The organism is Pseudomonas sp. SG20056 (assembly GCF_031764535.1).
GTDB lineage: Bacteria > Pseudomonadota > Gammaproteobacteria > Pseudomonadales > Pseudomonadaceae > Aquipseudomonas.
The window spans coordinates 1,408,072-1,465,742 of sequence record NZ_CP134499.1; the positions used below are offsets into that span (position 1 = coordinate 1,408,072).

The 57,671-nt window shown below is 63.2% G+C and carries 39 protein-coding genes and 2 riboswitches (2 of these 41 only partly in view); of the genes, 16 read left to right on the forward strand and 23 right to left on the reverse strand.

Going from position 1 to position 57,671, the window contains the following annotated elements; all coding sequences use genetic code 11:
• The 7 genes from uca to RHP75_RS06850 form a co-directional block, all read right to left on the reverse strand.
• Positions 1-2,233: the 5' portion of an urea carboxylase gene (gene uca / locus RHP75_RS06820; protein ID WP_311091063.1), read on the reverse strand. It extends 1,412 nt beyond the left edge of the window; the window shows 2,233 of its 3,645 coding nt (coding positions 1-2,233); the start codon lies at positions 2,231-2,233; its stop codon lies off the left edge, out of view.
• 110 nt (positions 2,234-2,343) lie between these two features.
• Positions 2,344-2,979 carry an urea amidolyase associated protein UAAP2 gene (locus RHP75_RS06825; protein WP_311091064.1) on the reverse strand — a complete coding sequence of 212 codons (636 nt, stop codon included), beginning with the start codon at positions 2,977-2,979 and terminating at the stop codon, positions 2,344-2,346.
• A gap of 11 nt (positions 2,980-2,990) precedes the next feature.
• Complete coding sequence (locus RHP75_RS06830; protein ID WP_311091065.1) at positions 2,991-3,719, reverse strand: urea amidolyase associated protein UAAP1; 729 nt, start codon at positions 3,717-3,719, stop codon at positions 2,991-2,993.
• Positions 3,720-3,728: 9 nt separating this feature from the next.
• Positions 3,729-4,523, reverse strand: a complete 795-nt coding sequence (locus RHP75_RS06835; RefSeq protein ID WP_311091066.1) for an ABC transporter ATP-binding protein — start codon at positions 4,521-4,523, stop codon at positions 3,729-3,731.
• A complete protein-coding gene (locus tag RHP75_RS06840; protein WP_289239602.1) occupies positions 4,520-5,335 on the reverse strand; it encodes an ABC transporter permease in 816 nt (271 codons plus the stop codon). The genes RHP75_RS06835 and RHP75_RS06840 overlap by 4 nt, the downstream gene beginning before the upstream one ends.
• 72 nt (positions 5,336-5,407) lie before the next feature.
• Positions 5,408-6,475: a putative urea ABC transporter substrate-binding protein gene (locus RHP75_RS06845; RefSeq protein WP_311091067.1), complete on the reverse strand. Its 1,068-nt coding sequence runs from the start codon at positions 6,473-6,475 to the stop codon at positions 5,408-5,410.
• 67 nt (positions 6,476-6,542) lie between these two features.
• A riboswitch (guanidine-I (ykkC/yxkD leader) is annotated at positions 6,543-6,651 on the reverse strand.
• Between the two features lie 179 nt (positions 6,652-6,830).
• A complete protein-coding gene (locus tag RHP75_RS06850) occupies positions 6,831-7,907 on the reverse strand; it encodes a putative urea ABC transporter substrate-binding protein (protein ID WP_311091068.1) in 1,077 nt (358 codons plus the stop codon).
• A 54-nt stretch (positions 7,908-7,961) separates the two neighbouring features.
• Positions 7,962-8,085, reverse strand: a riboswitch (guanidine-I (ykkC/yxkD leader).
• A 248-nt stretch (positions 8,086-8,333) separates the two neighbouring features.
• Between RHP75_RS06850 and RHP75_RS06855 the strand changes: the two genes are divergently transcribed.
• Positions 8,334-8,780, forward strand: coding sequence for a hypothetical protein (locus RHP75_RS06855; RefSeq protein ID WP_311091069.1), 447 nt, complete (start codon positions 8,334-8,336; stop codon positions 8,778-8,780).
• Between the two features lie 18 nt (positions 8,781-8,798).
• On the opposite strand, the gene RHP75_RS06860 is transcribed toward RHP75_RS06855, so the two are convergent.
• Entirely contained in the window at positions 8,799-9,725 is a 927-nt protein-coding gene (locus RHP75_RS06860) for a LysR substrate-binding domain-containing protein (protein WP_311091070.1), read from the reverse strand.
• A gap of 97 nt (positions 9,726-9,822) precedes the next feature.
• Here RHP75_RS06860 and RHP75_RS06865 point away from each other — a divergent pair, with 97 nt between their 5' ends.
• From RHP75_RS06865 to lapD, 3 genes are all read left to right on the forward strand, one after another.
• On the forward strand, positions 9,823-11,610 hold the full coding sequence (locus RHP75_RS06865) for an alkyl sulfatase dimerization domain-containing protein (protein ID WP_311091071.1): 1,788 nt from the start codon (positions 9,823-9,825) through the stop codon (positions 11,608-11,610).
• Between the two features lie 110 nt (positions 11,611-11,720).
• Positions 11,721-11,972, forward strand: coding sequence for a DUF1145 domain-containing protein (locus RHP75_RS06870; RefSeq protein WP_311091072.1), 252 nt, complete (start codon positions 11,721-11,723; stop codon positions 11,970-11,972).
• 314 nt (positions 11,973-12,286) lie between these two features.
• A complete protein-coding gene (lapD, locus tag RHP75_RS06875) occupies positions 12,287-14,221 on the forward strand; it encodes a cyclic di-GMP receptor LapD (protein ID WP_311091073.1) in 1,935 nt (644 codons plus the stop codon).
• Between the two features lie 81 nt (positions 14,222-14,302).
• On the opposite strand, the gene RHP75_RS06880 is transcribed toward lapD, so the two are convergent.
• The 3 genes from RHP75_RS06880 to RHP75_RS06890 all read right to left on the reverse strand — a co-directional run bounded on the left by RHP75_RS06880 (position 14,303) and on the right by RHP75_RS06890 (position 28,830).
• Positions 14,303-14,641 (reverse strand): tryptophan synthase subunit beta, encoded by a 339-nt coding sequence (locus tag RHP75_RS06880; protein ID WP_304868046.1) that lies wholly within the window; start codon positions 14,639-14,641, stop codon positions 14,303-14,305.
• Between the two features lie 72 nt (positions 14,642-14,713).
• On the reverse strand, positions 14,714-22,573 hold the full coding sequence (locus RHP75_RS06885) for a tandem-95 repeat protein (RefSeq protein WP_311091074.1): 7,860 nt from the start codon (positions 22,571-22,573) through the stop codon (positions 14,714-14,716).
• Positions 22,534-28,830 (reverse strand): Ig-like domain-containing protein, encoded by a 6,297-nt coding sequence (locus tag RHP75_RS06890; protein WP_311091075.1) that lies wholly within the window; start codon positions 28,828-28,830, stop codon positions 22,534-22,536. The genes RHP75_RS06885 and RHP75_RS06890 overlap by 40 nt, the downstream gene beginning before the upstream one ends.
• 323 nt (positions 28,831-29,153) lie before the next feature.
• Between RHP75_RS06890 and RHP75_RS06895 the strand changes: the two genes are divergently transcribed.
• The 3 genes from RHP75_RS06895 to RHP75_RS06905 all read left to right on the forward strand — a co-directional run bounded on the left by RHP75_RS06895 (position 29,154) and on the right by RHP75_RS06905 (position 34,046).
• Positions 29,154-30,497 (forward strand): TolC family outer membrane protein, encoded by a 1,344-nt coding sequence (locus RHP75_RS06895; RefSeq protein ID WP_311091077.1) that lies wholly within the window; start codon positions 29,154-29,156, stop codon positions 30,495-30,497.
• Positions 30,498-30,544: 47 nt separating this feature from the next.
• The gene (locus RHP75_RS06900; RefSeq protein ID WP_311091078.1) at positions 30,545-32,680 is read left to right on the forward strand and encodes a type I secretion system permease/ATPase; all 2,136 of its coding nucleotides are present in this window, start codon (positions 30,545-30,547) and stop codon (positions 32,678-32,680) included.
• A 61-nt stretch (positions 32,681-32,741) separates the two neighbouring features.
• Positions 32,742-34,046, forward strand: coding sequence for an HlyD family type I secretion periplasmic adaptor subunit (locus tag RHP75_RS06905; protein WP_311091877.1), 1,305 nt, complete (start codon positions 32,742-32,744; stop codon positions 34,044-34,046).
• A 60-nt stretch (positions 34,047-34,106) separates the two neighbouring features.
• Here RHP75_RS06905 and mmsB read toward each other — a convergent pair whose 3' ends face one another.
• The 6 genes from mmsB to RHP75_RS06935 form a co-directional block, all read right to left on the reverse strand.
• Entirely contained in the window at positions 34,107-34,991 is an 885-nt protein-coding gene (gene mmsB, locus RHP75_RS06910) for a 3-hydroxyisobutyrate dehydrogenase (RefSeq protein ID WP_311091079.1), read from the reverse strand.
• A 41-nt stretch (positions 34,992-35,032) separates the two neighbouring features.
• The gene (locus RHP75_RS06915) at positions 35,033-36,136 is read right to left on the reverse strand and encodes an enoyl-CoA hydratase/isomerase family protein (RefSeq protein WP_311091080.1); all 1,104 of its coding nucleotides are present in this window, start codon (positions 36,134-36,136) and stop codon (positions 35,033-35,035) included.
• 20 nt (positions 36,137-36,156) lie between these two features.
• On the reverse strand, positions 36,157-36,975 hold the full coding sequence (locus RHP75_RS06920; RefSeq protein WP_311091081.1) for an enoyl-CoA hydratase: 819 nt from the start codon (positions 36,973-36,975) through the stop codon (positions 36,157-36,159).
• A 116-nt stretch (positions 36,976-37,091) separates the two neighbouring features.
• Positions 37,092-38,258 carry an acyl-CoA dehydrogenase family protein gene (locus RHP75_RS06925; protein ID WP_311091082.1) on the reverse strand — a complete coding sequence of 389 codons (1,167 nt, stop codon included), beginning with the start codon at positions 38,256-38,258 and terminating at the stop codon, positions 37,092-37,094.
• 6 nt (positions 38,259-38,264) lie between these two features.
• Positions 38,265-39,512, reverse strand: a complete 1,248-nt coding sequence (locus RHP75_RS06930; RefSeq protein WP_311091083.1) for an ABC transporter substrate-binding protein — start codon at positions 39,510-39,512, stop codon at positions 38,265-38,267.
• Positions 39,513-39,781: 269 nt separating this feature from the next.
• Entirely contained in the window at positions 39,782-41,275 is a 1,494-nt protein-coding gene (locus RHP75_RS06935; protein ID WP_311091084.1) for a CoA-acylating methylmalonate-semialdehyde dehydrogenase, read from the reverse strand.
• Positions 41,276-41,460: 185 nt separating this feature from the next.
• On the opposite strand from RHP75_RS06935, the gene RHP75_RS06940 reads away from it, so the two are divergent.
• The gene (locus tag RHP75_RS06940; RefSeq protein ID WP_311091085.1) at positions 41,461-42,342 is read left to right on the forward strand and encodes an AraC family transcriptional regulator; all 882 of its coding nucleotides are present in this window, start codon (positions 41,461-41,463) and stop codon (positions 42,340-42,342) included.
• A 219-nt stretch (positions 42,343-42,561) separates the two neighbouring features.
• Here RHP75_RS06940 and RHP75_RS06945 read toward each other — a convergent pair whose 3' ends face one another.
• Positions 42,562-43,488 carry a sterol desaturase family protein gene (locus tag RHP75_RS06945; protein ID WP_311091086.1) on the reverse strand — a complete coding sequence of 309 codons (927 nt, stop codon included), beginning with the start codon at positions 43,486-43,488 and terminating at the stop codon, positions 42,562-42,564.
• A gap of 5 nt (positions 43,489-43,493) precedes the next feature.
• Positions 43,494-43,973, reverse strand: coding sequence for a cysteine rich repeat-containing protein (locus tag RHP75_RS06950; protein WP_311091087.1), 480 nt, complete (start codon positions 43,971-43,973; stop codon positions 43,494-43,496).
• 137 nt (positions 43,974-44,110) lie between these two features.
• On the opposite strand from RHP75_RS06950, the gene RHP75_RS06955 reads away from it, so the two are divergent.
• Together RHP75_RS06955 and RHP75_RS06960 are read left to right on the forward strand one after the other, a co-directional pair.
• The gene (locus RHP75_RS06955) at positions 44,111-44,827 is read left to right on the forward strand and encodes a response regulator transcription factor (protein ID WP_311091088.1); all 717 of its coding nucleotides are present in this window, start codon (positions 44,111-44,113) and stop codon (positions 44,825-44,827) included.
• A gap of 12 nt (positions 44,828-44,839) precedes the next feature.
• Entirely contained in the window at positions 44,840-46,132 is a 1,293-nt protein-coding gene (locus RHP75_RS06960) for an ATP-binding protein (protein ID WP_311091089.1), read from the forward strand.
• Between the two features lie 414 nt (positions 46,133-46,546).
• On the opposite strand, the gene RHP75_RS06965 is transcribed toward RHP75_RS06960, so the two are convergent.
• Together RHP75_RS06965 and RHP75_RS06970 are read right to left on the reverse strand one after the other, a co-directional pair.
• Complete coding sequence (locus tag RHP75_RS06965) at positions 46,547-47,875, reverse strand: ATP-binding protein (RefSeq protein WP_311091090.1); 1,329 nt, start codon at positions 47,873-47,875, stop codon at positions 46,547-46,549.
• Positions 47,872-48,567, reverse strand: coding sequence for a response regulator transcription factor (locus RHP75_RS06970; RefSeq protein WP_311091091.1), 696 nt, complete (start codon positions 48,565-48,567; stop codon positions 47,872-47,874). Before RHP75_RS06970 ends, RHP75_RS06965 begins: the two co-directional genes overlap by 4 nt.
• 175 nt (positions 48,568-48,742) lie before the next feature.
• Here RHP75_RS06970 and dsbD point away from each other — a divergent pair, with 175 nt between their 5' ends.
• From dsbD to RHP75_RS06990, 4 genes are all read left to right on the forward strand, one after another.
• Positions 48,743-50,503 carry a protein-disulfide reductase DsbD gene (gene dsbD / locus RHP75_RS06975; RefSeq protein ID WP_311091092.1) on the forward strand — a complete coding sequence of 587 codons (1,761 nt, stop codon included), beginning with the start codon at positions 48,743-48,745 and terminating at the stop codon, positions 50,501-50,503.
• On the forward strand, positions 50,503-51,312 hold the full coding sequence (locus RHP75_RS06980) for a TlpA disulfide reductase family protein (RefSeq protein WP_311091093.1): 810 nt from the start codon (positions 50,503-50,505) through the stop codon (positions 51,310-51,312). The genes dsbD and RHP75_RS06980 overlap by 1 nt, the downstream gene beginning before the upstream one ends.
• 47 nt (positions 51,313-51,359) lie before the next feature.
• Positions 51,360-52,085, forward strand: coding sequence for a thiol:disulfide interchange protein DsbG (gene dsbG, locus RHP75_RS06985; RefSeq protein ID WP_311091095.1), 726 nt, complete (start codon positions 51,360-51,362; stop codon positions 52,083-52,085).
• 118 nt (positions 52,086-52,203) lie between these two features.
• Positions 52,204-52,953, forward strand: a complete 750-nt coding sequence (locus RHP75_RS06990; RefSeq protein WP_311091096.1) for a 3-oxoacyl-ACP reductase family protein — start codon at positions 52,204-52,206, stop codon at positions 52,951-52,953.
• 158 nt (positions 52,954-53,111) lie between these two features.
• Here the strand turns inward: RHP75_RS06990 and RHP75_RS06995 are convergent, their stop codons facing one another.
• Complete coding sequence (locus RHP75_RS06995) at positions 53,112-54,170, reverse strand: ATP-binding protein (protein WP_311091098.1); 1,059 nt, start codon at positions 54,168-54,170, stop codon at positions 53,112-53,114.
• A complete protein-coding gene (locus RHP75_RS07000; RefSeq protein WP_311091099.1) occupies positions 54,167-54,895 on the reverse strand; it encodes a response regulator in 729 nt (242 codons plus the stop codon). Before RHP75_RS07000 ends, RHP75_RS06995 begins: the two co-directional genes overlap by 4 nt.
• Before the next feature lie 161 nt (positions 54,896-55,056).
• Here RHP75_RS07000 and RHP75_RS07005 point away from each other — a divergent pair, with 161 nt between their 5' ends.
• Together RHP75_RS07005 and RHP75_RS07010 are read left to right on the forward strand one after the other, a co-directional pair.
• Positions 55,057-56,211, forward strand: coding sequence for an efflux RND transporter periplasmic adaptor subunit (locus tag RHP75_RS07005; RefSeq protein WP_311091100.1), 1,155 nt, complete (start codon positions 55,057-55,059; stop codon positions 56,209-56,211).
• Positions 56,212-56,227: 16 nt separating this feature from the next.
• Positions 56,228-57,671, forward strand: partial view of a multidrug efflux RND transporter permease subunit gene (locus RHP75_RS07010; RefSeq protein WP_311091101.1) — the 5' end (the start) only. The gene runs 1,694 nt beyond the window's last position; 1,444 of the gene's 3,138 nt are visible here — the first part of the coding sequence; it begins with the start codon at positions 56,228-56,230; the stop codon falls past the right edge of the window.

Sequence of the window (57,671 nt, forward strand, 5' to 3'; positions counted from 1 at the left end):
CGCCTGCTTTCAACTGCCCCAGCTGCCAGAGGTCCGCCTTAATAATCGTCACCGGGCAAACAAAGCCGCCCAGGCTCGGGCCGTCCGGGCCGAGGATTACTGGCATATCGCCGGTAAAATCCACCGCGCCGATGGCGTAGGGGTTGTCGTGGATATTCGAGGGGTGCAGGCCGGCTTCGCCGCCGCTGTCGCGCACCCACTCAGGCTTAGGCCCGATCAGGCGTACGCCGGTGCGGCTGGAGTTGAAGTGCACTTCCCAGTCGGTGGCGAAAAAGGTTTCGATATAGGCCGGGGTGAAGTATTCCGGCGCGCCGTGCGGGCCGTAGATCACGCGGATCTCGCGTACGGCTGGCAGGGCGCTGCAAAGCTCGGCGGGCAGTTGCGCACCGGCTTGGCGGTCGGTCAGCGCGGGGATATGCAGCACGTCACCGGCGCGCAGGGCGCGGCCGCCGTGGCCGCCGAACTGGCCGAGGGTAAAGGTGCTTTTACTGCCGAGATAATCCGGCACCTGCACACCGCCGCGCAGACTTAGATAGCTGCGTGCGCCTGCGCCCTGGATGGTGCCCAGGCTCAAGGTGCTGCCGGCTTTGATCAGCAGTGCGGTATTCAGTGGCTGCTCAATGCCATCGACGCTCAGTGGGATTGGCGCACCAGTCACAGCCACCACCGCATCGGTGTTAAAGCGCAGGGTCGGGCCGCTCATGGTGATTTCCAGGCCGGCGGCATCTGCCGCGTTGCCCAACAGACGATTGCCCAGGCGCAGGGCGCGGCTGTCCATCGGCCCCGATGGCGGTACGCCGACGGCCCAGTAGCCGAGGCGGCCTGGGAAGTCCTGCACGGTGGTCTGGGTGCCGGCGCTCAGCACTTCAAAGGTCGTGGCTTGGTAATTCAAATTTTCCAGGCAGCGGGTCCAGGGGTTGCCGCTGGCGAACGGTGCGTCAGTGAGGATCTGCCGCAGGTACTGGCTATTGGTCTCCACGCCATACAGCAGGGTGTCGGCCAGAGCCTGACCGAGGGCGGCGCTGGCCGCATCGCGACTATCGGCCCAGGTGATGACCTTGGCGATCATCGGGTCGAAGTAGGGCGGGATCTCGCAGCCGGCTTCGACCCAGGTATCAATACGCAGTGCTTTGCCATCGGCCTTGGGGAAGTCCACGGCGGTAAGCAAGCCGGGGCTTGGCTGGAAGTCGCGGCCCGGATCTTCGGCGTACAGGCGCGCCTGAATGGCATGGCCGCTGGGTTTCAGTCCCTTGGCCAGTTCGCATAACGGCGCCAGATCACCAGCCGCCAGTTCGATCATCCAACGCACCAGGTCGACGCCCCACACCTGTTCGGTGACGCCGTGTTCGACCTGCAGGCGGGTATTAACTTCGAGGAAATAGAAGCGCGCTGCTTCGCTGTCGTAGACAAATTCTACGGTGCCGGCGCTGCGGTAGCTGACCGCCTTTGCCAGCTTGATCGCCGCCGCGCACAGCTCATCAGCCATGCCGGCCGGTAGATTCGGCGCAGGGGTTTCTTCCAGCACCTTCTGGTTGCGCCGCTGCACCGAGCAATCGCGTACGCCGAGGGCCAGCACTTCGCCGGCGCCATCGCCGAACACCTGCACCTCAAGATGGCGGGCGCGCTGGATGTATTTTTCGATAAACACGCCGCTGTCGCTGAAGTTGTTTTGCCCCAGGCGTTTGACTGCCTCGAAGGCGTCACTCAGCTCGGCGGCGCTGTTGCACACGCGCATACCGATGCCGCCACCGCCGGCAGTGCTTTTCAGCATCACCGGGTAGCCGACCTGTTCGCCTGCGACCATCGCGGCGTCGAGGTTTTCCAGCAACTCGGTGCCTTCCAGCATCGGTACGCCATGCTGTTTGGCCAGGGCGCGGGCGGTGTGTTTAAGGCCGAATACCCGCAGCTGCTCCGGCGTTGGTCCGACAAAGGCAATACCGGCGGCTTCGCAGGCCTCGGCAAAGGCGGCGTTTTCCGAGAGAAAGCCGTAACCGGGGTGGATCGCGGTGGCGCCGCTCTGTTTGGCCACGGCGAGAATCTTCTCGACCATCAGGTAGGTGTTGGCTGCCGGGCCTTCGCCCAGGCTGTGCGCTTCGTCCGCCTGTTGGATATGCAGGCTGGCAGCGTCGGCTTCGGAGTAGACGGCCACGCCCTGTACATCAAGGGCGCGTAGCGTACGCAGGATGCGGCAGGCGATGGCGCCACGATTGGCGATCAGCAGTTTGTTGAACATTCGAGGTGTCCTCGAAGGGGCGGGCCGTCCCGCGGTATTCGGTCTGCACCACGGTCGTCCGTGGTTGAAAGGCGTTTACTCGCTCTTCGCTCAGGGGCGAAGGGCGGCCATCAATCCCACACCAGCACTTCAGCCGGAGTCGGGTTGTAGCCGTTGCACGGGTTGTTCAGTTGCGGGCAGTTGGAGATCAGCACGATCACATCCATGTGTGCGATCAGCTCGACGTATTTGCCGGCGGCGGAGATGCCGTCTTCAAAGGTAAGGCCGCCTTCGGGCGTTACCGGCACGTTCATAAAGAAGTTGATATTGGCGCTGATGTCGGCCTTGTTCAGGCGGCCGTCGTGCAGGCTGGCGCGCAGGAAGTTGTCGCGGCAGCTGTGCATATAACGCTTGTCCAGGGCGTAGCGCACGGTGTTGCTTTCCTGGGCGCAGGCGCCGCCGAGGGTGTCGTGGCGCCCGCAGGTGTCGGCGCTGATGGTCAGCATCGGCTGGCCCAGGTTGGAATACAGCACGCTGCCGGTGGTCAGGTACACGCGGTTCTGTTTGCGCAGGGTGCGTTGCACGTCATAGCGCTCGCGCGGGTTGTGCGCCGAATAGAACAGGGTGTCGACCGCCTGGTTGCCTTCCAGATCAAGCAGGCGCAGGGTCTGCCCGGCCTTCACTTGACAGAGAAAGGGTTCGCCCGCGCCGATGGTGGCGCGGTACACCGCAGCTTCCGGGTGCTTGTCGCTTGAGATAAGAGTCATGTGCGCCGGCCTCAGATATACAGACGTTCGGTGTTGTGGAAGCCCCGCGCATTTTCCGGGCGCGAGGTGCGGCACAGCACGCTGATGCCGTCGCTCTCGACCTTGTGCCAGCTCAGTTGCAGCGGCTTGGGCGCATACACGGGATTCGGGTCCATGGGGTGTTGCAGGGCGGTGAGCACCACCAGCGTGTCCATCGGCGCGTACAGCTCGATGTAGTCGCCGGCCTTGGAGTTGTTCGCGGCGAAGTGGAAGCAGCCGTCGCTGTCGACCGTGACCTTGCTGAACAGGTTGAGGCACATCAGCAGGTCTTGCAGATTGAGGTTCCACTTGCCCATTTCCACCAGCAGGTTGTCCACGCCGTTGCGAAAGAAGCCGTTGCGCAGTTGCTGATAGTTGCCGTTGCCGTATTTCTCTTTCACTTCATCGGCGTTGAGTACGCCGCCGAAGCTGTCATGCCAGCCGCAGGTATCGGCGGTAATGGCGGCGAGCACGCGGCCCATATCCGAATACAGGCAGTGGCCGGCGGTGAGCTTGGCGGTGTGCTGGCATTTGAGGCTGTCCGGCAGGTTTAGCCGTTCGCTTTTCTCCGCAGCATTGAGCAGCAGCAGGCTGGCGTTGGCAGCGCCTTCGAGGTCGGTGATGCGCAGCAGCTGGCCGCGCTTGAGGACAAAGGAGGTGTGCCCGCCGCCGGGAACGAGTTCCTCGTAGAGGGTGGGGCGCAGGCTTAATGAGGCAGTCATCGGGTGCTCCTACAGGGCCGGTTGCAGGTTGCCGGCGATATGCGCTGGCAACGCTTCGACGGCAGCGCGGGTGGCGCGGCGGTCGCTGTTGAGGGGGATGTCGTAGGTGATGCGCGCGCCAAAGGCGTTCGGCGCATGCGGGTCGACACGCACCTTGTCGAACACCAGCAGGCGGGTGCCGAGGCTAAAGCCTTCGCTAAGGTCATGGGTGACCATAAATACGGTCAGCTTGGTTTCGTGCCACAACTCCAGCAGCAGGCTGTGCATGTCCTTGCGGATGCCCGGGTCGAGGGCGCCGAACGGCTCATCGAGCAGCAAGACGCGTGGTTGCATGATCAGCGCCTGGGCAATCGCCAGGCGTTGCTGCATGCCGCCGGAGAGCTGGCTGGGGTACTTGTCGAGGGCGTGGCCGAGGCCGACTTTCTGCAGAATCACTGCCGCCTGTTCGCGGGCTTCACGCTTGGCGCTGCCGAACAGGCGGCCGAGCAGCGGTGAGCGCGGCAGTTCCAGGCCGATGGCGACGTTATCCAGCACGCTCAGGTGCGGGAATACGGAGTAGCGCTGGAACACCACGCCCCGGCTGGCGTCGGGCTCAGCGGCCAAGGGCTGGCCGCCGAGTAAAATCTCGCCCCGGCTGGCACGCTCCTGACCGAGCAGCAGGCGCAGGAAGGTCGACTTGCCGCAGCCGGAAGCGCCGACCAGGGTGCAAAACTCGCCTTCGTTGATGCTCAGGTTGAGTCTTTCCAGTACGACCTGATCGCCGTACTCCTGCCAGACGTTTTTCACTTCGATAAAGGCGCTCATGCCTTGGCTCCCTCGTACCAGGGGAAGCACAGGCGGGTGGTCTGGCGCAGGCCCAAGTCCATCAGCCAGGCGAGCAGGGTGATCCACACCACGTACGGCAGAATCACATCCATTGCCATATAGCGGCGCACCAGGAAGATCCGGTATCCCAGGCCATCGGTGCTGGCGATGGCCTCGGCGGCAATCAGAAACAGCCAGGCTGAGCCAAGTACCAGACGCAGGGCGATCAGCAGGCGCGGCAGCAGTTGCGGCAACACCACGCGCAGGATCAGGGTCCAGGTGCTGGCACCGAGGGTTTGTGCCTTGATCAGGATTTCTTGAGGAATTTCGCGGGCGCGCTGTTCCAAATCACGGGCCAGGATCGGGGTGATGCCGATGACGATCAACATCACCTTGGACAACTCGCCGAGGCCGAAGACGATAAACAGGATGGGCAGGATCGCCAGTGGCGGCACCATCGACAGCACCGTCAGCAGCGGCGACAACGGCGCGCCGAACAGCGGAATGATGCCCGCCGCGATACCCAGGCACAGCCCAGCGAGGGCGGCAATGCCGATGCCCATGGCCAGGCGTGTCAGGCTGGCGGCGCTGTCCTGCCAGAACAGGTAGTTGCCGCTGCGCTTGTCCTCGGTAAAGGCCAGGCGATCAACCGCTGCGGCCATCTGACTGGCGCTGGGCAGCAGTTTGTCGTTGGGGTTGTCAGCCAGGCGCTGCGCCGAGCCTGCAAAATAGGCAAACAGCAGCAGGGCGAAGGGCAGCAGGATCAGCAGCAGGCGACCGCTGCGATCCGGGTGGCGGTTGATCAGGCGCATAGAGTGTTCTCGTGTGGCTTGGGCCCACTCCCCCGAACCCTCTCGCGCAAGCGGGAGAGGGTAGGGAAGGCGTTACAGCGTGCCGTCAGCCGCCATCTGCATATAGCTCGGATCAAAGCGCAGTTTGAGGTTGCCCTTGTCACCGGTGACGACGCCTTTGGCGAAGCTCATACCGATGGCATCGGCACTTTGTGCCCCTTCGCCGAGCAGGCCGTGGCCAAAGGAGAACTCCGCGACCTTGGTCATGGTGGCCGGCAGTTTCGGGCTGGTGGCGAAGGCCACGGCGTCTTTGGCCGAATAGAACATTTTGGTCGCTGCCAGTTGCGCTTCGTAGCCCGCCAGGTCAGTGCCGGAGGCTTTGGCCATATGCTCGCGGGCGGCCTTGCCAGCCGGGGTATCGGCACTCATGGTGGCCATGATTTCGTACCAGGCGCCGGTCAGCGCCTTACCGAAGGCCGGGTTGTCCTTGAGGGTGTCGCTGTTGACCACCATCAGGTCGATGATTTCACCGGGAATCTGGCTGGAATCGAACACCTTGGTCACGCTCGGTGTGGCTTCGATTTCGGCCAGCAGCGGGTTCCAGGTGGTCACGGCGGTGACGTCGCTGGTGGAGAAGGCGGCGACCATGTCGGCGTCGGAGGTGTTGACCACTTTCAGGTCTTTCTCGCTGAGGCCGGCTTTTTCCAGGCCGCGGGCCAGCAGGTAGTGGGACACGGAGAGTTCAACCAGGTTGACGTTCTGGCCCTTGAGGTCGCCCAGGGTCTTCTTCTCACCCTTGAGCACGATTCCATCGTTGCCATTGGAGAAGTCGCCGATGATCAGCGCGGTGCTGTCCACGCCGCCTGCTGCCGGAATGGTCAGGGCATCCATATTGGTCATGGTGCAGCCATCGAACTGGCCGGCGCTGTATTGGTTGATCGACTCGACGTAATCGTTGATCTGCACCACATCAATATTGATGTCGTACTTCTTCGCCCACTTGTCGACGATGCCTTCGGCGGCACCGTATTCCCACGGCATCCAGCCGGCGTAGATGGTCCAGCAGACGCTGAAGTCGGATTTCGGCGCCGCGTGGCTGTTGACGCTGATGGCAGCGGCCAGGCCGGCGGCGAGTACTGAACACAGACGGGACTTACGCATGGTGGAACCTCCAGTTCGAAAATGGGCGGGCAGGAGTGCGCGGCGGTTTCCCCACGAGTGGGGCGCGTTCTCCCGGGCTTTTATCCCGCCGTGTAACCTCGAAGGAGGTCGCCAACTCTCGGACCAGTCACCCGCAGATCTGTTGATCGCGGATCGGAACCCTAGTCAGCTATTGCAAATTGTGGTGCCGCGATCCCGCCGCAGCGGGTTGTTCCTGCACAGCGTGGTTATTGCGAACATCGTGCCAGCTCAACCAGGCCCCATGGGCTCGCGGGTTTTGCCCGCGCCAATCCAGGGCTGTGCGCCCTGGCGGTGCGTGTGAGCATCGGCGTGCTGCATTGCAGGGCGCTGCGTGTTACAGGTTTTTCTCGGCAGCCATCTGCATATAGCTGCCATCAAAACGCAGCAGGATGTTGTCGGCATTGCCCAGGCTGCGTTCGCCGCTGAAGGCGATGCCGAGTTTGTCCAGGCCCTTGCCGTCGTGGCCGAGCAGCTTTTGCTGATCGGCGAACTGGGCGACCCGCTGCATCAGCTCGGGCATCTTGTTGGCGCGGGCAAAAGCCAGCGCATAACGCGGCGAATAGAACGAACGCAGGGTGTCGAGTTGCTGGCTGAAATCCTCCGGCGTGGTGCCGGCGGCGCTGGCCATCTTCCCCCGTGCGGCGCGCCCAGCATCGGTGGGCATGCCCATCAGGCGCTGGGTTTCGAACCAGGCGCCGGTCAGCGCCTTACCCAGCTCCGGGTGGGCAGCGAGAACCTTGCTGTTGACCACCGTGAGGTCGACGATCTCGCCGGGAATCAGGTTGGAGCTGAACACCTGGCTGACCTGGGTCTGCTGCTTGATCTTGGCCAGAATCGGGTTCCAGGTGATCACTGCGTCGCCCTGGCCGCTGAGGAAGGCTTCGGCAATCTGCGTGTCGGACACGTGCTGGATGGTCACATCCTCAGGCTTGAGCAGGGCCCATTCCAGGGCGCGGCTGAGCAGGTAATGCGATACCGAGTTCTCCACCAGCAGCACGGTCTTGCCCTTGAGGTCCTTCAGGGTCAGGCCCGGACCGCGTAGCAGAATGGCATCCGCACCGTTGGAGAAGTCGCCGATGATCAACGCGGTAGAGTCGACGCCTGCGGCAGCTGGGATGGTCAGCGCATCCATATTGGTCATCGAGCAGGCATCGAATTCGCCGGCCGTGTAACGCTCGATCGAGCCGACATAATCCGGTACTTCGCTGACTTCGATACGGATGCCGTACTGATCCGCCCATTTCTTCACGATGCCTTCGCTGGCGGCATAACCCCAGGGCATCCAGCCGGCAAAGATCGACCAGCACAGCTTGAAGGTTTTCGGCTCACTCGCCGCATGGGCCGGTTGCAGTAGCAGTGTGGCGAGCAGACAGGTGGCAGTCAGGCGGGCGAGCAGGGTGCGTAGCGGCATGGGTAACCTCGGGTCAGTCAGCGGGAACAGGAAAGCGAACAGCGGTGCTGTGCGTTCTCCCGGGCTTTTATCCCGCCGTGTAACCCCTGGCCGTGGCCACTGCGTGAGGTCGTCGACTCTCGGACCAGCCATTCGCTGCAGGCTTACTCAGCGAACCGGAACCCTAGTCGACCATTGCAGATTGTCTGGCTGCAAGCTGCTTGCCGCCGTACGCATTTCCTTTATGCGCAGAACGTTAAGCGAGGACTGTGCCAGGTTGGTGTGTATTAGCCGGCGCCAAGGTGAATGGGGTGCTGAAATAATTTGTCATGAAATCTGCTGGGCCGGTGCGACGCACTGGATGGCATGGCCCGTTGTCTATTCATTGGGAGCAATCCCTGGCAGCGACAGCGGTCGCTGCCGCACCCGCGGTCGAAGGAGGCCGCTATGTCATACAAATCCATGCTGCTGGCGTTGTTGGTTTTGTCTTTAAGCGGTTGTGCGGTCTATGGCGGCGGCAGTAGCTATGGCCACCGTGGTTATGATCGCGGCCATTCGCATACCTATTACCAGGTGCAGCGCTACCCGGTTTATGTGGTGCCGCAGCCGCAGCGCTACAGGGCCTATCACCATGATGGGCGACGCTATGATGAGCACCGCCACGCACCGCGTTATTACGTGCCGGCCCCGCAGCCGCGCTATTACCAAACGCACAAATACCAGAAGCACCATGATTACCGCGTTGTGCAGCCGCATGCTGGTTGGGATGGCCGCCGTGACCATTACCGTAACCATCAGCAGCGCGCGCAGCGTCATGATGCCCAATGGGGCGGAGAGCGCCGAGGTGGTGATCGACGCGATGAGCGTAAGGGTTGGGAGCGGCAGCGCAACTGACCACCCTATCTAGACGCGCTACAACTCCGGCGCGTCTTCAAGCTGACGGCCGAAGAGTCGATCTTCGGCCAGTATCTCTTCCCGCATAGCCTGCGCCGCTGGTGACAGGCTATGCCCCGCGCGGCTGATCAGGGCGTAGGCGGATTGCTCGGTCAACGCTCCTGCTTCCAGCGGCAGCCGGGCCAGGCGGCCGGTCTGGATGTCCTCGGCCACCACATCCCAAGGTGCCATGCTCAGCACGTCGCTATCGGCCACCAGGGCTTTGAGCACCATAAAGTTGTCGCATTGAATACTCAGCGGCTGTTCGCGACCGCTGAGTGCGCGCAGGTTTTGCTCGACCGCCTGTGGCAGTTGGGTGCCAGCAATGGGGTAATCGAGCAGGTCGTGTATACACAGCACGGGTTGTTCCAGCAGCGGATGCCCGGGCCGGCAGAACAGCACGCCACTGTGGCGTTGTAACGGCTCGATGCACAGCAAGGCATCGTCGAGCAGCTCGCGGCTATCAGCGACAAACAGCTCCAGAGCGTCATCCAGCAGGCTGCTGCGTAGTTCCAGCCAGTTGCCAATCTGCAGATTGACCCGCACCCGTGGATAACGCTGCGCCATGCGCCCCAGTGCTCGTGGCACCAGGCGCGCGGCCGGGTAGGGGCCGGTGCCCAGGCGCAGTTCACCGGTTTGCAGATTACCCAGCTGGCTGACGGCGTTCTTCAGTGCGCGGCTGCCGGCCAGCAGACGCTGAGCGTGCTCCAGTACCAGTTGGCCGTGTGTGGTCAAGCTGATGCCGCGGCTGTGCCGGTCGACTAGGTTGCAGCCAAGGCTGGACTCCAACGCCTGAATGCTGCGGCTTAGTGCCGGTTGGCTGAGGTGCACGGCTTCGGCGGCACGGGCGAAATGGCCGTGTTCGGCGAGGGCGACAAAATGGCGGAGCTGACGTAAATCATTCATGCGTGTTGTGCATCGCTATTGGTTTTGGAATGCATTGGAATTATTGACTTGGTTTGGCCAGTCTTCCAGTACTGCCACTAACAATGAGCGCCTGCCCATGTTTTCACTCAACCGAACCGCCGCCGTGCTGCTGAGCCTGGCGTTACCCCTGGCCGGCCAGGCTGCCCTGCCTGAGGAAGAAATCCGCCCGTCGATCAACCCGGAACTGGCCGAGCACACCAAGCACTTCGCACAGAAGGTCTACCAGGTGGCCGGCAACGTCTATTCCGCTGTCGGCTGGCAGCTGGGCAACGTGGCGATGATCGAGGCGCCGGAAGGGCTGATCATCGTCGACACCGGTGAGGCGGTCAGCGAGTCGCGCAAGATCATGGCCGAGTTCCGCAAGATCAGCGACAAGCCGGTCAAGGCCGTGGTCTATACCCACTTCCATCCGGACCATATCAACGGCGTAAAGGCCTTCGTCACCGAAGAGCAGGTGCGCAGCGGCGAGGTACAGATCATCGCCCATGAAACCCTGCTGGCCAATGTGGTGGCCCAGGGCGCGCTGGTTGGGCCGATTCTCTCGGTGCGTTCAGGCTACAGCTTCGGCGCCGGGCTGCCGGGCAGTGACCACGAGCAGATGAACGCCGGCATCGGCCCGCTGGCCAAGGTCGAGGCCTCAACCTTTATCGCCCCGACCCTGACCTTCAAGGACAAGCTCGATACGCGCATCGCCGGCCTGGATCTGCAGTTTCTGCATGTGCCCAGTGAAGCGCCGGACGAGATCACTGTCTACTTGCCGGATAACCGCGTGCTGATCAGCGCCGAGGTGGAGCAGGGGCCGACCCTGCCGAACATCCACACCCTGCGCGGCACCAAGTTCCGCGACCCAGTGGTGTGGGTCGAAAGCCTGGACAGGCTGCGCGCCTATCAGGCCGAGCATATGGTGCCGCTGCACGGCCGCCCGGTGAGCGGCAAGGATAAGGTCGAGGAAGTGCTGCGCATGACCCGCGACGGTATCGCCTATATCCACGATCAGACTGTGCGCTGGATGAACAAGGGCCTGACCCCGGACGAGCTGGTCGAGAAGGTCAAGCTGCCGCCACACCTGGCTGGCTACACGCCTTACCTGCGCGAGTACTACGGCACGGTTAAACACAGCGTGCGACAGATCTACAACGGCTACCTGGGCTGGTTCCAGGGCGACCCGGTGGCGCTCGACCCGCTGCCGCCAAAAGATAAAGCCGAGCGCCTGATTGCGTTGATGGGCGGGCGCGAGAAGCTGCTGCTGGCCGCCGGTGACGCCTACCTCAAAGGTGATTACCAATGGGCCGCCGAGCTTTCCAGCTACGCCATTCAGGTGGACAACGAGGACAAGCTGGCGCGCGATATCAAGGCGCGTAGCTTTCGCAAACTGGGTTACGCCAGCATGAATATCAACTGGCGTAACTGGTACCTGATGAGCGCCATGGAGCTGGAAGGTAAATTTACCGGTGATGAGGTGCAGCAGATGGCGCTGAGCATGCGCAGCGCGTTTCTTTCGGCGGACATGCTGAAGACCTTCCCCGCACGGATCTTTCTGCAGAACTGGATTACCCGTGTCGATCCGGACAAGGCCAATGATGTTCAGCTGACCCTGGGCTTCAGCTTCCCGGATATCGGCGAGGAGTGGGCGCTGGAAGTGCGCCGCGGTGTGGTGCAGTTGCACCAGGGCATTCCCGATGGCACCACACTCAAGCTGACCCTCGACAAAACATATCTGGACACCGTGATGAGCGGCGAGAACGGCCTGCTAAAGGGCGCACTACTGGGCGATGTACAGGTCGATGGCAGCCTGCTGGAGATCAAGACCTTCCTCGGTTGCTTCGATTTCAGCGATGAGCCGATTGCCCTGACGCTGCGCTGAGTGCCGCCGAGTCACTCGACCCGACCAAAGTGCGGACGTACTTGAGGCGCTATCAGGGCAGACTGATCAGGCTTTTCACCTGGCTTATTTAGCTGATTAAGGAGTGATGGATGCCTGTTCTGATATTCGCCAAAGGCGCGCTGGCCGCGTTCTGGCTACTGGCGCTGCTCAACCTGCTTTATCCCATGGGCGAGGGCTGGTACCTTGCGGTCAACCTGATTGCCGGCGGCATGCTACTGGCGCATCTTGGTGAGCTGTTGTTGTTCAAGGCCCGCCTGGTCGGTCAGCCACAGCCCTGGTTGCAGCGGGTGCAGGTGCTGTTGTTTGGCTTTGTGCATTTGCAGGGTTTGGCCCGAGCCTAAGTTGTTGCTTTTGCCTCCCGATCAACGGTCGTATACCTGCAACGGGTAATGCGACCGTTGTCGCAAACAGCCTGCTCCCCATCGGCGAATTACCCCCGTAGCTGCTGTGGACATTGTGTTTTGCCCCCGTGCCCCGCACCATGACGGCCGTCGTGCCGCCGGCACTTTTCCAGTGCCGTGCCTAAGTCTGCCAAGCGCCTGATACTACCGGGTATCGCCCCTTATCAGCCAAGTGCTTGAGCCTGCACCTATCTGTATTGTCGAAGCGTAAGCGAGCCCGGACTTTTCTGCAGTTGGCTCGACAGGAGTGGTTGATGTCGTTGTTCAAGCAGTTGTTTATCGCCATCTGCGTGCTGATGCTGGTGAATTTCACCGGCAGTTTTCTGGTCAGCGTCGAGAGTTCGCGCGAGCAACAGGTCAACCAGCTCCGCGCCCATGCCCAGGATGCCGCTACGGCGCTAGGCTTGTCGCTCAGCCCGCATGTCAACGACACCGCGATGATTGAGCTGATGGTCAGCTCGATTTTCGACAGTGGTTATTTTGAAAGCATTCGTGTGACCGATCCTACTACTGGCGAGTTGCTGGTCGAGCGCAGTGGCGTACCGGTCAGCGGCGAAGCACCGCAATGGTTTGCCCAACTGGTGGATCTGGAGGCCGCACGGGGTGATGCGATTGTCAGCGACGGCTGGCGGCAAGCTGCGCAGGTGCAGGTGATCAGCCATCCACTATTTGCCGTCGGTAAGCTCTGGCAGAGCACTCTGGGTAATCTGCTGTGGCTGACCCTCAGCGGCGTGCTGTGTATTGCTCTGGGTGTGCTGCTGCTCAAGCGTCAGCTGCGCCCGCTGGACTATATGGTTGCGCAGTCCAATGCGATTGCCCGCCGCGAATTTCTCAGCCTGCCGGAACTGCCGAGAACCCCCGAGTTTCGCCGGGTGGTCAACGCCATGAACCAGATGGTTGGCAAACTCAAAGCATTGTTTGCCGAGGAGGCCGCGCGCAGCGAAGTGCTGCGTGCCGAGGCCTATCAGGACAGCTTGACCGGGCTGGCCAACCGGCGCTATTTCGATTTGCAGCTGCATGCGCGCCTTAATGTTGAGGAGCAGGCCTGCAGCGGTTACCTGCTGTTGCTACGGGTTAATGACCTGGGCGGCCTCAATCTGCGTTTCGGTGGGCAGCGCACGGATCAGTTACTGGTCAGCATCGCCGAGCAGTTGCAGCAGCTCAGCCAAGGCCGTTTTGTACTGGCGCGTAACCGTGGTGGCGAGTTTGCCTTGCTGGCGCCGGGGCTTGCCCGCAACGACGCACAACAACTGGCCGAGCAGCTTGAACAGAGCCTGCACAGTCTGCAGCAGACCGGTGCCAGTGACTGCCTGCCAGTGGCCCACATCGGCCTGACCAGCTTTGCTCCAGGCGCTGCGGAGGATGAGCTGTACCGCGCGTTGGATGCGGCTTTGGCCCTTGCCGCCAGTCAGGCGCAGCCGAGTTGGGCGTTCAATGAATTGGCCGAGCAATCGCTGGCCGTGGACGAGGGGCAAAGTTGGTACAGCCTGCTGGATCAGGCGCTGGAACAGGGCCGCATTCAGTTGTTCTTCCAGCCGGTAGTGGCTGCCGACGAGCCTGCGCGGGTGCTGCACTACAAGGTGTTGGCGCGGGTAATTGATGAGCAGGGCGGGGTAATTCCCGCCGGGCGTTTTCTGCCCTGGGTGGAGCGTTTCGGTTGGGCGGCGCGACTGGACCGGGCCATGCTCGGTCTGGTGCTGACGCAACTGCAAAGTCATCAGGCCACGGTGGCGCTGAGCCTGTCTGGCAGCACCCTGCGTGAACCGCAGGCGCTGGCGGCGCTGTATGCCCAGTTGCAGCAGCACCGGCATTTGGGCCCGCGTTTGACTCTGGAGCTGGATGAAGACCAGTTACCCGATCAAGCCGCGCTGGAAAGCCTAACCCAGCGTTTGCGTAGTCTGGGTTTCGGCCTCGGTTTGCAGCACTTTGGTGGGCGTTTCAGCATGATCGGTAACCTGGCCAAGCTTGGCCTCGGTTACCTCAAGGTCGATGGCAACTATATCCGCGATATCGATCAGGAAAACGACAAACGCCTGTTTATCGAAGCCATGCAGCGTGCAGCCAACAGCATTGACCTGCCGCTGATTGCCGAGCGGGTGGAAAGCGAAGGGGAGTGGCAGATACTGCGCGGCATGGGTATCAATGGCGTGCAGGGCCGTCTATTTGGTAAGCCGGGGCCTTGGCGTTAACAGCAGCTTTTGTAGGCGCGGGCTTGCTCGCAAGCTGTTGTTTCTCTGAAAGCACAACAGCCCTGGGCCGTTAACCCAGGGTCAGATTAGTTTAGATTCGTCGTCGTTGATCAGTCGATGCAAGCCACCCAAGGCATCCCGCGCCTTGCTACGGCCGACCAACTTGCCCTGCGCCGCTTCCGGTAGATCAGTGATACGCACCACGCCCTTGCGGATAAGCACGGTAATCAAGTCTTCCAGTACCCGGATCATGTCCAGATCACTCTGCTTGAGCTGCAGCAGGCTGCTTTCTACGCTCTGGTTGGCATACCAGGCTTCTGCCTCCTGGCTGTCTGCCAGGAGCTCACCATCCATGCCTTCGAAAGGCGCTGCCTCAACCTGCTGCAAATTGCCCCAGGCATCCCGCTTTACATACAACATCGACCGCTCCTTGCCTTGTTGGCCGCCCTGAATAAACAACCCCGCTTCCTTATGGTAGCGGGGTTGGGTTCATCAGGTATGGTCGATTTTGATCAGCGGATCGGCACCGGCAATCAGCGAGTTAACCAGATCAGCCTGGTTGAGGTTGCCAGGGTTGATATTGAAATTACCGCCGCTGCCATTCTCCAGCTTGATGGTTACATCGGCGCTACCACCAACGCCAAATTGGCCTGTAGTACTAATCTGCAGCGTTGAAGTTGCAGTATCGACGCGCAGGTAATTGAGAATATTGCCGTCATTCTCGCCTTGCAGCAGATCATGCAGATCAATACGGTCACCTTCGCTGGTGTTGAAGTCCCGGACAATATCCCGACCACCTGCAGTGTTCAGGTCGCTGCGCTGCCAGAGGAATAGATCCTTACCTGCACCGCCAGTCAGCGTGTCGTTACCGAGGCCTCCGCGCAGAATGTCGTCTCCGGTACCGCCATTGAGGATATCGTTGCCGGATTCACCATTGAGGAAGTCATTCCCTCCATCGCCATTCAAGGTATCGTTGCCGATCCCACCGTAAAGATGATCGTTCCCGGCACCGCCGTTGAGTGTGTCATTACCGACTCCACCGTAGATCAGGTCATTGCCACTACCACCGTTAAGGGTGTCATCGCCGTTGTAACCCCGAATCAGGTCATTGTTCGCAGTTCCGGTAAGCGTATCGTTGCCAGCGGTGGCGTTGGTCAGTGTATTGCTGGTTTCGCTGATGGTGACGCTGAACGACTGTGAACTGCTAGTCGTGTGGTTATTGGCTGTTTCTGTGGCAGTACCGGTCAGCGTCAGGCTCAGCGTTCCGGTGTAGCCAGCAGGTGGTAGCAGATGCAGGTTGTTCAGGTCGCTGGCGCTTAGCGTCCAGCTGCCGTCGCCATTGTTGGTACCCGCGCTCAGGCTAGCGCCAGCCGGCAGTCCTGACAGGACGAGGCTCAGGGACTCTGAGCCATCCTTGTCGAACAGTTGTGCTGCAAGTGATAAGGCAATAGGCGCGCCGTATAGCGTTGTGCTTCCACTCTGGGTGAAGTTGGTATTGGTAAGCGACAGAGACGAGTCTTTGAGGCCGTCGCGGCCATTGAGTACCAGCCAGCTGAAGCTGTAGTTGCCACTTTGAGTCGCGGTGTAACTGAATGTCCCGTTACTGGTGAAACTCGGAAACTTAGACTCTGATGAGTCGACCAGGAAGGCATTACGATTACCTGCCGGGTCTGTCACGAGCAACACGACCAAGTCGTTGTAACCACCCTGTACTTCGCTGGCGAGGTTCTCGCCATTAGTGAATGAGTAGTTCCAGTTAACTGTTGTGCCGTTGACCAAGTTGTAGTCGGCATAGGTGGCTTTACCGTCTATTGCGTCAACGTTGCCTGTGTGATTAACGTTCGGCCCGGTCGGGTTGAACCGGTTGTCCAAGTAGCCTGCATCCAGGCCCAGCTCTGCCTCTAGATTGGCTTGCGAGATGCCATCGCCTGCGTTGAGAGCAGCTGTGTTGATCGGTGTGTCGGTGCTGCCCGTCGAAATGACTGTGGCTCCTGGGGTGAGCACAAAGATGTTCGACACTGGCGAAATCAATGGCGCATCGGCCTGCGGTGTCACTGTCACAGTGACCTGAGCGCCTGAAGTACCGCCTTTACCATCGCTGATGGTGTACTGAATCAGCGCCGTACCACTGAAATTGCTAGCCGGCATAAATTCCAGGGTGTTATCGGCGTTGACCACCACAGTGCCATTGCTGGCAGTGGCACCGGTGACAATCAGGCTGTCACCATCAACATCTGTATCGTTGGCCAGCACGTTAATGGTGATGGGCGTGTCTTCATTGGTAGTAACGCTGTCGTCAACGGCAGCAGGCACATCGTTGACCGCCTTGACGCCGACCGTCACCGTTGCTGTGGAAAACCCTCCCAGTCCATCGCTTACGGTGTAAGTGAAGGTTGCCGAACCGTTGTAGTTGGCGTCCGGGGTAAACACCACGTTACCGCCATTCAGCGCGACGCTGCCATGCGTTGCCCCTTGCACACTGACAATGCTGATCGGGTTGCCATCCGGATCCGCATCATTACCTAGGAGAGTCGCAGGGCTGATGGTCAGATCCTGATCTTCGTTGGTTACCAGCGCCGGGTTCTCATGCTGTAACGAACTGCCACCCACAACGCTGTAGCTACCGCCTTGGGGGCGCAGTTCAACGGTCAGCTGAGCATTGCCATCTTGATCCCAATAGATAATTTCAAACTGCTGTGCACCACCTTCTGGCACCGTGAATACCACGGATTCGCGCGCTGTTGGGCCTTGGTTGCCGTTGTATTCGGCAACCGTCTGGCCATTGATGCGGATGCTGAAGCCGTCATCCGCTGTTACGCGGAATTGGTAGTTACCGGCGGCCAGATTAATCAAGCCGCTGAGTTTGAGAATGGCATCAGATGTACTAGCAGGGTCATTAGACAGGCTTGATGCGTCGCCACCCAGGAAGTTTTGCAGATTCGAGTCATTGCCTAACCCGCCATTGCCTATAGGGCCATAGTTCACGTTGGTAGCCGTAAAGGTTGCTGTAGGCGCCCGGCCATTGATAAAGGTTTCGACTTGGCCAAGGTTGGTCAGATTGGCGCCGTTGGTTCCCTCGCTGTAGCCAAAGTACTGGCCAACCAGCCCGGAAATTAGGTAGCTGTCATTAGTGGCGATTGGGTCGCTATTGAGGTTCAAGCTGCCCGCAGTGCCTGCGTTGCCAGCGAGGTCGGTATAACTGCCGGCGGGCAGGCTGACGCTAGGCGAGCCACCACCTGTTGAGGTGAAGGTAGCCGTCCAGATCGCCGGGTTACCTGCCGACTGCACCAAATTGCTGATCGTGCCACCTGTGGGAACGATGTTACTTGCAGTAAAGCCGCTGACCGACTCGCTGAATGTGAAGGTCAGTGTTGTTGCTTCCCCGACTGACAGATTACTGTCGTTGGTACTGATGACAACGCTTGGGCCAGTGGTGTCGCCGACCACGGCGCTGTCCGAGCCCGGTGCCGAGGTGTTGCCGGCGGCATCGGTGACGGTGGCGGTGGCGCTGACGGTCTGGCCATCGGCCGGACGGGCCACATCAAAGGTCACGCCATTGGTGATCTGCGCCTGGGTCAGCACGATCGGGGCCTGGGCCACGCCGTTGAGGCTGACGTTCAGGGTGTCGCCGACGGCGGCGCCGGCGGGCAGTGCCACGCTGACGGTCACGGTGGTGGCAGCGCCCAGCTCAGTGTTGCTGAGGGTGCCGTCATCGTTGGCATCGGTGGCGATGGTCACGGTCGGTGCGGCGGTGGCGGTGGTGTCGCCGACCACGGCGCTGTCCGAGCCCGGTGCCGAGGTGTTGCCGGCGGCATCGGTGACGGTGGCGGTGGCGCTGACGGTCTGGCCATCGGCCGGACGGGCCACATCAAAGGTCACGCCATTGGTGATCTGCGCCTGGGTCAGCACGATCGGGGCCTGGGCCACGCCGTTGAGGCTGACGTTCAGGGTGTCGCCGACGGCGGCGCCGGTAGGCAGTGCCACGCTGACGGTCACGGTGGTGGCAGCGCCCAGCTCAGTGTTGCTGAGGGTGCCGTCATCGTTGGCATCGGTGGCGATGGTCACGGTCGGTGCGGCAGTGGCGGTGGTGTCGCCGACCACGGCGCTGTCCGAGCCCGGTGCCGAGGTGTTGCCAGCGGCATCGGTGACGGTGGCGGTGGCGCTGACGGTCTGGCCATCGGCCGGACGGGCCACATCAAAGGTCACGCCATTGGTGATCTGCGCCTGGGTCAGCACGATCGGGGCCTGGGCCACGCCGTTGAGGCTGACGTTCAGGGTGTCGCCGACGGCGGCGCCGGTAGGCAGTGCCACGCTGACGGTCACGGTGGTGGCAGCGCCCAGCTCAGTGTTGCTGAGGGTGCCGTCATCGTTGGCATCGGTGGCGATGGTCACGGTCGGTGCGGCAGTGGCGGTGGTGTCGCCGACCACGGCGCTGTCCGAGCCCGGTGCCGAGGTGTTGCCGGCGGCATCGGTGACGGTGGCGGTGGCGCTGACGGTCTGGCCATCGGCCGGACGGGCCACATCAAAGGTCACGCCATTGGTGATCTGCGCCTGGGTCAGCACGATCGGGGCCTGGGCCACGCCGTTGAGGCTGACGTTCAGGGTGTCGCCGACGGCGGCGCCGGTAGGCAGTGCCACGCTGACGGTCACGGTGGTGGCAGCGCCCAGCTCAGTGTTGCTGAGGGTGCCGTCATCGTTGGCATCGGTGGCGATGGTCACGGTCGGTGCGGCAGTGGCGGTGGTGTCGCCGACCACGGCGCTGTCCGAGCCCGGTGCCGAGGTGTTGCCAGCGGCATCGGTGACGGTGGCGGTGGCGCTGACGGTCTGGCCATCGGCCGGACGGGCCACATCAAAGGTCACGCCATTGGTGATCTGCGCCTGGGTCAGCACGATCGGGGCCTGGGCCACGCCGTTGAGGCTGACGTTCAGGGTGTCGCCGACGGCGGCGCCGGTAGGCAGTGCCACGCTGACGGTCACGGTGGTGGCAGCGCCCAGCTCAGTGTTGCTGAGGGTGCCGTCATCGTTGGCATCGGTGGCGATGGTCACGGTCGGTGCGGCGGTGGCGGTGGTGTCGCCGACCACGGCGCTGTCCGAGCCCGGTGCCGAGGTGTTGCCGGCGGCATCGGTGACGGTGGCGGTGGCGCTGACGGTCTGGCCATCGGCCGGACGGGCCACATCAAAGGTCACGCCATTGGTGATCTGCGCCTGGGTCAGCACGATCGGGGCCTGGGCCACGCCGTTGAGGCTGACGTTCAGGGTGTCGCCGACGGCGGCGCCGGTAGGCAGTGCCACGCTGACGGTCACGGTGGTGGCAGCGCCCAGCTCAGTGTTGCTGAGGGTGCCGTCATCGTTGGCATCGGTGGCGATGGTCACGGTCGGTGCGGCGGTGGCGGTGGTGTCGCCGACCACGGCGCTGTCCGAGCCCGGTGCCGAGGTGTTGCCAGCGGCATCGGTGACGGTGGCGGTGGCGCTGACGGTCTGGCCATCGGCCGGACGGGCCACATCAAAGGTCACGCCATTGGTGATCTGCGCCTGGGTCAGCACGATCGGGGCCTGGGCCACGCCGTTGAGGCTGACGTTCAGGGTGTCGCCGACGGCGGCGCCGGTAGGCAGTGCCACGCTGACGGTCACGGTGGTGGCAGCGCCCAGCTCAGTGTTGCTGAGGGTGCCGTCATCGTTGGCATCGGTGGCGATGGTCACGGTCGGTGCGGCGGTGGCGGTGGTGTCGCCGACCACGGCGCTGTCCGAGCCCGGTGCCGAGGTGTTGCCGGCGGCATCGGTGACGGTGGCGGTGGCGCTGACGGTCTGGCCATCGGCCGGACGGGCCACATCAAAGGTCACGCCATTGGTGATCTGCGCCTGGGTCAGCACGATCGGGGCCTGGGCCACGCCGTTGAGGCTGACGTTCAGGGTGTCGCCGACGGCGGCGCCGGTAGGCAGTGCCACGCTGACGGTCACGGTGGTGGCAGCGCCCAGCTCAGTGTTGCTGAGGGTGCCGTCATCGTTGGCATCGGTGGCGATGGTCACGGTCGGTGCGGCGGTGGCGGTGGTGTCGCCGACCACGGCGCTGTCCGAGCCCGGTGCCGAGGTGTTGCCAGCGGCATCGGTGACGGTGGCGGTGGCGCTGACGGTCTGGCCATCGGCCGGACGGGCCACATCAAAGGTCACGCCATTGGTGATCTGCGCCTGGGTCAGCACGATCGGGGCCTGGGCCACGCCGTTGAGGCTGACGTTCAGGGTGTCGCCGACGGCGGCGCCGGTAGGCAGTGCCACGCTGACGGTCACGGTGGTGGCAGCGCCCAGCTCAGTGTTGCTGAGGGTGCCGTCATCGTTGGCATCGGTGGCGATGGTCACGGTCGGTGCGGCGGTGGCGGTGGTGTCGCCGACCACGGCGCTGTCCGAGCCCGGTGCCGAGGTGTTGCCGGCGGCATCGGTGACGGTGGCGGTGGCGCTGACGGTCTGGCCATCGGCCGGACGGGCCACATCAAAGGTCACGCCATTGGTGATCTGCGCCTGGGTCAGCACGATCGGGGCCTGGGCCACGCCGTTGAGGCTGACGTTCAGGGTGTCGCCGACGGCGGCGCCGGTAGGCAGTGCCACGCTGACGGTCACGGTGGTGGCAGCGCCCAGCTCAGTGTTGCTGAGGGTGCCGTCATCGTTGGCATCGGTGGCGATGGTCACGGTCGGTGCGGCGGTGGCGGTGGTGTCGCCGACCACGGCGCTGTCCGAGCCCGGTGCCGAGGTGTTGCCAGCGGCATCGGTGACGGTGGCGGTGGCGCTGACGGTCTGGCCATCGGCCGGACGGGCCACATCAAAGGTCACGCCATTGGTGATCTGCGCCTGGGTCAGCACGATCGGGGCCTGGGCCACGCCGTTGAGGCTGACGTTCAGGGTGTCGCCGACGGCGGCGCCGGTAGGCAGTGCCACGCTGACGGTCACGGTGGTGGCAGCGCCCAGCTCAGTGTTGCTGAGGGTGCCGTCATCGTTGGCATCGGTGGCGATGGTCACGGTCGGTGCGGCAGTGGCGGTGGTGTCGCCGACCACGGCGCTGTCCGAGCCCGGTGCCGAGGTGTTGCCGGCGGCATCGGTGACGGTGGCGGTGGCGCTGACGGTCTGGCCATCGGCCGGACGGGCCACATCAAAGGTCACGCCATTGGTGATCTGCGCCTGGGTCAGCACGATCGGGGCCTGGGCCACGCCGTTGAGGCTGACGTTCAGGGTGTCGCCGACGGCGGCGCCGGTAGGCAGTGCCACGCTGACGGTCACGGTGGTGGCAGCGCCCAGCTCAGTGTTGCTGAGGGTGCCGTCATCGTTGGCATCGGTGGCGATGGTCACGGTCGGTGCGGCAGTGGCGGTGGTGTCGCCGACCACGGCGCTGTCCGAGCCCGGTGCCGAGGTGTTGCCAGCGGCATCGGTGACGGTGGCGGTGGCGCTGACGGTCTGGCCATCGGCCGGACGGGCCACATCAAAGGTCACGCCATTGGTGATCTGCGCCTGGGTCAGCACGATCGGGGCCTGGGCCACGCCGTTGAGGCTGACGTTCAGGGTGTCGCCGACGGCGGCGCCGGTAGGCAGTGCCACGCTGACGGTCACGGTGGTGGCAGCGCCCAGCTCAGTGTTGCTGAGGGTGCCGTCATCGTTGGCATCGGTGGCGATGGTCACGGTCGGTGCGGCGGTGGCGGTGGTGTCGCCGACCACGGCGCTGTCCGAGCCCGGTGCCGAGGTGTTGCCGGCGGCATCGGTGACGGTGGCGGTGGCGCTGACGGTCTGGCCATCGGCCGGACGGGCCACATCAAAGGTCACGCCATTGGTGATCTGCGCCTGGGTCAGCACGATCGGGGCCTGGGCCACGCCGTTGAGGCTGACGTTCAGGGTGTCGCCGACGGCGGCGCCGGTAGGCAGTGCCACGCTGACGGTCACGGTGGTGGCAGCGCCCAGCTCAGTGTTGCTGAGGGTGCCGTCATCGTTGGCATCGGTGGCGATGGTCACGGTCGGTGCGGCGGTGGCGGTGGTGTCGCCGACCACGGCGCTGTCCGAGCCCGGTGCCGAGGTGTTGCCAGCGGCATCGGTGACGGTGGCGGTGGCGCTGACGGTCTGGCCATCGGCCGGACGGGCCACATCAAAGGTCACGCCATTGGTGATCTGCGCCTGGGTCAGCACGATCGGGGCCTGGGCCACGCCGTTGAGGCTGACGTTCAGGGTGTCGCCGACGGCGGCGCCGGTAGGCAGTGCCACGCTGACGGTCACGGTGGTGGCAGCGCCCAGCTCAGTGTTGCTGAGGGTGCCGTCATCGTTGGCATCGGTGGCGATGGTCACGGTCGGTGCGGCAGTGGCGGTGGTGTCGCCGACCACGGCGCTGTCCGAGCCCGGTGCCGAGGTGTTGCCGGCGGCATCGGTGACGGTGGCGGTGGCGCTGACGGTCCGGTGGCGGTGGCGCTGACGGTCTGGCCATCGGCCGGACGGGCCACATCAAAGGTCACGCCATTGGTGATCTGCGCCTGGGTCAGCACGATCGGGGCCTGGGCCACGCCGTTGAGGCTGACGTTCAGGGTGTCGCCGACGGCGGCGCCGGTAGGCAGTGCCACGCTGACGGTCACGGTGGTGGCAGCGCCCAGCTCAGTGTTGCTGAGGGTGCCGTCATCGTTGGCATCGGTGGCGATGGTCACGGTCGGTGCGGCAGTGGCGGTGGTGTCGCCGACCACGGCGCTGTCCGAGCCCGGTGCCGAGGTGTTGCCGGCGGCATCGGTGACGGTGGCGGTGGCGCTGACGGTCTGGCCATCGGCCGGACGGGCCACATCAAAGGTCACGCCATTGGTGATCTGCGCCTGGGTCAGCACGATCGGGGCCTGGGCCACGCCGTTGAGGCTGACGTTCAGGGTGTCGCCGACGGCGGCGCCGGCGGGCAGTGCCACGCTGACGGTCACGGTGGTGGCAGCGCCCAGCTCAGTGTTGCTGAGGGTGCCGTCATCGTTGGCATCGGTGGCGATGGTCACGGTCGGTGCGGCGGTGGCGGTGGTGTCGCCGACCACGGCGCTGTCCGAGCCCGGTGCCGAGGTGTTGCCGGCGGCATCGGTGACGGTGGCGGTGGCGCTGACGGTCTGGCCATCGGCCGGACGGGCCACATCAAAGGTCACGCCATTGGTGATCTGCGCCTGGGTCAGCACGATCGGGGCCTGGGCCACGCCGTTGAGGCTGACGTTCAGGGTGTCGCCGACGGCGGCGCCGGTAGGCAGTGCCACGCTGACGGTCACGGTGGTGGCAGCGCCCAGCTCAGTGTTGCTGAGGGTGCCGTCATCGTTGGCATCGGTGGCGATGGTCACGGTCGGTGCGGCGGTGGCGGTGGTGTCGCCGACCACGGCGCTGTCCGAGCCCGGTGCCGAGGTGTTGCCGGCGGCATCGGTGACGGTGGCGGTGGCGCTGACGGTCTGGCCATCGGCCGGACGGGCCACATCAAAGGTCACGCCATTGGTGATCTGCGCCTGGGTCAGCACGATCGGGGCCTGGGCCACGCCGTTGAGGCTGACGTTCAGGGTGTCGCCGACGGCGGCGCCGGTAGGCAGTGCCACGCTGACGGTCACGGTGGTGGCAGCGCCCAGCTCAGTGTTGCTGAGGGTGCCGTCATCGTTGGCATCGGTGGCGATGGTCACGGTCGGTGCGGCGGTGGCGGTGGTGTCGCCGACCACGGCGCTGTCCGAGCCCGGTGCCGAGGTGTTGCCAGCGGCATCGGTGACGGTGGCGGTGGCGCTGACGGTCTGGCCATCGGCCGGACGGGCCACATCAAAGGTCACGCCATTGGTGATCTGCGCCTGGGTCAGCACGATCGGGGCCTGGGCCACGCCGTTGAGGCTGACGTTCAGGGTGTCGCCGACGGCGGCGCCGGTAGGCAGTGCCACGCTGACGGTCACGGTGGTGGCAGCGCCCAGCTCAGTGTTGCTGAGGGTGCCGTCATCGTTGGCATCGGTGGCGATGGTCACGGTCGGTGCGGCAGTGGCGGTGGTGTCGCCGACCACGGCGCTGTCCGAGCCCGGTGCCGAGGTGTTGCCGGCGGCATCGGTGACGGTGGCGGTGGCGCTGACGGTCTGGCCATCGGCCGGACGGGCCACATCAAAGGTCACGCCATTGGTGATCTGCGCCTGGGTCAGCACGATCGGGGCCTGGGCCACGCCGTTGAGGCTGACGTTCAGGGTGTCGCCGACGGCGGCGCCGGTAGGCAGTGCCACGCTGACGGTCACGGTGGTGGCAGCGCCCAGCTCAGTGTTGCTGAGGGTGCCGTCATCGTTGGCATCGGTGGCGATGGTCACGGTCGGTGCGGCAGTGGCGGTGGTGTCGCCGACCACGGCGCTGTCCGAGCCCGGTGCCGAGGTGTTGCCAGCGGCATCGGTGACGGTGGCGGTGGCGCTGACGGTCTGGCCATCGGCCGGACGGGCCACATCAAAGGTCACGCCATTGGTGATCTGCGCCTGGGTCAGCACGATCGGGGCCTGGGCCACGCCGTTGAGGCTGACGTTCAGGGTGTCGCCGACGGCGGCGCCGGTAGGCAGTGCCACGCTGACGGTCACGGTGGTGGCAGCGCCCAGCTCAGTGTTGCTGAGGGTGCCGTCATCGTTGGCATCGGTGGCGATGGTCACGGTCGGTGCGGCGGTGGCGGTGGTGTCGCCGACCACGGCGCTGTCCGAGCCCGGTGCCGAGGTGTTGCCGGCGGCATCGGTGACGGTGGCGGTGGCGCTGACGGTCTGGCCATCGGCCGGACGGGCCACATCAAAGGTCACGCCATTGGTGATCTGCGCCTGGGTCAGCACGATCGGGGCCTGGGCCACGCCGTTGAGGCTGACGTTCAGGGTGTCGCCGACGGCGGCGCCGGTAGGCAGTGCCACGCTGACGGTCACGGTGGTGGCAGCGCCCAGCTCAGTGTTGCTGAGGGTGCCGTCATCGTTGGCATCGGTGGCGATGGTCACGGTCGGTGCGGCAGTGGCGGTGGTGTCGCCGACCACGGCGCTGTCCGAGCCCGGTGCCGAGGTGTTGCCGGCGGCATCGGTGACGGTGGCGGTGGCGCTGACGGTCTGGCCATCGGCCGGACGGGCCACATCAAAGGTCACGCCATTGGTGATCTGCGCCTGGGTCAGCACGATCGGGGCCTGGGCCACGCCGTTGAGGCTGACGTTCAGGGTGTCGCCGACGGCGGCGCCGGCGGGCAGTGCCACGCTGACGGTCACGGTGGTGGCAGCGCCCAGCTCAGTGTTGCTGAGGGTGCCGTCATCGTTGGCATCGGTGGCGATGGTCACGGTCGGTGCGGCGGTGGCGGTGGTGTCGCCGACCACGGCGCTGTCCGAGCCCGGTGCCGAGGTGTTGCCGGCGGCATCGGTGACGGTGGCGGTGGCGCTGACGGTCTGGCCATCGGCCGGACGGGCCACATCAAAGGTCACGCCATTGGTGATCTGCGCCTGGGTCAGCACGATCGGGGCCTGGGCCACGCCGTTGAGGCTGACGTTCAGGGTGTCGCCGACGGCGGCGCCGGTAGGCAGTGCCACGCTGACGGTCACGGTGGTGGCAGCGCCCAGCTCAGTGTTGCTGAGGGTGCCGTCATCGTTGGCATCGGTGGCGATGGTCACGGTCGGTGCGGCGGTGGCGGTGGTGTCGCCGACCACGGCGCTGTCCGAGCCCGGTGCCGAGGTGTTGCCAGCGGCATCGGTGACGGTGGCGGTGGCGCTGACGGTCTGGCCATCGGCCGGACGGGCCACATCAAAGGTCACGCCATTGGTGATCTGCGCCTGGGTCAGCACGATCGGGGCCTGGGCCACGCCGTTGAGGCTGACGTTCAGGGTGTCGCCGACGGCGGCGCCGGTAGGCAGTGCCACGCTGACGGTCACGGTGGTGGCAGCGCCCAGCTCAGTGTTGCTGAGGGTGCCGTCATCGTTGGCATCGGTGGCGATGGTCACGGTCGGTGCGGCAGTGGCGGTGGTGTCGCCGACCACGGCGCTGTCCGAGCCCGGTGCCGAGGTGTTGCCGGCGGCATCGGTGACGGTGGCGGTGGCGCTGACGGTCTGGCCATCGGCCGGACGGGCCACATCAAAGGTCACGCCATTGGTGATCTGCGCCTGGGTCAGCACGATCGGGGCCTGGGCCACGCCGTTGAGGCTGACGTTCAGGGTGTCGCCGACGGCGGCGCCGGTAGGCAGTGCCACGCTGACGGTCACGGTGGTGGCAGCGCCCAGCTCAGTGTTGCTGAGGGTGCCGTCATCGTTGGCATCGGTGGCGATGGTCACGGTCGGTGCGGCAGTGGCGGTGGTGTCGCCGACCACGGCGCTGTCCGAGCCCGGTGCCGAGGTGTTGCCGGCGGCATCGGTGACGGTGGCGGTGGCGCTGACGGTCTGGCCATCGGCCGGACGGGCCACATCAAAGGTCACGCCATTGGTGATCTGCGCCTGGGTCAGCACGATCGGGGCCTGGGCCACGCCGTTGAGGCTGACGTTCAGGGTGTCGCCGACGGCGGCGCCGGCGGGCAGTGCCACGCTGACGGTCACGGTGGTGGCAGCGCCCAGCTCAGTGTTGCTGAGGGTGCCGTCATCGTTGGCATCGGTGGCGATGGTCACGGTCGGTGCGGCGGTGGCGGTGGTGTCGCCGACCACGGCGCTGTCCGAGCCCGGTGCCGAGGTGTTGCCGGCGGCATCGGTGACGGTGGCGGTGGCGCTGACGGTCTGGCCATCGGCCGGACGGGCCACATCAAAGGTCACGCCATTGGTGATCTGCGCCTGGGTCAGCACGATCGGGGCCTGGGCCACGCCGTTGAGGCTGACGTTCAGGGTGTCGCCGACGGCGGCGCCGGTAGGCAGTGCCACGCTGACGGTCACGGTGGTGGCAGCGCCCAGCTCAGTGTTGCTGAGGGTGCCGTCATCGTTGGCATCGGTGGCGATGGTCACGGTCGGTGCGGCGGTGGCGGTGGTGTCGCCGACCACGGCGCTGTCCGAGCCCGGTGCCGAGGTGTTGCCGGCGGCATCGGTGACGGTGGCGGTGGCGCTGACGGTCTGGCCATCGGCCGGACGGGCCACATCAAAGGTCACGCCATTGGTGATCTGCGCCTGGGTCAGCACGATCGGGGCCTGGGCCACGCCGTTGAGGCTGACGTTCAGGGTGTCGCCGACGGCGGCGCCGGTAGGCAGTGCCACGCTGACGGTCACGGTGGTGGCAGCGCCCAGCTCAGTGTTGCTGAGGGTGCCGTCATCGTTGGCATCGGTGGCGATGGTCACGGTCGGTGCGGCAGTGGCGGTGGTGTCGCCGACCACGGCGCTGTCCGAGCCCGGTGCCGAGGTGTTGCCAGCGGCATCGGTGACGGTGGCGGTGGCGCTGACGGTCTGGCCATCGGCCGGACGGGCCACATCAAAGGTCACGCCATTGGTGATCTGCGCCTGGGTCAGTACGATCGGGGCCTGGGCCACGCCGTTGAGGCTGACGTTCAGGGTGTCGCCGACGGCGGCGCCGGCAGGCAGTGCCACGCTGACGGTCACGGTGGTGGCAGCGCCCAGCTCAGTGTTGCTGAGGGTGCCGTCATCGTTGGCATCGGTGGCGATGGTCACGGTCGGTGCGGCTACCTGAGTATCAAGCGTAAAGGTCAGGCTGGTGGGTGCCGAGGTGTTGCCGGCGACATCAGTCTGACGCACCTGAATGGTGTTGCTGCCTTCTACAGCGATCGGTGCAGTGGTGCTCCAGGTGGTGCCGTCAGTGCTGTACTCGACGGTCGCGCCTGGCTCGGTGCCGCTGACGATGTAGCTGCCATCGTTACTGATCAGGTCGCCGGCCACACCGCTGTCGGTTGTGAGGGCGAGGGTGGGCGCTGCAATCTGAGTGTCGAGGGTGAAGGTCAGCGATGTTGAGGGTGATGTGTTGCCAGTAGTATCTGTTTGTCGAACCGAGACGGTGTTGCTGCCTTCGTTTGGCGTGAATACAGTGCCCCAGGTCGCTCCGCCATCGGTGCTGTATTCGACCAATGCTCCGGGCTCGACACCGCCAATTATCAGCGAGCCATTATTCGTGATGAGGTCAGTGCTACTGGCGCCGCTATCGTTGGCCAATACCATACTGGGTGCGCCCGGGGCGGTGGTATCCAGGTTGGCGTTTGCGACAGTTGTTTGGTCTGTTTGTTCACCCACACCGAACAGCTCGTTCTGACCAGCACTGTTCAGGCCGCTGTTAGAAGTTTCAAAACCGATAGTCGCCTCAAGCTGCTGGCCAGTTTCCCCCAACAGTACAAAACTATGCCCGCCGCCCGCTGCGCCGCCCGCTGCGCCGCCGGAGCCTGGACCAGCCGCCGGAGCTTCGAGGTCGACGGTGGGGTCGAAGCCGGCAGCCAGGGCTTGCTCGAGGCCGTGGCTCGGCTCAGCTTTATCGTCCTCAGCTTGAGCCGCGCTGGGCGCTGCTTGCCAGTTGCTGTTCTGCGCAACGTTGACCAGCTCGCCATTAGCCAGTTGCAGGGTCACTTCGCCACCCAGGCCAGTCAGGACCTGTTCGCCCATGAGCAGGCGTTCGCCTTCGAAGATCTGCCGCTTTAGCCCGTCGAGGGAAACAGCAAATACTTGGCCTACAAGACTTTTTACGATGGCGACGATAGTGCTCATAAAACGGGCTCCGAGGTGGGCGCGGTAAAATCGTTAAACACAGTGAAGCAATGGTTTGATTTAAAGGCTGATAATCTGACAAATTATTGTCGTCATAAATTTGGCTTATTCCATTATGGAATTACGAATATGCCAAACTATTGACCGAGTGCTCGCGATAATAAACAATGCGCGCGCTGATGTCACTTTGATATTGGCTTGTCCGTTGTGTGATGTGTGTCACGTTTAGTTGGCTGTTTATGTATCCTGCGCCACTTTGCGTCAAGCGCGTCGCCTCTTCGTTGTTCTAAGTCACTAGCCCAGCCTGAAAGGAATTTCATTCAATGCGTTTTTTTGCACTGTTCCCTCTTGCTCTTGCGGTATCGATGGCTGCTCATGGCCAAACGCTTAATGAGGCCATGCAAAGTGCCCTTGAGGTGCATCCGGAGGTTCAGGCTGGAATTCATGCACGTTTGTCGGTTGAAGAACAGATGAACGCCGCCAAAGGCGGTTACCTGCCGCGAGTTGATCTGTTGGCAGGTTATGGCCGCGAAGGCACCGACAGCTCAGGTACCCGTGGACAGAATCACAACACTGAAACCCTGACTCGCGGTGAGTCGAGCCTGCGTTTGCAGCAGATGGTGTTTGACGGCTTTGCTACCAGCAGTGAGGTCGGTCGCCAACGTGCCACTGTAAATGCACGTGCCTATGAATTGCTGGGCACTTCCGAACGCACCGCGCTGACGGTGGCGCAGGTTTATCTGGATGTGCTGACTCGCCAGGAACTGGTGCGTCTGGCCGAGAGTAACCTGGCCAGCCACGAACGTATTTATGACCAGATTACCCTGCGTAGCCAGAGTGGTGTAGGGCGCACGGCTGACCTCGATCAGGCCGAAGCGCGTCTGGCACAGGCCCGTAACAACCTGATTACTGAGCAGACCAACCTGGCTGATGCTCGGGTCAACTATTTCAGCGTGGTTGGCCGTGATGCCAGCGAGCTGAGCCCGCCGCCCGGCTTGGCTGGTCACCTGCCGGAAAGCTTGCCAGCAGCTCGCCAGGAAATGCTCGCAAACAACCCGTTTCTGAGTTCGGCCGAGGCTGATGTGCAGGCCAGTGAGCAGCAGTACGAAGCCGCCAAGTCGAGCTTCTACCCACGCTTTGATGCCGAGCTGTCACGCGGTATGGACAACAATGTCGATGGCGTCAGCGGTCATAGCAACGAGTGGCAGGCTATGTTGCGCATGCGTTACAACCTGTTCGCTGGTGGCAGCAACAAGGCCGATCTGCAGTCCAAGGCTTATCAGACCAACCAGGCCATGGACATCCGCAACAACGCTCTGCGGGTATTGAATGAAGACCTCGGTCTGGCCTGGAATGCTCTGGAAAATGCTCGCCAGCAGTTGCCGATTGCCGAGCAGTACGTTGATTACAGCAGCCGCGTGCGCGAGTCCTACCAGAAGCAGTTCAGCCTCGGCGATCGCACCCTGCTGGATTTGCTCGACAGTGAAAACGAGTTGTTCACCGCCTCGCGCCGTCTTGAGGAAGTGCGTTTCACCGAACTGTTTACTCAGTACCGGATCAAGGCCACCATGGGCTCCCTGCTCAAGAGCCAGGGTGTAGTCGCGCCGATGGCCGCCGCACCACTGGACGAGATCAAGGCCCAGGCCAACTTGCCGGGTCTGAACTGAGCCCAGTCGTTGATGAGTAAAACCCAGTGGCAGTAGACCCAAGCCCGATGCAAACCCGTAGCGATCCGCGTGATCGCTACGATGACCCTCTGCTCGACAGTCTGATGTCGCTGTGCGGCCTGCATCAGAAGTCGGTCAGCCGCGCCATGCTCACCGCCGGCTTGCCGTTACCTGAGCAACGCCTGAGTGCCGAGTTGCTGCCGCGCGCGGCGGCGCGTGCAGGGTTGCAGGGGCGCTGGTTGCGCCGTGGCTTGGAAAAGATTCCGGCACTGGCCATGCCTGCCTTGTTGCTGTTGCACGATGGTCGTAGCGCCATTCTGCTGGGCTGGGATGACCTGGGCCGTGCGCGCATCATGCCCAGCGAAAGCGAAGGGGGCGAGGTTCGCGTCAGTGCCGAAGCGCTGGCCGAGGATTACAGCGGGCGGGTGTTCTTTGCTCAGCCGCAGCACAAGTTTGATTTCAACCGTGGCGAGCTGATCCCGCGGGCCACGTCCTGGTTTCGCGACACCCTCAAGCGTTCGCGCTGGTTGTATATCGATGCCATCGCGGCGAGCTTTCTGATCAACCTGATCGGCTTGGCCACGCCGCTGTTCGTAATGAACGTGTACGACCGCGTGGTGCCCAACCAGGCTGAAGCCACGCTGTGGGTGTTGGCGATTGGGATCACCGGGGTGTTCTTCTTCGATCTGCTGCTGAAGACCCTGCGCGGCCTGTGTCTCGATCTGGCGGGCAAGAAGACCGACCTGATCATCTCCGCCACGCTGTTCGAACGCATCGTCGGCATGGCCATGAAGTTCCGCCCGGCACGGGTTGGCAGCTTTGCGCAGAACATCCACGAGTTTCAGAGTCTGCGCGATTTCCTTGCCTCGTTGACGTTGGCCAGCGTCATTGATCTGCCGTTTACCCTGTTGATTCTCGCGGTGATCGCCATGATCGGCGGCCATCTGGTGTGGATTCCGGTGCTGGCCTTCCCGCTGGTGGCCTTGATCGGCTGGGCCTTGCAGCGCCCGCTGGCCGAGACCATGCAACGTACCATGGCCCTGGCCGGTGAACGCCAGTCGAGCCTGATCGAGAGCCTGGCCGGGCTGGATGCGGTCAAGGTCAATAACGCCGAAAGCGAGCGTCAGTATCTGTGGGAGCAGACCATTGGCACCCTCAGCCGCCTGGAGCTGCGCGCGCGCATGCTTTCCAGTCTGGCGATGAACGCTACCATGCTGCTGCAGCAATTGGCCGGTGTGGTGGTGATCGTGCTCGGCGTATACCAGATCATCGACGGCAACCTGAGCATGGGCGGGCTGATTGCCTGCTACATGCTTAGCAGCCGCGCGCTGGGGCCGTTGACGCAGATTTCCGGTTTGCTCACGCGCTATCAGCAGGCGCGGGTGACGCTTGAATCGGTTAACCAGATGATGGAGCTGCCGCAGGAACGCCACGCCGATGAGCGCCCGCTCAAGCGCCAGTCGCTGCAAGGCGCGATTGAATTCCGTCAGCTGGAATTCCATTACCCGGATCAGCAGCAGGCCGCTCTGCTGGGCATCAATCTGGTGGTTCGTCCCGGCGAGAAAATCGGCATTATCGGCCGCAGTGGCTCGGGCAAAAGCTCGCTGGCCAAGCTGATTGTCGGCCTGTATCAGCCCGATGCCGGCAGCCTACTGGTGGATGGCATCGATGTGCGCCAGCTAGATGTCAGCGATCTACGGCACAACATCGGCTATGTGCCGCAGGATATTCAGCTGTTCAGCGGTACCCTGCGTGACAATCTGGTGTCCGGCGCGCGTTATGTCGAAGACGAGCTGGTGTTGCAGGCCGCCGAACTGGCGGGCGTGCACGAATTTGCCCGGCTGCACCCGAAGGGCTATGAGCTGCAGGTCGGCGAACGCGGGCAGAACCTGTCTGGCGGTCAGCGGCAGAATGTGGCCCTGGCGCGCGCGCTGTTGCTCGACCCTCCGATTCTGCTGCTCGATGAACCGACCAGCGCCATGGACAACACCGGTGAAGAACGCCTCAAACAGCGTTTGTCTGCGGTGATCGGCACCAAGACTCTGCTGCTGGTCACTCACCGTGCATCGATGCTCAGCCTGGTCGACCGGCTGATCATTGTTGACCGTGGGCAGATCATCGCCGACGGGCCGAAAGGTAGCGTGATGGAAGCGCTGAAAAAGGGGCAGATCAGTGTCAGCTAACATGCCCGAGAAAAAGAGCCTGCGTCAGGCTGTTGCCGCTTATTTCGGTAGTCACGATGAGATGGGCGATGAGCCACTGCCAGAGGTCAACAAAGCGTTGATCGAGGACGCACCGCGGGTGGTGCGGCTGACCATCTGGGGCCTGATTGCCTTTGTGGTGTTTTGCCTGTTGTGGGCCAACTTCGCCGTGGTTGATGAGGTCACTCGTGGCGATGGCAAGGCGATTCCGTCCTCACGCCTGCAGAAAATCCAGAACCTGGAAGGCGGTATCGTCGCCGAGCTATTCGTCCGCGAAGGGCAGATCGTTAATGCTGGCGACCCGCTGCTGCGCCTCGACGACACGCGCTTTGCCTCCAACGTCGGTGAAACCGAGGCCGATCGCCTGGCCCTGTTGCTGCGCGTGGAGCGCCTTAGTGCCGAAGTGCAGGATCGCGAACTGGTCGTGACCGACGAGGTGCGCGAGAAGGCGCCTAAGCAGGCGGATAACGAGATCCAGCTGTTCAACAGCCGCAAACAGCAGTTGCTTGATGAGGTGGCCGGCCTGGAAGAACAGCTTATCCAACGGCAACAGGAGCTGCGCGAGTTTGTCTCCAAGCAGGGGCAGTTCCGCAATAGCTTGAGCCTGCTGCGCCAGGAAGTGCAGATGTCCGAGCCGCTGGTGGCTCAGGGGGCGATTTCCCAGGTGGAAGTGCTGCGCCTCAAACGCGCCGAAGTGGAGGCGCGTGGCCAGCTGGAGGCCACTACTCTGGCGATACCGCGCGCCGAGTCGGCGATCAAGGAAGTCGAGCGCAAGATCGATGAAACCCGTGGGCGTTTTCGCAGCGAGGCGCTGACCCAGCTCAATGAGGCGCGCACCGAGTTGAGCAAAATCCAGTCAACCGGCAAGGCGCTGGAAGATCGGGTCAACCGCACTCTGGTGATTTCACCCGTGCGCGGCATCGTTAAACAGCTGCTGGTCACCACCATCGGTGGGGTGATTCAGCCGGGCAGCGACTTGGTGGAAATTGTGCCGCTGGGGGAAAACCTGCTGGTCGAAGCGCGGATTCGTCCGCAGGACATTGCCTTCCTGCATCCGGGCCAGGAGGCCATGGTCAAGTTCACCGCCTATGACTACACCATCTACGGCGGGCTCAAGGCCGAGCTGGAACAGATCGGTGCCGATACCGTGACTGACGATGATGGCAACAGCTTTTATGTGATCAAGCTGCGCACCAACAAGAGTCACTTGGGCACCGAGGAGAATCCGCTGCTGATCATCCCCGGTATGGTCGCTTCGGTGGACATCATTACCGGCAAGAAGAGCGTGCTCAGCTACCTGCTCAAACCGATTATCCGCGCCCGCAGCGAGGCGTTGCGCGAGCGCTAGGCAGCATATTCTGCCCACAAAAAAGCCGCAGCTAGCTGCGGCTTTTTGCTGTCTGCGGGGTTATTCGACAAACAACTGTTGCACCACCGAGAAGTCCTGCTTGCCTTTACCTTGCTTGAGCAGCAGGCGATACAGCTGCAACGCCAGTGCGCCCATGGGCGTGCTGCTGCCGCTGGCTTGTGCAGCTTCCTGTGCCAGGCCGAGGTCTTTGGTCATCAGTTCGGCCATAAAACCGCCGCTGTAGCCTTTGGACGCCGGGGCGTTTTCCATCACGCCGGGCCAGGGGTTGTACTTCTCCAGCGTCCAGTTGCCGCCTGAGCTCTGGCGCATGATCTCAGCCAGTACGGCGGGCTCCAGGCCGTTGGCCACGCCCATGGCCATGGCTTCGGCGGTGGCGATCATCTGCACCGCCAGCACCTGGTTGTTGCACACCTTGGCCACCTGGCCGGCGCCTTCAGGGCCGGCGTGAAAAATGTTCTTGCCCATGGCCTCGAAGATCGCCCGGGCTTTTTCCAGCGTCGTTGCCGCGCCGCCGATCATAAAGGTCAGGGTGCCCGCTGCTGCGCCGGCTGTGCCGCCGGATACGGGCGCGTCAAGCAGTTCGATACCGCGCGCGGTGGCCGCCTGATGCACCTTGCGTGAGGACTCCGGGGCGATGGTCGAGCATTCCAACACTAGGCTGCCGGGTGTGAGCGCGGCCAGCAGACCGTTATCACCCAGGTACAGGCCCTCGACATGGCGGCTGGCCGGCAACATGCTGACCACCACATCGGCACCTTGTACCGCATCTAGCGCGCTGCTGGCCGCTTGCGCACCGTCCTTGGCCAGGTCCTCGACGGCTGCTTGCAGCAGGTCGAATGCTCTCAGGTTGAAGCCGGCCTTGAGCAGGTTGCGCGCCATGGGCAGGCCCATGTGGCCGAGGCCGATAAAAGCGATTGTTGTCATTGTTATGCTCCTGTCGCGCTGAATAGGTGGCCGTTGCCGGGTCAGAGGTCTGCCAGTGGGTGGGCGCCTTCCCAGGCTGGGGCGAAGTGCGCGTCGATTACCTGCGGCGGAATGTTCGCTACGTCCGGCCAATGCCAGCGCGGCGCGTGGTCCTTGTCGATCAGCCGCGAGCGCACGCCCTCGGGGAATTCCGGGTGGCGGCAGCAGTTCAGGCTGATGGCGTATTCCATCTGGAATACTTCGGCCAGGGACAGCTGTTTGGCGCGTTTGATCTGCTCCCACACCAGGTGCCCGGTCAGCGGACAGCCGCCAGCCAGGGTCTTGGCGGCACGCGCCAGTAGCAGGTCGCTGTCGTTGTGCAAGGCACTGATGGCGCGCCAGGCGTGGGGCAGGTCGGCGCTGTCGAGCAATTCGTCGATGCGCGCGCGGCGCGGCAGCCACTGGGCTTCCGGCAGTTCGCCGAGGGCCTGATTTTCCAGAGCCTTGAGCAGGCTGTGCAGTTGCTGCGGGCTCTGGTCCTGCCAGTTGAGCTGGGCCAGGCCATTGAGCAGGTCCTCCTGCTGGCTGTCGAGCAGTACGCGGTCGGCCAGATCCAGGTCCAGGGCGTCGCGGGCGTTGATGCTGCTGGCGGTCAGGCCGAGAAACAGGCCGAGCTTGCCCGGCAGGCGCGCGAGGAACCAGCTGCCGCCGACATCCGGGTACAGACCGATATTCACTTCCGGCATGCCCAGGCGGCTGCTTGGGGTGACAATGCGGATGCCGGCACCCTGCATCAGGCCCATACCGCCGCCCAGCACATGGCCGTGGGCCCAGCAGATAAAGGGTTTCGGGTAGGTGTGGATGCGGTGGTCGAGGCGGTATTCGTCGGCAAAGAAACGCCGCGCCAGGGGCGGGATTTCGCCCGGGTGTTCGCGGCACTGATGCACCAGCTGCACCACGTCGCCGCCAGCGCAGAACGCTTTGGGGCCGTTGCCGCGCAGCAGCACGCAGGCGATGCTCGGGTCGTCCGCCCAGGCCTTGAGCTTGGCATTCAGCGCTTCGATCATCGGCAGCGACAGGGCATTGAGGCTCTTTTCGGCATCCAGGCTGGCGATACCGATGCGGTAACCGTGTTGGGTCGGGCGTTCTTCGAATTGCACATTCATTGTGGTTGTCACCCTACGGATTATTTATTGCGCCACTGTGGGTCGCGTTTTTCCAGGAAGGCGTTGACCCCTTCGCGGGTGTCGTCGGCGTCGAACAGGTCGACAAAGCGCTCGCGCTCTTCACTCAGCCAGCTATTCGGGCTGCGTTCGCGGGCGCCCTGGATCAGCGGTTTGATGGTGCGCACTGCCACCGGGCTTTGCCGCGCGACTTTCGCCGCCAGCAGCAGGGCATGGCCACGGGCTTCGCCGCTGTCGACCACTTGCTCGACCAGACCGATGCGCAGTGCGGTTTCTGCATCCACCCGCTCGCCGCAGAGAATCATGCGTTTGGCCCAGCCTTCGCCGATCAGCCAGCTCAGGTGCTGGGTGCCGCCGGCGCAGGGCAGCAGGCCGACCGTGGCTTCCGGTAGGGCCATCTGTGCCTGGCGCTCGGCGATGCGGATATCGCAGGCCAGGGCGCATTCCAGGCCGCCGCCCATGGCGTAGCCGTTTATCGCGGCAATCGATACGCCGCGGAAATCGCGCAGCGCCTCGAAGGCTTCGCCGAAACGCCGGGCCATCTCGCGGGCACGGGCCTTGTCGCCATCGGCGAACAGCTTGAGGTCGGCGCCAGCGCTGAAGAACTTGCCGCCCTGGCCGGTAATCACCAGGGCGTAGATGTCATCGTCGCGGTTGAGGTGTTCAACCAGCAGCTTGAGGCCGATCAGCGAGTCGCGGTCCCAGGTATTGGCCGGCGGCTGGTTGATGGTGATCAGCGCGGTATGGCCGTGCTTTTCCACGGTGAGCTTGTGGGTCAGGTCAAACACGCCGGGGTTGTAGGCTTCGATGGCGTTGCTCATAACGGTCCTCGTCAGGTTGCTCCCCTCACCCTTTGGGAGAGGGGCTGGGGGAGAGGGCTGCGGGCGACGCCGACCCTCTCCCTAACCCTCTCCCCGAGGGGAGAGGGAATTAAAAGCTACAGCAAGCGATCAAGCATGCCGCCTTGATCCAGCAGGCGGCGGGCGATGATCACCCGCATGATTTCGTTGGTGCCTTCGAGTATCTGGTGCACGCGGCTGTCGCGCACCCAGCGCTCCAGCGGGTAGTCGTTCAGATAGCCGTAACCGCCATGCAGCTGCAGCGCTTCGTTGCATAGGGTGAAGCAGTGATCAGTGGCAAAGCGCTTGGCCATGGCGCAATACAGGCTGGCTTCGCTGTGGCCGTGGTCCAGCTTGTGCGCGGCCAGACGCACCATCTGCCGGCTGGCGGTCAGATCTGTGAGCATGTCGGCGAGCTTGAATTGCAGAGACTGGAAGTCGCTCAGCGGCTTGCCGAACTGTTTGCGTTCTTCCACATAACGCAGCGATTGCTCCAGCGCCGCTTGTGCCGCGCCCAGCGAGCAGCTGGCGATATTGATGCGCCCGCCATCCAGGCCCTTCATCGCGTAGACAAAGCCCTGGCCTTCTGGGCCGATGCGATTACCGGCGGGGATGCGCACGCCTTCGAAGGTAATCGTGCGAGTAGGCTGGGCGCGCCAGCCCATTTTCAATTCATTGCGTCCGTACTTCACGCCCTCGGCATCGGCCGGCACCAGGAAGCAGGACACACCCTTGGCGCCGCTTTCGTCGCCGGTGCGCGCCATCACGATCAGTACATCGGTGGAGCCGGCGCCGGAGATAAAGCACTTGCTGCCGTCCAGAACGTAGTCATCGCCATCACGCTTGGCGCGGGTGCGCAGGTGGGCGGCGTCGGAGCCGGCGTCCGGTTCGGTCAGACAGTAGGAAGCGAGCAGTTCGCCGCTGACCAGGCGCGGCAGCCAGGCATCTTTCAGCGCCTGGTCGGCGAAGGAGGCGAGCATCCATGAGGCCATGTTGTGGATGGTCAGAAACGCCGTGGTGGCGATGCAGCCAGCCGACAGCTGTTCGAAAATCAGCGATGAAGACAGCCGCGACAAACCCAGCCCGCCGTCTTCTTCTTTGATGTACAGGGCCAGGTAGCCCTGTTCCGCCGCACGCTTGATCACATCCACCGGGAAGTGGTGGTCGCGGTCCCAGTCGGCGGCATGCGGGGCTAGTTCACGGCTGGCAAACTGGCGGGCGCTGTCTACCAGCAGGCGTTGTTCATCGCTGAGTTCGAAATCCATAAGTCCTCATTGCAGGGTCAGGGGTTGCCCGGCGGCGCGTCGTTCGGCCTGCCATTCGGCGAGGCTGGGTGCCGCTTGGGTGGCGTCGAGGCGATCGACGATTTCAAAGTAGTCTTGTTTGAGCGGGTCTTTCAGCACTTCGGCGCGCGCTTTGACTTTGACGGCATACACCGTCTGCAGGTTTTGGTGGTCGAGGGTGCGCCAGGTTTGTTGATCCTTGAGCAGCTGATAGCTGTGGCCTTCCAGGGCCTTGATCAGCGCTTCGCTGTCGAGGCTGTTCGCCCGTTTGGCGGCATCGGCCCATTGATAGACGATGCTGTAGGCCGACGCGGCAGAGCTGGATGGGTACATCGCGTAGCGTTCACTGAAGGTTTTGACGAAGGCTTCGCCGCGCATGGATTTCTCCAGCGCGGGTACGCGCCAGGTCCAGGGTTCAGTGCCGATTACACCTTCCATCAAGCCGGGGCCGCCTTGCTCGACCATGCTCTGGGTCAGGTTGGGCGCCACGATTTGCATGCGCTCGGTCAGCCCCAGATCCTTGGCGATGCGCATGGCGCGCACCAGGTCTTCGCCGAACAGCACCAGGGCCAGCACTTCGGCATTGCTCGATGCAGCCTGGGTCAGGGCATCCTGATAGTCGGCCAGGCGGGCGCCGGGGAAGCTCACCTTGAGCCCAGGATGCTGGCCGCTGTCTTCGCTGCTGGTGGTCTGGCGCAACGAGCTTTCGGTGGTGTGGCCCCAGGTGTAGTCGGAGGTGATATAGAAGTAGCGCTTGTTCGGCAGATTCTTGCTCAGGTATTGGCCCAGCACCCGCGCGCTCATCCAGGCGTTGTTGCACTCGCGGAACATATAGCGGTGGCCGTCCTTGCCGGTGGTGTCGTTGGAGTAGGTGAGGGTGCCGAAATACAGCAGCCCATGCTGCGCCGCACGCTTGCCGGAGGCGATGGCCACCGCGCTTGATGAGCCGCCAAACAGCATGGCCGCGCCTTCGCTGGCCAGCTTGTCGACGTTCTTCAGCGCCTTGGCCGGACGCGACGCGGTGTCCTTGCTGGATAGACGCAGCGGACGCCCGAGCACACCGCCCTGGGCGTTGAGCTCGTCGATGGCCAGCAAGGCTCCGCGCATTTGTGCCAATCCTTCTTCCTTATACGGGCCGGTGCGTGGGTAGTTGAGGCCGAGGGTAATCGGCTCAGCCGCCTGTGCACAGGCAGTAAGCCCGGCCCATAGGGCCAGGGCGGTGGTCAATCGTTGCATGGCAGTTCTCCTTGTTCTTGTTGTTGGAACTCGGAGAACTTTTTACGCCATTGGACTTATTGTTGAGATCGTCTATTGGTCTAACAACCTGTTTACGAGCTGCTGCGCGTCGGCCCTGCGGCGTTAAAAACAGCCTCGGAATGCTCATGTACAAAAGTACACTCCGCTTCCTCACCGTTTGACCAGCCGGAGGCTGTTACAACGTAGCGCCTTGCCGGACTCTAGCTCGCGAGCTCGTAAAGCAGGCTCTAACAGGGCTGACCCCGTTCTCATTTCAATTGAATAGTCATATTTGCACCGGCCACCGAATCCTCATCAAACCAGCGACTGGTCACCGTTTTGGTTTCGGTGAAGAAGCGCACGCCCTGTTTGCCGTAGGCGTGCAGGTCACCGTAGAACGAACCCTTCCAACCGGTAAAGGAGAAGAACGGCAGCGGCACCGGCACCGGTACGTTGATGCCGACCTGGCCGACTTCCACCGCGTGCTGGTAATGCCGCGCCGCGCCGCCGGAGCGGGTGAAGATCGAGGTGCCGTTGCCGTAGGGGCTGGCGTTGACCAGCTCGATGGCCTCCTCAAGCGTATCGACTTCCATGCACACCAGCACCGGGCCGAAGATTTCCTCGCGGTACAGGCTCATCTTGGCGGTAACGCCGCGAAACAGGGTTGGGCCGACCCAGTTGCCATTGGGGTAACCCTCGACTGCGCAGTGCGAACCGTCCAGCAGGCACTCGGCCCCTTCAGCCTTACCCTCGGCAATCAGGCGCAGCACACGCTGTTTCGCCTGCTGGCTGATCAACGGGCCGAAGGCGGCGTGGCCATCTGTCCAGTAGCCGGGTTGCAGGTCGGCCATTTGCGCCTGCAACTCATCGATCCACTGCTTCGATTCGCCGACAAACACCGCCACGCTGATCGCCATGCAACGCTGCCCGGCCGCGCCGCAACTGGCGCCGACCAGGTTGCTCAGCACCTGCTGCTTGTTGGCGTCGGGCATGATCACCATATGGTTCTTCGCCCCGGCAAAGGCCTGCACACGCTTCAGGTGCGCGGTGCCCGTGCGGTAGATATGCTGGCCAACCGGCACCGAGCCGACGAAGGAGATGGCACGGATATCCGGATGGGTGAGCAGGCTGTCGACCACCTCGCGGGCACCGTGCAGCACCTGCAAAACGCCCTTGGGCGCGCCGGCTTCGATAAACAGCTCGGCCAGGCGATTGGGGGTCAGCGGGTCCTGCTCCGAGGGCTTGAGAATAAAGGTATTGCCGGCGGCGATGGCCAGGGGAAACATCCACAACGGAATCATCGCCGGGAAGTTGAACGGGGTGACGCCCACGCATACGCCCAGCGGCTGAATCCAGCTGGCGGTGTCGATGTCGCGGGCGACGTTCTCCATGGTCTCGCCCATCATCAGGCTGGCGATATTGCAGGCCTGCTCGACCACCTCGATGCCGCGCCAGACATCGCCCTTGGCATCGGCCAGGGTCTTGCCGGTTTCGCCGGCGAGAATTTCCGCCAGCTCGTCATGGTGTTCCTTAAGCAGGTGCTGGTAACGCAGCATCACCCGCGCGCGGTCAGATACTGGCACTTCGCGCCAGGTGAGGAAGGCTGCCTTGGCACTGGCAATCGCTGCTTCGATTTCCTCGGCGGTAGCCTTGGGCGCCAGGGCCAGGACTTCCTGGGTTGCCGGGTCGGTGACTTCGATAAATTCGCGGGCGCGGCTTTCGCGCCATTCACCGTCGATCAACTGTGGGATTGCCTTGGCCATGCGTTCCTCCGGCGAGCTTCTGCGTGGGCTCGGTTGTTGTTTTGTCCGTGTTATAGCCGCCTTGTGCGGCTTTGTGGATTGACGATCTTGGCCTGTGGATGGACTATCTTGGGATTTGATCTGTAGCCCGGATGCAATCCGGGAGCATTGTTCCCGGATTGCATCCGGGCTACGTGAGTACCCCAATGCGCGCTTTTGTCGATACATCCAACTGGCCATTGCCGGCCAATGGCGTGCGCTTTATCACGCCGCCCCGTCTGCGTCGCTTATTGGCAAGGCATCCCCTCGGGCAGGGCTGTTATCCCCTAGCCCTGGGTTACTACCCCGAGGCGCTGGGTCACCGCATGCATCGCCCGCAGCCGGAGGATCACCTGCTGATCTACTGCCGTGCCGGGCAGGGCTGGCTGGAGATGGCGGATGGACGATTAGCTGTCAGTGGTGGCGATCTGCTGCTGTTGCCAAAAGGCGTGATGCACGCCTATGGCGCGGACGTGGACAAGCCCTGGACGCTGTACTGGGTGCATTTTGATGGCGAGCTGGTAGCGGACTTTCTCAAGCCCTTAGGCAAGGGGCCGCTGTGGCGCATCGGCGTGCAGCCGCGCCTGCTGGCCGAGTTCGATGCCTTGCTCAACCTGCGCAAGCAGGGCTTGAATCTGGCGCATTTCGTTCATGCCGCGCACCAGTTGCAGGTGCTGCTGACTTCTCTGGCGGTGTTGCCGGCGCGCGCCACGCTGAAATCCGGGCGGGTGCTCGATGTCGACGCGGTGCAGGCGGTGATGCGCGCCCATCTGCATGACGCGCTTAATCTCGACGAGTTGGCCGCGCAGTTCAAACTGTCGCGCTTTCACTTCGCCAAAACCTACCGCGCCCTGACCGGGCATGCGCCGATTCAGGACTTTATCCAACTGAAAATGGCCCACGCCTGCCGCCTGCTCGATGAAGGCGAGCAGGGCATCCGCCAGGTGGCCGAGCAGTTGGGCTATGACGATGTGTATTACTTCTCGCGGCTGTTTCGCAAAGTGGTGGGCATGGCGCCCAGTCATTACCGGGCGCTGCATCAGGGGTAACTCAGCAGTTCTCAGGGCGCATGCGTAACAATCGGTCAAAAGCAATTGTTCAGTCATGGTGACTGTCAGCCCATGGTTGTCGATTGGCGATGCGCGATAACCGGCCGGAAGCACGCACACGGAGCTCCGAGGCTGGGCAAGTCGAGAGTAGAGCGTTCAACACGTTGTGAACCGAGCCGGCACGTGGGGGCGGGCCATGCATCGGTGAACGGACCGATTCTAGTCGTTGAAGCTTGCGTTCTCTTTGCGCGGGACTTGGTCCGCTGTTGTACGTCTAGCCGCGCCGGGCGGTGCGAACAATGCGCGCCAGATATCCCCAAGGCTGCGTGCGTTAGCCACATCACGCACCAGATTAATCCACTCATGGAAGGCGATGCGCAACGGGTTGTATGTCAGCAGCGGAGTGGTCAGGCCATAGCGCGGTGGCATATCGGCGCGTTCCTCCACATAGGTGCCAAATAGGTGGTCGAAGAGCATCAGCACGCCGCCATAGTTACAGTCCAGGTATTCCGGGTTGCTGCCGTGATGCACGCGGTGGTTGGAGGGGGAATTGAACCAGCGCTCAAACACGCTTCCCAGCTTCGGTATCCAGGTGGTGTGCAGCCAAAACTGATAGAGCAGATTGGCCGACATCGCGAGCATCACCGCCAACGGTGAAAAACCGAGCCATACCAACGGCGCGAAGAACACTGCCGTACCGGTGAGCTTGCCCGTCCAGCCCAGCCGCAGGGCGGTGGCCAGCGTCAGCTGATTGGGTGAATGATGCACGGCATGCGTCGCCCAGAACCAGCGCACGCGATGGGCACTTCGGTGGTACCAGTAGTAGCAAAGCTCCTCGCCTACGAACAACAGTACGAAGGCCCACCAGGTGTCCATCGTGATGGTGAACAGGCGATGCTCGTAGATCCAGCCAAGCAGCAGAATCGCAAGCACCAGGCCGAGCCCGGTGGACACTGCGTCGGTGATGCCGCGCCCGATTGCATCAGCGATTGACGCGGCAAAGGCTCGCCAATCATAGCCACCCGGGGTACGACGCGAGAGGGCGATGCCTTCAATGGCAGCAATACCCAGCAAGACGACAATCAAGGCGCTGAGCCAGGGCCGCAGATCGGAAGTCGCGAAGTCATTCAAGGCGATGTGATCCATGATGGTCAGTCTCCGGCCGCGGCTTGGCAACCCGCACTTAACTCGGTACGCCTGTCCTTCTGGCACTGTTTCTTCTCGCCCTCATCCGTTATGTCCGCGCACAACTGCTGGATTTCGACTGCACAGGTGTCGATCTTGTTGAGCTGGAATTGGCATGCAGCAGACAACTGACGGGTGTTCTCGCGCAGGCAGGTGACAATGCGCCCCTCGCCAGGTCGCAGGCTGGTGCAAAATTTTCGCGCATCGCTGCGACAGGCCTGCGCCAGGGTGCGTTCGCTGGCCGTTACAGGGGCGCTGGCCCATAGCATCGCGGCACATAGTCCACCGAGGGCTAGGGTTCGGGCGAGGTCGGCAAATCGTCGAGTGTGCATTGCACGCGTCTTGGTGTTTTGGTGGCTGTGATGGTCTTGGTCATGACGCGCGGATGCCGGTGTGACGACGGCATCCATGGCTGAGGCAAAGGGGCGTGAGTGAACCTTGTGCATGGCGGACTCTTATGGGAGGGTGAAAGGCAGATGCATCGCACTGAGCATGTGCAAATATTAAGTGCCGCCCGGTGTTGTGCGCGTCTACGAAAAACGACGAATTGCGACAGCGCTGTCGTATAGCTAAATAAAGGGCCATGCCGCGAATGCAACCGCAGATTCTTATCGTCGATGACGATGCCGAACTGTCCGCCATGCTGGTGGAGTTGCTGGCACGCGAGGGCTGGTCCACGCAAACGGCATTGAGCGCGGGCGATGGCGAGCGAGCACTGTCGGCAGGCCAGCCGGACGTCGTTCTGCTTGATGTAATGCTGCCTGACGGTAATGGTTTCGAGCTCGCCCGTCGCTGGCGTGCGGCGTACTCGGCCCTCGGCCTTGTGATGCTCACTGCCCGTGGCGATCCAATGGACCGCGTGCTCGGACTGGAGATTGGTGCCGACGATTATCTGGCCAAACCCTTCGAGCCCCGTGAGCTGGTGGCACGCGTACGTGCGCTGCTGCGCCGCGCGAAACCGGAGCGTGCAGACACCGCTGTGCTGCGTTTTGCAGGACTGTCGATTGATTTCCTCAAGCGTGAAGTCATCGCCGACGGCGGTGTCGTGACGCTCACCAGTATTGAATTCAAGCTGCTGGTTGCGTTGGCCAAGCAGCCTGGCACCCCGCTGACACGCGAGGCGCTTTCCGAGGCGGTGCAAGTAGGCAGCTACCAACCGCAGGAGCGTACTGTCGACGTGCAGATTGCGCGGTTGCGGCGCAAGCTGCGCGACGCGAGCATGGGCACCCAGTGGATCGACACCGTGCGCGGTGAGGGGTATGCCTTCATACCACGTGGTGCCGGTGCCCGTGCGTCTTAGCGAATTAGCCCGATGAGCCGCTACGGCAGTTTGTTTGCGCGCCTGCTTGCGGCTCAAGTGGCGGTGGCCATCGTGCTCACCGCGATGCTGGCGATGATCTTCTACGCGGAGCGCCACCGCACGGTGGCGCAGCTTGTTGCATCACGCTGGGCACCCGCCTTGATGCTCGTGGCACAAGGGGCTCCGATGGAGAAGGCACGGCAAATTGCGCCCGGCCCCTTGCAGGCCTCGGATCAGCGACCTGGTGAGGTGTTCGGGATCGCATCACTGACGCCGCGCCGATCAATTGTCAGCCAGGCATTGATTGAGGCCGGATTGCCGGTGGCAGATCTGGTCTTCGGTCGTAAACGTGACGTCACAGCGGTAGCGCCGACGCTTTGGTTGGCGCTACGGGGCACAGATGGCAGCGTGCGCTGGGTGGGTTTCGAAAGTGCCATTGTCGAAGAGGCGCTGGGCGAGCGGGTGCTGATCGCAACGCTACTGCTGGTCGGGCTGGCTATCGCTGCCAGTGCGTTGATCGCACATCGTCTGGCACAGCCGCTCGAAGCCCTGCGCGCGCGTATTGCGGCCGACGATGTATCCAGCGACCCGCTGCCACACGCTAGCGCGGAAGTCCAAGCGATCGACGAAGCCTGGCGTACGCTGCGGCAGTCCCTTGATCAACAAGAACGCGAGCGTGCATTACTGTTGGCGGGTGTGTCGCATGATCTTCGAAGTCCGCTTGGCCGGATTTGCATGGCGGCCGAGCTTTTGCCTGAGGGCGATGGCATTGCCCCGAAGCGCGAAGTCATCGTGCGTAATGCGCTGCAAGCAGATCGGCTCGTAGGAAGCTTTCTCGACTATGTGCGCAGTGGTGAGCTGTGTCTGAACGAGACGGTGGATGTGGCCGTAGTGGCAAACAGCGTAGTGGCGCAGCAGCAGCGCGCCGATACGGAGTTGCTGGTTGCAGTACCGCCGTCGCTCATGGTGCCTCACGCCAGTGGCGTGCTGCTTGAGCGCGTGATTGGCAACCTGCTCGACAATGCGTTTACCCACGGTCAGCCGCCGGTGCGATTGACCGTGGGCACGGTGGGTCTCAGGGCTCTGATTGAGGTCGAGGACTGCGGGTCGGGTATCGCGCCGGAAGATCAGCAGGCGATGCTGCAAGCCTTTGCACGTGGCGATACGGCCCGCCGGCACCCGGGTTTGGGGCTGGGGTTGGCAGTTGTGCAGCGCGTTGCAATACGAATGCGCGGTAGCGTTACGTTCTCCCGTTCGCCTGATGCTGCAAGGACCATCGCACGGTTTGAGTGGCCGATAGGCTGACGCAGCGAACGCCAGCAGTGCGCAAGCAGCGCTAGGCCCGGACTCTCCAGTAGGAGGAGTTTTACTGGTTCTGGGGGCAGGCAGCAAAAATGAAGCTGTTGCAACGGCTGTAGCTGCTTTAGCTCGGCCACGTCTTTATTGCTGCTGCCGCGCAAGGAGGTAATCTCCGTTCAGATTGAAGTGCTCCGAGCTGAGCCTCTGAACGTTACTAATGAGTCTCTCGTTTATTTCGAGACTTCCGAGCCAAATATCGCAACAACAAAAATCAGGGGATACACCTTTGTTTTCGGCTGATTTTGCTCATCACGATCAACTGCGACGAATTAAAAGTAGCCACTATTGAGCGGCCGCTTTTGGCCGGCAGTCCCGGTTGTAACAGGTTGGTGTCGGCCAAAAGCAGCCATTATTGAATGGCTACGAATCCAGAGGTGATCTAGCCACCAGAAAATTCACGCACAGCCCATTCCCCGTGTTTACAAACTCAAGCTCGCAACCACAGCGCTCGGCGATCGCCTTGACGATGGAAAGCCCCAGGCCGCTGCCTTCGCCGGTGGAGTTGCGCCAGAAGCGTTCGGTCAGTTGAGCGAGCTTGTCCGGGGCGACTCCAGGCCCGGAGTCGCGCACGCTGAAGCAAACCTTATCGCCGCGCAATTGCACGCTCAGACTGACTGCCGTGCCCGGCGGAGTGTGGCGCTGGGCGTTGTCCAGCAGGTTGCGCAAGGCTGCAATCGCCAGGGTTGGCGGCATTGGGAACAGGCGCTGTGCACTGGTATCGAGCAGCTGCAGCTCGATGGCGGGCTGGCCGTGCTGCTGGGCGTCGCCGATAGCCATCTGCGCTACTTGCTCGGCGCTGTATTGCAGGTTCTCGTCAAACGGCAGCCGACCTTCGACCCGCGCGAGTAACAGCAACTGCTCCAGGGTCTGATGCAGGCGGTCGGCACCAGCTTCGGCGTTCGCCAGGGCCTGGCGGGCGGTTTCGCCCTCGGTCATGCCGGCCACCTGCAGGTGGGTTTTGATCGCAGTCAGTGGGCTGCGCAGTTCATGGGCGGCATCGTCGGTCAGTCGGCGCTCGCGCTCGATGGCCTGGGCGATACGTTGAAACAGCTGATTCTGGGTAGCCACCAGCGGTTGCAGCTCTTGCGGCAGGCCTTCGATATGCAGCGGCTCGATGCTGTCGGCACTGCGTTGGGCCAACGCCTGGCGGATGCGGCGTAGCGGCGACAGCTCGCGGCTGAGGCCAAACCAGAGCACCAGCAGGCTGCCAACCAAGGCCAACAATACTGGAGCGGCGGCAGCCAGCAGAATGGAACGTTTGAGCGTGTCGCGTTCGTCCAGTCGATCCGCCGTGGTCACCCGCATATCGCCTTCGACCAGGGTGAAGGTGCGCCAGGTGAGATCACCAATAGTGCGCTCATGAAAACCGCTTTCCGCCACGCCCAAGGCGCTGTCCGGTGCGGCGCGGCTGCTTGCGAGGATCTCGCCACGCACCGAGCTGATCTGGCAGGCGATGCCTTCGGGAATGCCTAGCTGTTCGGTGCTCAGTGGCGTTCCTGATTCCCCCTGTTGTGGTGACGGCAACTGGGCGAGCAATCCGGCAACCATGCGCGCGGAAGACGCCAGGCGCTGATCGAGCGAGAGCGTCAGCTGATTACGCAGATCAAACAGCATCCACACAGCAGCCAGTGACCAGAGCAGCACAAAGGCTGAGCCAAGAATTAGGGTTAGGCGCAGGCGCAAACTCATGGGCTATTGCTCTCGTCTGAGGTGGTCGCGTGCCCGGCCGGCCCCAGGCGGTAGCCCAGACCGCGTACCGTCTCAACGATACCGTTGCCCAGCTTGCGCCGCAGGTGGTGGATATGCACGTTGAGGGCATTACTCTCGACCTCGCCATCGAGGCCGTAGACCGCGTCCTTGAGCTGTTCGCCGCTGAGCACCCGACCTGGGCTTTGCAACAGCGCCTGCAGCAACACCTGCTCACGGCGCGACAAGTCGACCGGCTGCTCATGCAGAAACGCCTGGCAGGCTACCGGGTCGTAATGCAGCGGGCCGTGCTCGACCTGCGGGCTTGCTCGTCCGGCGGCGCGGCGCAGCAAGGCATGCAGGCGCGCGGCGAGTTCGCGCAGGTCGAAGGGTTTGACCAGGTAATCGTCGGCGCCGTCCTGCAGGCCGGACACGCGGTCGGCGACCGAGTCACGGGCAGTTAGCAACAATACGGGCAACGCCACACCCCGCTGACGCAGGCGGCGCAGCAGGCTCAGGCCGTCTTCATCGGGCAGGCCCAGGTCTAGCACCAGCGCGTCGAACTCCACCGTGCGCAACAACGCCTCAGCCTCGGCCGCAGTCGCGGCGTGCATCACGCGAAAGCCCTGGGCGGTGAGCCCGGCCACGATGCCGCTGGCGATCAGGGCGTTGTCTTCAATCAGCAATATGTACATGGAACCAGTCCGTGGAGGAGTTTGAAGTATTCGCTGTCAGGATTAAGCCGCCGTTATCGCGGGGCACGAAATGATAACCGGCGACTGCAATTTGCGCCGATTATCACATCGTTAATCCTGACTTAACCGCCAACTGCGATCCTGCGCACCTCGACATTCACAGACGTGGTTATGCATGCGCACGCTCTTACTGTTTTCTCTGATGTGGGCCTGGCTACTGCAGCCGGTACAGGCCTCCAGCTTTTCAACCAGCCCACTACTGGCGGGCAACACCCAGCAGGCCGATTTCCTCCCCGCCGAGCAGGCGTTCGAGCTCAGCGTCGAACCGCAGGCCAATGGCGAAACCCTGTTGCGCTGGGATATTGCTCCCGGCTACTACCTCTATCAGCACCGCCTGCAGTTCAGCGGTCTGCCGGCCGGGGTCAAGCCCGAGCTGCCGCCTGGGCTGCCCTATAGCGATGAATTCTTCGGCGACTCGCAGATCTACCGTGAGCGCCTGGAACTGATCCTGCCTGCTGGCAACACCGGCAGCATCCAGATTGGCTGGCAAGGCTGCGCCGATGCAGGGTTGTGCTACCCACCGCAGACCCAACAGATTGATCTGTCCGGCAGCGGTACGACGAGCGAACCGGGCACCACCCTGGCAGAGGATCAGGCCCTGGTCGGCGACCTGCAGAGCCAGACCCTGGCCTTGAGCCTGCTGCTGTTCTTCGGCCTGGGCCTGCTGCTGGCCTTTGCGCCCTGTTCGTTGCCAATGCTGCCGATTCTCGCTGGCATTGTGGTGGGCAGCGGTGCATCGCCGCGTCGCGGTTTGGCACTGGCCTCGGCCTACGTGGTGAGCATGGCGCTGGTGTATGCCGCGCTGGGCGTGGTCGCTGCACTGATGGGGGCCAACCTGCAAGGCCTGCTGCAGCAACCTTGGTTGCTGGCCAGCTTCGCCGCGCTGTTTGTCCTGCTGGCCTTGCCGATGTTCGGCCTGTTTGAGTTGCAGCTGCCAGCTGCTCTGCGTGACCGTCTGGAAAACGCCGGACGTAAGCAGCAAGGTGGCAGCCTGATGGGTGCCAGCATGCTCGGCCTGTTCTCCGGCCTGCTGGTCGGCCCGTGCATGACCGCGCCGCTGGCCGCTGCCCTGCTGTATATCGCGCAGAGTGGCGACGCGCTGCACGGTGGCCTGGTGTTGTTCGCCCTGGGCTTGGGTATCGGTACGCCGCTGGTGTTGCTGGTGACCCTGGGCAACCGCTTCCTGCCCAAGCCAGGCGCGTGGATGGATCGGGTCAAGGTGGTGTTTGGTTTCCTGTTCCTGGTGACAGCGTTGCTGGTGATCCGTCCGCTGCTGGACGAGTCGGTCTGGTTGGGCCTGTGGGGTGCACTGCTGATTCTGCTGGCCAGTGCCCTGCTGCAACTGGCGCGTCAGGTGCGTCAGCACACCAGCCTGAGCAAGGCCGCTGGTGCACTGCTGGGTCTCTGGGGCATGGCGATGCTGCTGGGTGCCGCCGGCGGTGCCAGCGACCCTATGCAGCCGCTCAAAGTCTTCACCGGCACCGCCGTTGCGGCTGCACCGAGCGAGCAGCACTTTATCGACCTGAACGAGCCGGCCGCGATGGAGCGCGAGCTGGCTGCGGCCAAGGCCGAGGGCCAGTGGGTGCTGGTGGATTACTACGCGGACTGGTGTGTGTCATGCAAAGTCATGGAGAAGACCGTGTTCGGCAACCCCGAGGTACAGGCCAGCTTGCAGGGCGTGCGCGTACTGCGCCCCGATGTGACCGAGAGCAATGCGGCGAGCCGCGCGCTACTCAGCCGCTTTGAAGTGCTGGGCCCACCCACACTGCTGTGGATTGGCCCGAACGGTGAGGAACGCCGCTCGCAGCGCATCACCGGCGCGGTGGATGCCAAGCAGTTTCTGCAGATATGGAGCAATACCAAGGAGCGTGGTTGATGTTAATGATCAATATCGGGCCGCTGGCACTCAGCACTGCCCATGTACTACTGATGATCAGCCTGCTGCTGGCGATTTTTACCGGCTGGTACGTCGGCCGACGCGGCGCGGTAAACCCCGAGAAACAGCTGTTTCGCTTGCTGCTGGTGGCCATGCTGGTCGCCCGAGTGGCCTTCGTTGCGGTGTATTTCGAGCACTACCGCGAGCAACCTTGGCAGGTGCTGGACATCCGTGACGGCGGCTTTATCGTCTGGCCTGGTTTGTTGGCTGCCCTGCTGCTGGGTGCCTGGCTGGCCTGGCGCACGCCAACTATCAGAACCTCGCTGGCCAGCGCACTGGCTGTCGGCGTGCTGAGCTGGGGCCTAGGCAGCCTGACCCTGCATGGCCTGGAGCAAGGCACGCGTTTGCCAGAGCTTTCCTTCAGGGACAGTAACGGTGCCACCGTGGCGCTTGAGGACTATGTCGGCAAGCCCCTGGTGGTCAACCTCTGGGCCACCTGGTGCCCACCGTGCCGCCGCGAAATGCCGGTGCTGGCCGAGGCGCAACGCGATAACCCTGAACTGACCATCCTGTTCGTCAACCAGGGTGAAGGCCAGGGCGTGGTCAACCAGTATCTGGAGGCCGAAGCCCTGGGGTTGGACAACGTCCTGCTCGACAGCGGCGGTCGCCTAGGTCAGCACGTCGGCTCCATGGCCCTGCCCAGCACGCTGTTCTACGACGCCGAAGGTCGCCAGGTTAGCAGCCACCTGGGTGAGCTCTCCCGTGCCAGCCTGGCTCGTGCGCTTGAAGTATTTAACAAGGAACAATAACCGTGAAAAAACTGATCAATCTCCCCGTAATGCTTTCAGCATTAACCATGCTGACCGTGCCCCTGTTGCACGCCGAGGATTGGCCAGCTCCGATCAAAGCAGTCGAAGCGCGCGGTGCCGAAATTATTCAGCGTTTCGATGCCCCGAGCGGCCTGCAAGGCTATGCCGCCCGCTACAACGGCCAGGGTGTCGCCCTGTACCTGACCGCCGATGGCGAGCACGTGCTGGTCGGCAGCCTGCTCAATGCCCAGGGCGAAGACCTCTCGCGTCAGCCGCTGGATAAGCTGGTGTACGAACCGCTGGCCAAGGAAATGCTCGGCAAGCTGGAGCGCAGTACCTGGATCGCCGACGGCAGCGCCAAGGCACCGCGCATCATCTATATGTTCTCCGACCCCAACTGCCCGTACTGCACCATGTTCTGGAAACAGGCGCGGCCTTGGGTCGAGGCCGGTGATGTGCAGATCCGCCACGTGATGGTGGGCATGCTACGCCAGGACAGCGTCGAGAAGGCCGCCGCACTGCTCAATGCCAAGGATCAGCAGGCGGCGCTGCATGAGCATGAGTCCGCCGGCAAGGCCAGTAGGCTGCAAGGGCTGAAGAAGATTCCAGCGGCGATCCAGCAGCAGCTCGACAGCAACCTTGGCCTGATGGCGGAGATGGGTGTAGCGGCTACGCCAGCGATTTTCTATCCGGACGAAGACGGCCAGCTGCGTCAGCAGCGAGGTGCGCCAAGCCCGGATGTACTCAAACAGATCATGGGGCCGCGCTCCTGATCGCAACATCGCGCGCCGAACGGTTTCGGTCAATAATCCGAGCCCCAAGCGCGTGGCAATAGATTGCCCACACCTTAGTCAGACCGACTGACTCAATTTTTTGTAATGGAGATACAACATGACAACTACTCAAACCCTGCAAGGCAAAGTGGCTTTCATCCAGGGCGGTTCACGCGGTATCGGTGCAGCCATCGTCAAGCGCCTGGCCCGTGAAGGCGCGGCAGTGGCCTTCACCTATGTGTCCTCCGCCGAGCGGGCTAATGCCCTGGCCAGCGAAGTCACCAGCGCTGGTGGCAAGGCCCTCGCCCTCAAGGCCGACAGTGCCGACGCAGCAGCCGTGCAGCAGGCCATTCGCGCTGCGGTCGAGCACTTCGGCGGCCTGGATATTCTGGTCAACAACGCCGGTGTGCTGGCCTGGGGCAGTACCGAAGAACTGACCCTGGAGCAGCTGGATCACACCCTCGCGGTCAACGTGCGCAGCGTGTTCGTCGCCAGCCAGGAAGCCGCCAAACACATGACCGATGGCGGACGCATTATCAACATCGGTAGCACCAACGCCGAGCGCATCCCGGTGGCCGGCGGCGCGGTATATGCCATGAGCAAGTCGGCGCTGGTTGGTCTGGCTAAAGGCATGGCCCGCGACTTGGGCCCACGCAACATCACCGTGAACAACGTGCAGCCCGGCCCGGTGGATACCGAGATGAACCCGGCTGATGGCGAGGGTGCCGAGTTCCTGAAAGGCCTGATGGCACTGGATCGATTCGGTAAAGCAGAAGAAATTGCCGGCTTCGTCGCCTACCTGGCCGGCCCAGAAGCGGGTTATATCACCGGGGCCAGCTTGATGATTGATGGCGGTTTCTCGGCCTAATTTGTCTCGATTTGGGGGCAGCTAACCGCTAGCCCCTTCTTACTTCTAATTTTTCTGCAGCCTTGAATGGCTGCTTTTGGCCGACACCAGCCTGTTACAACCGGCGACTCCCGGCCAAAAGCGGTCATGGGGTTAAGAGGCCATGTATCGGTAACCGGCTAGCTTACCGGCCAAGAAATAATGAACACGCTTCCCACTCCAGAAGCCTGACATATCGCCTGGCCGCCATGGGCCTCTGCGATAGCTTTGACCACAGCAAGTCCCAGGCCGCTGCCGCCGCTCTTGCGTGAGCGCGAAGGGTCGCCACGACGAAAGGCCTCGAAGATGTCGGCGGCCAGTGCGCTGTCGATGCCGGGGCCGTCGTCTGTCACGCTCAGTTGGCAGTTGTCGCCGAGCTGTTCCAGGCGTACTCGCAAGTTGCCTGGATCGGCATGGCGCAAGGCGTTTTCCAGCAGCGCCATGAGGGCCTGGCGGATGCGCAGCGCATCGCACTCCACCCGCAAGTTGGCGTCCAGTTGGTTATGCAGGTGAAAGCCCTTGGCGGTCAGGGGCGCGGCGAAGGCCTGCAATACAGTGCTCAGTTCATCGGCGAGGCGCACGCTGGTCCGTTGAATTTCCAGATGGCCGCTGTCCTTGAGGCTCAGTACGCGCAGGTCTTCGATCAAACGGTTGAGTCCCTCCACCTGGCGCAGCAACCCCTCGAACAGCTCGCTGCTGGGGTCGAACACGCCTTCGGCCAGGCCCTGCAGGCGCCCGCGCAGAATGGTCACCGGCGTGCGCAGTTCGTGGGCGATGGCGGCGTTCCAGAATTCGCGCTCGCGGGTCATGCTCTGCAGGCGCTCGGCCATGGCGTTGAAGTCACGCACCAGTTGCGCCGTCTCGCCCATGGCTTTTTCGTCAAGCGGTGCGCGGGCCGTGAGGTTGCCCTGGGCCACTTCACGCAGGCTGTGCGCCACCGAGTTCAGCGGGGTGATCAGGCGCCGTGACAGGCGAATGGCGACGAACACCGACATGCCCAGTGCGGCGACGATGGTACAGCCGATCCAGATCATCTCTACCCGTGAGGGTATCCAGGTTTCGGAGATGCTGTTCGGCATGTAAGCCACGGCGATGGCGTAGAACACCGAGGAGCCGAACACGGCGATGAAGATGATGCCCAGCGCCATTACCGCCAGAGACTGGATGAACTGCCGGCGCAGGCCCGGTGTCGGTTTCATGGTTCGACGCCGAAGCGATAGCCCACGCCCCAGACGCTGGCCGGCACGCCCTGGATATCCAGGGCTTCGAGCTTCTTGCGCAGTTTGCTGACGTGGCTGTCCACGGTGCGCTCCTGGGTATCGCCTTCCGGCAAACAGGTTTCCAGCAGTTCGGCACGGCTGAACGCCCGTTTCGGTGCGCGCATCAGGCAGGCCAGCAGCTTGAATTCGGTCAGGGTCAGGTCCAGCGTGTGTGGCTGGCCATCACGCTGCACGCTGGCTTCGTGGCTGTCCAGGTCGATCTGGAACGCACCGACGCGCAGCACCTGCGTGGCGGCCGGCGCGCTGCCCCGCGTGCGCCGCAGTACCGCTTGCACCCGCGCCACCACCTCGGACGGGTTGAAAGGTTTGACTACGTAGTCGTCGGCACCCAGGCGCAGGCCCATCAGCTTGTCGATGTCCTGATCGAGTGCAGTGAGCATGATCACCGGGGTGTCGCCACGGGAGCGGATTTCGCTGAGCACCTTCCAACCATCGAGAACGGGCATCTGTACGTCGAGCAGCAACAGGTCCGGCTTGAGCGTCTGGTGCAGGGCCAATGCCTGCTGCCCGTCGCTGGCGTGTTGAGTACGCAGACCGCTGCGTTGCAGGTAGGCGATGAGGATATCGGCGATCTCGGCCTCGTCCTCGGCGATCAGTACCAGTGCCGGGGTGGCAGTGCGGGTGCGCGCGTGGAGATCGGACATGGGCTGGCTCGCAGACGGTGGCGCTGAATGTTATCGCGGCCTCCATGCTTTCTCCACAAAGCCTCGAATCATTCGCAACAGCGCTGTTCCAGACTGCAGCCTCGATCAGCTCCCGGTCGTCATCAGGTCTTCCGGGCGTAGCGTGTAACGAGGAGTGGGTTATGGGCAGTAAATACCGGCAACTGAGCCTCGTGCTCGCAGTAATTGCCGTATTGGCACTGGCAGGGTGTGATTCGGCACCCGAGCAAGCCGAAGCACCGACGCCGCTGCAGGTGTCGGTGATGACATTGGTGCCGCACGAACTGGCGATCAGCGAGGACCTGCCGGGGCGGGTGGCCGCCGTACGCAGCTCCGAGATTCGTGCGCAGATTGGCGGCATCGTGCAGCGCCGTCTGTTCGAACAGGGCGCCGAGATCGAGGCCGGTGCCGTGTTGTTCCAGATCAATCCGGCGCCGTTCAAAACCGAAGTTGATAGTGCTGCCGCAGCTTTACAGCGTGCCGAGGCAGTTTTGGCACGGTCACGGGTACAGGTCGAGCGCTTGACGCGGCTGGTGCAGGCCGAGGCAGTCAGCCGCCAGGTGTACGACGATGCCGTGGCGCAGCGTGAGCAGGCCGCCGCCGATGTGGCCCAGGCCAGGGCGACGCTGGCACGGCGCAAGCTGGATTTGCAGTTCGCCAGCGTCGAGGCACCGATTGCCGGACGCATCGACCAGGCGCTGGTCAGCGAAGGGGCGCTGGTATCGCCCACCGATACAACGCCCATGGCGCGCATCCAGCAGATCGACCAGGTGTACGTCGACGTGCGCCAGTCCGCCTCGATACTGGACACACTGCGCCAGCAGGCCGGCGCGGCGACACCGAAGTTGAGCGTCGACATCCTCGGCAGCGACGGCAAGCCGCTGGGTATGCGCGGGCGCATCCTGTTCTCCGGCATCGAGGTGGATGCCGGCACCGGCGACGTGCTGCTGCGCGTGCTGGTGGACAACCCGCAACGCCGCCTGCTGCCCGGTCTCTACGTGCAGGCGCGGATTCTCCGTGCACATTACCCCGCCGCCCTCAGCGTGCCGCAGCAGGCGGTGACCCGCACGGCAGGTCAGGCCAACGTGTGGCTGGTGGATGCCCAGGGCCAGGTCCAGCCGGTGCCTATCGAGGTCGGTGAACTGGTCGAAGGCCGTTACCGTGTGGTGTCCGGGATCAGCGCCGGGCAGCAGGTGGTGATCGAGGGCATCGAGCGCCTGAGCCCCGCTGTCCAGGTCGCCACGCGCCCTTGGCAGCCCGTCGCCACCCGCGAACAACTCAGCGCCGCCGCGCGCTGACTCCGGAGAAGCCCTCATGCCGCAGTTCTTTATCAACCGGCCGGTGTTTGCCTGGGTCATCGCCCTGTTCATCGTGCTGGTCGGCGTCATCGCCATCCCGCAGTTGCCCATTGCCCGCTATCCCTCGGTGGCGCCGCCGTCGGTGACCATCTATGCCGCCTATCCGGGGGCCTCCCCGCAGACGCTCAACGACTCGGTGGTGAGCCTGGTCGAGCGTGAGCTGTCGGGGGTGAAAAACCTGCTGTACTTCGAGTCCTCGGTGGACACCTCGGGTAGCGCGCAGATCACTGCCACCTTCAAGCCGGGCACCGATGCGGAGCTGGCCCAGGTGGACGTACAGAACCGCATCAAGGCGGTGGAGTCGCGCCTGCCCCAGGCCGTGCGGCAGAGCGGTCTGCAGGTGGAATCCGCCGCCTCGGGCTTTCTGATGATGGTCGGTCTGACCTCGCCCAACGGCCAGTTCGATGAAGTCGCGCTGAATGACTACCTGGCGCGCAACATCGTTCAGGAGTTGCGCCGCATCGAAGGCGTCGGCCGCGTGCAGCTGTTTGGCGCCGAGCAGGCCATGCGCGTCTGGGTCGACCCCAACAAACTCAGCGCCTATGGCCTGACCATGAATGAACTGGCCCAGGCTATCGAGCAGCAGAACGCGTCGATTGCCCCCGGGCGGATCGGCGATGAGCCGGCGTTGCCAGGCCAGCGCCTGACCGTGCCGCTGACCGTGCAGGGGCAACTGAGCACGCCGGAGCAGTTCGCCGCCGTCGTTCTGCGTGCTGGCGCCGACGGCGCCAAGGTAGTACTCGGTGACGTGGCGCGGGTTGAGCTGGGTGCGCAGTCCTACGGTTTCTCTAACCGTGAAAACGGCGTGACAGCGACCAGTGCCGCCATCCAGCTGTCGCCCGGCGCCAATGCCGTGCGCACCGCATCAAAGGTGCGTGAGCGCCTGGCCGAGCTGGCGCCGAGCATGCCGGCCGGCATGGCCTACTCGGTGCCGTTCGATACTGCGCCCTTCGTCAAGGTGTCCATCGAGAAGGTGATCTACACCCTGTTCGAGGCCATGGCGCTGGTGTTTCTGGTGATGTTCCTGTTCCTGCAGAACCTGCGCTACACGCTGATTCCGGCCATCGTCGCGCCCATCGCGCTGCTCGGTACTTTCGCGGTGATGCTGCTGGCCGGTTTCTCGATCAACTCGCTGACCATGTTCGGCATGGTGCTGGCCATCGGCATCATCGTTGATGACGCCATCGTGGTGGTGGAGAACGTCGAACGGTTGATGGCCACGCAAGGGCTGTCGCCGAAAGAAGCGACCAGGCAGGCTATGCGGGAAATCACCGGGGCGGTGATCGGCATCACCCTGGTGCTCACCGCCGTGTTTATCCCCATGGCCTTCGGCAGTGGCTCGGTGGGGGTGATCTACCAGCAGTTCACCCTGTCGATGGCGGTGTCGATCCTGTTCTCGG

Excerpts from the sequence above, each read along its gene's own strand:
- RHP75_RS06825 (WP_311091064.1), bottom strand. The coding sequence starts at position 2,979 with ATGACTCTTATCTCAAGCGACAAGCACCCGGAAGCTGCGGTGTACCGC.
- RHP75_RS06830 (WP_311091065.1), bottom strand. The coding sequence starts at position 3,719 with ATGACTGCCTCATTAAGCCTGCGCCCCACCCTCTACGAGGAACTCGTT.
- RHP75_RS06835 (WP_311091066.1), bottom strand. The coding sequence starts at position 4,523 with ATGAGCGCCTTTATCGAAGTGAAAAACGTCTGGCAGGAGTACGGCGAT.
- RHP75_RS06840 (WP_289239602.1), bottom strand. The coding sequence starts at position 5,335 with ATGCGCCTGATCAACCGCCACCCGGATCGCAGCGGTCGCCTGCTGCTG.
- RHP75_RS06845 (WP_311091067.1), bottom strand. The coding sequence starts at position 6,475 with ATGCGTAAGTCCCGTCTGTGTTCAGTACTCGCCGCCGGCCTGGCCGCT.
- RHP75_RS06850 (WP_311091068.1), bottom strand. The coding sequence starts at position 7,907 with ATGCCGCTACGCACCCTGCTCGCCCGCCTGACTGCCACCTGTCTGCTC.
- RHP75_RS06855 (WP_311091069.1), top strand. The coding sequence starts at position 8,334 with ATGTCATACAAATCCATGCTGCTGGCGTTGTTGGTTTTGTCTTTAAGC.
- RHP75_RS06860 (WP_311091070.1), bottom strand. The coding sequence starts at position 9,725 with ATGAATGATTTACGTCAGCTCCGCCATTTTGTCGCCCTCGCCGAACAC.
- RHP75_RS06865 (WP_311091071.1), top strand. The coding sequence starts at position 9,823 with ATGTTTTCACTCAACCGAACCGCCGCCGTGCTGCTGAGCCTGGCGTTA.
- RHP75_RS06870 (WP_311091072.1), top strand. The coding sequence starts at position 11,721 with ATGCCTGTTCTGATATTCGCCAAAGGCGCGCTGGCCGCGTTCTGGCTA.
- lapD (WP_311091073.1), top strand. The coding sequence starts at position 12,287 with ATGTCGTTGTTCAAGCAGTTGTTTATCGCCATCTGCGTGCTGATGCTG.
- RHP75_RS06880 (WP_304868046.1), bottom strand. The coding sequence starts at position 14,641 with ATGTTGTATGTAAAGCGGGATGCCTGGGGCAATTTGCAGCAGGTTGAG.
- RHP75_RS06890 (WP_311091075.1), bottom strand. The coding sequence starts at position 28,830 with ATGAGCACTATCGTCGCCATCGTAAAAAGTCTTGTAGGCCAAGTATTT.
- RHP75_RS06895 (WP_311091077.1), top strand. The coding sequence starts at position 29,154 with ATGCGTTTTTTTGCACTGTTCCCTCTTGCTCTTGCGGTATCGATGGCT.
- RHP75_RS06900 (WP_311091078.1), top strand. The coding sequence starts at position 30,545 with ATGCAAACCCGTAGCGATCCGCGTGATCGCTACGATGACCCTCTGCTC.
- RHP75_RS06905 (WP_311091877.1), top strand. The coding sequence starts at position 32,742 with ATGGGCGATGAGCCACTGCCAGAGGTCAACAAAGCGTTGATCGAGGAC.
- mmsB (WP_311091079.1), bottom strand. The coding sequence starts at position 34,991 with ATGACAACAATCGCTTTTATCGGCCTCGGCCACATGGGCCTGCCCATG.
- RHP75_RS06915 (WP_311091080.1), bottom strand. The coding sequence starts at position 36,136 with ATGAATGTGCAATTCGAAGAACGCCCGACCCAACACGGTTACCGCATC.
- RHP75_RS06920 (WP_311091081.1), bottom strand. The coding sequence starts at position 36,975 with ATGAGCAACGCCATCGAAGCCTACAACCCCGGCGTGTTTGACCTGACC.
- RHP75_RS06925 (WP_311091082.1), bottom strand. The coding sequence starts at position 38,258 with ATGGATTTCGAACTCAGCGATGAACAACGCCTGCTGGTAGACAGCGCC.
- RHP75_RS06930 (WP_311091083.1), bottom strand. The coding sequence starts at position 39,512 with ATGCAACGATTGACCACCGCCCTGGCCCTATGGGCCGGGCTTACTGCC.
- RHP75_RS06935 (WP_311091084.1), bottom strand. The coding sequence starts at position 41,275 with ATGGCCAAGGCAATCCCACAGTTGATCGACGGTGAATGGCGCGAAAGC.
- RHP75_RS06940 (WP_311091085.1), top strand. The coding sequence starts at position 41,461 with ATGCGCGCTTTTGTCGATACATCCAACTGGCCATTGCCGGCCAATGGC.
- RHP75_RS06945 (WP_311091086.1), bottom strand. The coding sequence starts at position 43,488 with ATGGATCACATCGCCTTGAATGACTTCGCGACTTCCGATCTGCGGCCC.
- RHP75_RS06950 (WP_311091087.1), bottom strand. The coding sequence starts at position 43,973 with ATGCACAAGGTTCACTCACGCCCCTTTGCCTCAGCCATGGATGCCGTC.
- RHP75_RS06955 (WP_311091088.1), top strand. The coding sequence starts at position 44,111 with ATGCCGCGAATGCAACCGCAGATTCTTATCGTCGATGACGATGCCGAA.
- RHP75_RS06960 (WP_311091089.1), top strand. The coding sequence starts at position 44,840 with ATGAGCCGCTACGGCAGTTTGTTTGCGCGCCTGCTTGCGGCTCAAGTG.
- RHP75_RS06965 (WP_311091090.1), bottom strand. The coding sequence starts at position 47,875 with ATGAGTTTGCGCCTGCGCCTAACCCTAATTCTTGGCTCAGCCTTTGTG.
- RHP75_RS06970 (WP_311091091.1), bottom strand. The coding sequence starts at position 48,567 with ATGTACATATTGCTGATTGAAGACAACGCCCTGATCGCCAGCGGCATC.
- dsbD (WP_311091092.1), top strand. The coding sequence starts at position 48,743 with ATGCGCACGCTCTTACTGTTTTCTCTGATGTGGGCCTGGCTACTGCAG.
- RHP75_RS06980 (WP_311091093.1), top strand. The coding sequence starts at position 50,503 with ATGTTAATGATCAATATCGGGCCGCTGGCACTCAGCACTGCCCATGTA.
- dsbG (WP_311091095.1), top strand. The coding sequence starts at position 51,360 with ATGCTGACCGTGCCCCTGTTGCACGCCGAGGATTGGCCAGCTCCGATC.
- RHP75_RS06990 (WP_311091096.1), top strand. The coding sequence starts at position 52,204 with ATGACAACTACTCAAACCCTGCAAGGCAAAGTGGCTTTCATCCAGGGC.
- RHP75_RS06995 (WP_311091098.1), bottom strand. The coding sequence starts at position 54,170 with ATGAAACCGACACCGGGCCTGCGCCGGCAGTTCATCCAGTCTCTGGCG.
- RHP75_RS07000 (WP_311091099.1), bottom strand. The coding sequence starts at position 54,895 with ATGTCCGATCTCCACGCGCGCACCCGCACTGCCACCCCGGCACTGGTA.
- RHP75_RS07005 (WP_311091100.1), top strand. The coding sequence starts at position 55,057 with ATGGGCAGTAAATACCGGCAACTGAGCCTCGTGCTCGCAGTAATTGCC.